The 57,671-nt window shown below is 27.7% G+C and carries 55 protein-coding genes and 1 riboswitch (1 of these 56 running past the window's edge); of the genes, 4 read left to right on the top strand and 51 right to left on the bottom strand.

Annotation, left to right across the window (positions count from 1 at the left end):
* The 18 genes from LPC13_RS08350 to LPC13_RS08265 form a co-directional block, all read right to left on the bottom strand.
* Positions 1-146, bottom strand: the beginning of a protein-coding gene (locus tag LPC13_RS08350; protein WP_040418788.1) for a cation diffusion facilitator family transporter. It extends 727 nt beyond the left edge of the window; the window shows 146 of its 873 coding nt (coding positions 1-146); its start codon is at positions 144-146; the stop codon falls past the left edge of the window.
* Between the two features lie 246 nt (positions 147-392).
* Positions 393-1,616, bottom strand: a complete 1,224-nt coding sequence (locus LPC13_RS08345; protein WP_195244152.1) for an NAD(P)/FAD-dependent oxidoreductase — start codon at positions 1,614-1,616, stop codon at positions 393-395.
* Positions 1,616-2,029 carry a 4Fe-4S dicluster domain-containing protein gene (locus tag LPC13_RS08340; protein WP_005211335.1) on the bottom strand — a complete coding sequence of 138 codons (414 nt, stop codon included), beginning with the start codon at positions 2,027-2,029 and terminating at the stop codon, positions 1,616-1,618. Before LPC13_RS08340 ends, LPC13_RS08345 begins: the two co-directional genes overlap by 1 nt.
* 9 nt (positions 2,030-2,038) lie before the next feature.
* Entirely contained in the window at positions 2,039-4,117 is a 2,079-nt protein-coding gene (locus tag LPC13_RS08335) for a molybdopterin oxidoreductase family protein (RefSeq protein WP_234088744.1), read from the bottom strand.
* A gap of 100 nt (positions 4,118-4,217) precedes the next feature.
* Positions 4,218-5,201, bottom strand: a complete 984-nt coding sequence (gene asrC, locus LPC13_RS08330; protein WP_005211338.1) for a sulfite reductase subunit C — start codon at positions 5,199-5,201, stop codon at positions 4,218-4,220.
* Positions 5,202-5,213: 12 nt separating this feature from the next.
* Entirely contained in the window at positions 5,214-6,008 is a 795-nt protein-coding gene (gene asrB / locus LPC13_RS08325; protein ID WP_005211339.1) for an anaerobic sulfite reductase subunit AsrB, read from the bottom strand.
* A 3-nt stretch (positions 6,009-6,011) separates the two neighbouring features.
* On the bottom strand, positions 6,012-7,025 hold the full coding sequence (gene asrA / locus LPC13_RS08320) for an anaerobic sulfite reductase subunit AsrA (protein ID WP_234088743.1): 1,014 nt from the start codon (positions 7,023-7,025) through the stop codon (positions 6,012-6,014).
* A gap of 180 nt (positions 7,026-7,205) precedes the next feature.
* Complete coding sequence (locus tag LPC13_RS08315) at positions 7,206-7,886, bottom strand: PHP domain-containing protein (protein WP_005211342.1); 681 nt, start codon at positions 7,884-7,886, stop codon at positions 7,206-7,208.
* A 141-nt stretch (positions 7,887-8,027) separates the two neighbouring features.
* Positions 8,028-8,387, bottom strand: a complete 360-nt coding sequence (gene rplT / locus LPC13_RS08310; RefSeq protein ID WP_005211350.1) for a 50S ribosomal protein L20 — start codon at positions 8,385-8,387, stop codon at positions 8,028-8,030.
* 26 nt (positions 8,388-8,413) lie between these two features.
* Positions 8,414-8,611, bottom strand: a complete 198-nt coding sequence (rpmI, locus tag LPC13_RS08305) for a 50S ribosomal protein L35 (RefSeq protein WP_005211352.1) — start codon at positions 8,609-8,611, stop codon at positions 8,414-8,416.
* A 20-nt stretch (positions 8,612-8,631) separates the two neighbouring features.
* On the bottom strand, positions 8,632-9,153 hold the full coding sequence (gene infC / locus LPC13_RS08300) for a translation initiation factor IF-3 (RefSeq protein WP_005211354.1): 522 nt from the start codon (positions 9,151-9,153) through the stop codon (positions 8,632-8,634).
* A gap of 218 nt (positions 9,154-9,371) precedes the next feature.
* Positions 9,372-10,265, bottom strand: a complete 894-nt coding sequence (locus LPC13_RS08295) for a TRM11 family SAM-dependent methyltransferase (RefSeq protein WP_147576234.1) — start codon at positions 10,263-10,265, stop codon at positions 9,372-9,374.
* A 151-nt stretch (positions 10,266-10,416) separates the two neighbouring features.
* The gene (locus LPC13_RS08290; RefSeq protein ID WP_005211358.1) at positions 10,417-11,661 is read right to left on the bottom strand and encodes an NAD(P)-dependent oxidoreductase; all 1,245 of its coding nucleotides are present in this window, start codon (positions 11,659-11,661) and stop codon (positions 10,417-10,419) included.
* Positions 11,662-11,683: 22 nt separating this feature from the next.
* A complete protein-coding gene (locus LPC13_RS08285; protein WP_005211365.1) occupies positions 11,684-12,256 on the bottom strand; it encodes a hypothetical protein in 573 nt (190 codons plus the stop codon).
* Between the two features lie 135 nt (positions 12,257-12,391).
* On the bottom strand, positions 12,392-13,585 hold the full coding sequence (locus LPC13_RS08280; RefSeq protein ID WP_040418792.1) for an acetate kinase: 1,194 nt from the start codon (positions 13,583-13,585) through the stop codon (positions 12,392-12,394).
* Between the two features lie 203 nt (positions 13,586-13,788).
* Entirely contained in the window at positions 13,789-14,679 is an 891-nt protein-coding gene (locus LPC13_RS08275; RefSeq protein WP_195244148.1) for a DUF6734 family protein, read from the bottom strand.
* Positions 14,680-14,709: 30 nt separating this feature from the next.
* Complete coding sequence (locus tag LPC13_RS08270; protein WP_040418794.1) at positions 14,710-14,895, bottom strand: hypothetical protein; 186 nt, start codon at positions 14,893-14,895, stop codon at positions 14,710-14,712.
* A 77-nt stretch (positions 14,896-14,972) separates the two neighbouring features.
* Positions 14,973-16,064, bottom strand: coding sequence for a ribose-phosphate pyrophosphokinase (locus LPC13_RS08265; RefSeq protein WP_005211372.1), 1,092 nt, complete (start codon positions 16,062-16,064; stop codon positions 14,973-14,975).
* 177 nt (positions 16,065-16,241) lie between these two features.
* Here LPC13_RS08265 and LPC13_RS08260 point away from each other — a divergent pair, with 177 nt between their 5' ends.
* On the top strand, positions 16,242-16,850 hold the full coding sequence (locus LPC13_RS08260) for a class I SAM-dependent methyltransferase (RefSeq protein WP_005211375.1): 609 nt from the start codon (positions 16,242-16,244) through the stop codon (positions 16,848-16,850).
* Between the two features lie 169 nt (positions 16,851-17,019).
* Here the strand turns inward: LPC13_RS08260 and LPC13_RS08255 are convergent, their stop codons facing one another.
* The 6 genes from LPC13_RS08255 to LPC13_RS08230 all read right to left on the bottom strand — a co-directional run bounded on the left by LPC13_RS08255 (position 17,020) and on the right by LPC13_RS08230 (position 22,122).
* The gene (locus LPC13_RS08255; RefSeq protein ID WP_195244147.1) at positions 17,020-18,732 is read right to left on the bottom strand and encodes a bifunctional diguanylate cyclase/phosphohydrolase; all 1,713 of its coding nucleotides are present in this window, start codon (positions 18,730-18,732) and stop codon (positions 17,020-17,022) included.
* A gap of 61 nt (positions 18,733-18,793) precedes the next feature.
* Positions 18,794-18,919: a cyclic lactone autoinducer peptide gene (locus tag LPC13_RS08250; protein WP_005211387.1), complete on the bottom strand. Its 126-nt coding sequence runs from the start codon at positions 18,917-18,919 to the stop codon at positions 18,794-18,796.
* Positions 18,920-18,924: 5 nt separating this feature from the next.
* Positions 18,925-19,578, bottom strand: a complete 654-nt coding sequence (locus LPC13_RS08245) for an accessory gene regulator ArgB-like protein (RefSeq protein WP_005211389.1) — start codon at positions 19,576-19,578, stop codon at positions 18,925-18,927.
* Positions 19,565-20,038 carry a hypothetical protein gene (locus LPC13_RS08240; protein WP_005211390.1) on the bottom strand — a complete coding sequence of 158 codons (474 nt, stop codon included), beginning with the start codon at positions 20,036-20,038 and terminating at the stop codon, positions 19,565-19,567. The genes LPC13_RS08245 and LPC13_RS08240 overlap by 14 nt, the downstream gene beginning before the upstream one ends.
* A complete protein-coding gene (locus tag LPC13_RS08235; protein WP_005211392.1) occupies positions 20,032-20,592 on the bottom strand; it encodes a DUF5317 family protein in 561 nt (186 codons plus the stop codon). Before LPC13_RS08235 ends, LPC13_RS08240 begins: the two co-directional genes overlap by 7 nt.
* A gap of 297 nt (positions 20,593-20,889) precedes the next feature.
* Positions 20,890-22,122 (bottom strand): peptidase U32 family protein, encoded by a 1,233-nt coding sequence (locus LPC13_RS08230; protein WP_005211396.1) that lies wholly within the window; start codon positions 22,120-22,122, stop codon positions 20,890-20,892.
* A gap of 183 nt (positions 22,123-22,305) precedes the next feature.
* Between LPC13_RS08230 and alr the strand changes: the two genes are divergently transcribed.
* A complete protein-coding gene (gene alr / locus LPC13_RS08225) occupies positions 22,306-23,466 on the top strand; it encodes an alanine racemase (RefSeq protein WP_005211398.1) in 1,161 nt (386 codons plus the stop codon).
* Positions 23,467-23,559: 93 nt separating this feature from the next.
* On the opposite strand, the gene msrB is transcribed toward alr, so the two are convergent.
* The 10 genes from msrB to LPC13_RS08180 form a co-directional block, all read right to left on the bottom strand.
* Positions 23,560-24,516, bottom strand: a complete 957-nt coding sequence (msrB, locus tag LPC13_RS08220; protein WP_005211400.1) for a peptide-methionine (R)-S-oxide reductase MsrB — start codon at positions 24,514-24,516, stop codon at positions 23,560-23,562.
* Between the two features lie 22 nt (positions 24,517-24,538).
* Entirely contained in the window at positions 24,539-25,285 is a 747-nt protein-coding gene (locus LPC13_RS08215) for a hypothetical protein (protein WP_195244144.1), read from the bottom strand.
* 153 nt (positions 25,286-25,438) lie between these two features.
* Positions 25,439-25,573 carry a hypothetical protein gene (locus tag LPC13_RS16980; RefSeq protein WP_267955949.1) on the bottom strand — a complete coding sequence of 45 codons (135 nt, stop codon included), beginning with the start codon at positions 25,571-25,573 and terminating at the stop codon, positions 25,439-25,441.
* Positions 25,574-25,812: 239 nt separating this feature from the next.
* Positions 25,813-25,895, bottom strand: a riboswitch (cyclic di-GMP riboswitch).
* A 54-nt stretch (positions 25,896-25,949) separates the two neighbouring features.
* Positions 25,950-28,505 carry a selenium-dependent xanthine dehydrogenase gene (gene xdh, locus LPC13_RS08210; protein WP_234088742.1) on the bottom strand — a complete coding sequence of 852 codons (2,556 nt, stop codon included), beginning with the start codon at positions 28,503-28,505 and terminating at the stop codon, positions 25,950-25,952.
* Between the two features lie 19 nt (positions 28,506-28,524).
* The gene (locus LPC13_RS08205) at positions 28,525-29,613 is read right to left on the bottom strand and encodes a 4Fe-4S binding protein (RefSeq protein ID WP_040418798.1); all 1,089 of its coding nucleotides are present in this window, start codon (positions 29,611-29,613) and stop codon (positions 28,525-28,527) included.
* 53 nt (positions 29,614-29,666) lie between these two features.
* Positions 29,667-30,992, bottom strand: a complete 1,326-nt coding sequence (gene ssnA / locus LPC13_RS08200; protein ID WP_040418815.1) for a putative aminohydrolase SsnA — start codon at positions 30,990-30,992, stop codon at positions 29,667-29,669.
* 78 nt (positions 30,993-31,070) lie between these two features.
* Complete coding sequence (gene dpaL, locus LPC13_RS08195; RefSeq protein WP_040418800.1) at positions 31,071-32,270, bottom strand: diaminopropionate ammonia-lyase; 1,200 nt, start codon at positions 32,268-32,270, stop codon at positions 31,071-31,073.
* 61 nt (positions 32,271-32,331) lie between these two features.
* Positions 32,332-33,270 carry a carbamate kinase gene (gene arcC / locus LPC13_RS08190; RefSeq protein WP_040418817.1) on the bottom strand — a complete coding sequence of 313 codons (939 nt, stop codon included), beginning with the start codon at positions 33,268-33,270 and terminating at the stop codon, positions 32,332-32,334.
* 67 nt (positions 33,271-33,337) lie between these two features.
* Positions 33,338-34,531: a knotted carbamoyltransferase YgeW gene (gene ygeW / locus LPC13_RS08185; protein WP_040418801.1), complete on the bottom strand. Its 1,194-nt coding sequence runs from the start codon at positions 34,529-34,531 to the stop codon at positions 33,338-33,340.
* Positions 34,532-34,565: 34 nt separating this feature from the next.
* Positions 34,566-35,771 (bottom strand): YgeY family selenium metabolism-linked hydrolase, encoded by a 1,206-nt coding sequence (locus tag LPC13_RS08180; protein ID WP_147576233.1) that lies wholly within the window; start codon positions 35,769-35,771, stop codon positions 34,566-34,568.
* Between the two features lie 236 nt (positions 35,772-36,007).
* Between LPC13_RS08180 and LPC13_RS08175 the strand changes: the two genes are divergently transcribed.
* On the top strand, positions 36,008-36,187 hold the full coding sequence (locus LPC13_RS08175; protein ID WP_005211438.1) for a hypothetical protein: 180 nt from the start codon (positions 36,008-36,010) through the stop codon (positions 36,185-36,187).
* Positions 36,188-36,324: 137 nt separating this feature from the next.
* Here the strand turns inward: LPC13_RS08175 and LPC13_RS08170 are convergent, their stop codons facing one another.
* From LPC13_RS08170 to LPC13_RS08140, 7 genes are all read right to left on the bottom strand, one after another.
* Positions 36,325-37,305, bottom strand: a complete 981-nt coding sequence (locus LPC13_RS08170; RefSeq protein WP_040418803.1) for an FAD:protein FMN transferase — start codon at positions 37,303-37,305, stop codon at positions 36,325-36,327.
* Positions 37,306-37,390: 85 nt separating this feature from the next.
* A complete protein-coding gene (locus LPC13_RS08165) occupies positions 37,391-38,188 on the bottom strand; it encodes an FMN-binding protein (RefSeq protein ID WP_040418805.1) in 798 nt (265 codons plus the stop codon).
* Positions 38,189-38,306: 118 nt separating this feature from the next.
* Entirely contained in the window at positions 38,307-39,077 is a 771-nt protein-coding gene (locus LPC13_RS08160) for an ABC transporter ATP-binding protein (protein ID WP_005211441.1), read from the bottom strand.
* Positions 39,077-40,069, bottom strand: a complete 993-nt coding sequence (locus tag LPC13_RS08155; protein WP_195244139.1) for a FecCD family ABC transporter permease — start codon at positions 40,067-40,069, stop codon at positions 39,077-39,079. The genes LPC13_RS08160 and LPC13_RS08155 overlap by 1 nt, the downstream gene beginning before the upstream one ends.
* A gap of 2 nt (positions 40,070-40,071) precedes the next feature.
* Entirely contained in the window at positions 40,072-40,965 is an 894-nt protein-coding gene (gene isdE / locus LPC13_RS08150; RefSeq protein WP_005211454.1) for a heme ABC transporter substrate-binding protein IsdE, read from the bottom strand.
* 26 nt (positions 40,966-40,991) lie between these two features.
* Positions 40,992-41,666: an NEAT domain-containing protein gene (locus tag LPC13_RS08145; RefSeq protein ID WP_005211455.1), complete on the bottom strand. Its 675-nt coding sequence runs from the start codon at positions 41,664-41,666 to the stop codon at positions 40,992-40,994.
* A gap of 146 nt (positions 41,667-41,812) precedes the next feature.
* Positions 41,813-43,873, bottom strand: coding sequence for an NEAT domain-containing protein (locus LPC13_RS08140; protein WP_195244137.1), 2,061 nt, complete (start codon positions 43,871-43,873; stop codon positions 41,813-41,815).
* A 225-nt stretch (positions 43,874-44,098) separates the two neighbouring features.
* Here LPC13_RS08140 and LPC13_RS08135 point away from each other — a divergent pair, with 225 nt between their 5' ends.
* On the top strand, positions 44,099-44,821 hold the full coding sequence (locus LPC13_RS08135; RefSeq protein ID WP_051040658.1) for a helix-turn-helix domain-containing protein: 723 nt from the start codon (positions 44,099-44,101) through the stop codon (positions 44,819-44,821).
* Positions 44,822-44,887: 66 nt separating this feature from the next.
* On the opposite strand, the gene LPC13_RS08130 is transcribed toward LPC13_RS08135, so the two are convergent.
* The 10 genes from LPC13_RS08130 to tyrS all read right to left on the bottom strand — a co-directional run bounded on the left by LPC13_RS08130 (position 44,888) and on the right by tyrS (position 57,370).
* On the bottom strand, positions 44,888-46,276 hold the full coding sequence (locus tag LPC13_RS08130) for a glycosyltransferase family 2 protein (RefSeq protein WP_005211461.1): 1,389 nt from the start codon (positions 46,274-46,276) through the stop codon (positions 44,888-44,890).
* A 9-nt stretch (positions 46,277-46,285) separates the two neighbouring features.
* A complete protein-coding gene (locus LPC13_RS08125; RefSeq protein ID WP_040418806.1) occupies positions 46,286-47,395 on the bottom strand; it encodes a HEAT repeat domain-containing protein in 1,110 nt (369 codons plus the stop codon).
* 48 nt (positions 47,396-47,443) lie between these two features.
* Positions 47,444-49,549, bottom strand: a complete 2,106-nt coding sequence (locus LPC13_RS08120) for a family 2 glycosyl transferase (RefSeq protein WP_234088741.1) — start codon at positions 49,547-49,549, stop codon at positions 47,444-47,446.
* Positions 49,550-49,836: 287 nt separating this feature from the next.
* Positions 49,837-50,040, bottom strand: a complete 204-nt coding sequence (locus LPC13_RS08115) for a heavy-metal-associated domain-containing protein (RefSeq protein ID WP_005211474.1) — start codon at positions 50,038-50,040, stop codon at positions 49,837-49,839.
* Positions 50,041-50,104: 64 nt separating this feature from the next.
* Positions 50,105-50,830 carry an HAD family hydrolase gene (locus LPC13_RS08110; protein WP_005211475.1) on the bottom strand — a complete coding sequence of 242 codons (726 nt, stop codon included), beginning with the start codon at positions 50,828-50,830 and terminating at the stop codon, positions 50,105-50,107.
* 37 nt (positions 50,831-50,867) lie between these two features.
* Positions 50,868-51,869 (bottom strand): Gfo/Idh/MocA family protein, encoded by a 1,002-nt coding sequence (locus tag LPC13_RS08105; RefSeq protein WP_005211480.1) that lies wholly within the window; start codon positions 51,867-51,869, stop codon positions 50,868-50,870.
* Between the two features lie 317 nt (positions 51,870-52,186).
* Positions 52,187-54,091, bottom strand: coding sequence for a sensor histidine kinase (locus LPC13_RS08100; RefSeq protein WP_234088740.1), 1,905 nt, complete (start codon positions 54,089-54,091; stop codon positions 52,187-52,189).
* Between the two features lie 166 nt (positions 54,092-54,257).
* On the bottom strand, positions 54,258-55,439 hold the full coding sequence (locus LPC13_RS08095; protein ID WP_005211495.1) for an SAM-dependent methyltransferase: 1,182 nt from the start codon (positions 55,437-55,439) through the stop codon (positions 54,258-54,260).
* Positions 55,440-55,609: 170 nt separating this feature from the next.
* Positions 55,610-56,089 (bottom strand): NUDIX hydrolase, encoded by a 480-nt coding sequence (locus tag LPC13_RS08090; RefSeq protein WP_005211497.1) that lies wholly within the window; start codon positions 56,087-56,089, stop codon positions 55,610-55,612.
* An 87-nt stretch (positions 56,090-56,176) separates the two neighbouring features.
* Positions 56,177-57,370 (bottom strand): tyrosine--tRNA ligase, encoded by a 1,194-nt coding sequence (tyrS, locus tag LPC13_RS08085; RefSeq protein ID WP_005211498.1) that lies wholly within the window; start codon positions 57,368-57,370, stop codon positions 56,177-56,179.
* Between the last annotated feature and the right edge of the window lie 301 nt (positions 57,371-57,671).

Genomic DNA, 57,671 nt, shown 5'->3' with positions numbered 1-57,671 from the left:
ATATCTGAAGCTGAATGTAATCCATCTGCAATTATTGCCGTAGAATTTCCTAAAAATCCAGCAAATATTTTCAAAATCGTTAATCCTATATTAAGTAAAATTGATATTATCGTTATCTTATTAGATTCATCATATCTATCTTCCATGAATACCACCCCTATTATCATATGATAATTATATTATATGTATTAACTTCTTATTTGTACATATTTTATAAAACAAACTTTTTTCTCAATTGATAATCGATTTTGTTAGTTTATAATATTCATTATCTATTTACTTATAAAATTCAAGACATATTATTATATACAATTTTCACCTAAAGGTCCTAAAAAACACAAAAAACAAGCAATAAAAGTTTTTTATTTTAACCTTTTGCTTGTTTTTTTATTTTAATATACAAATTCTAAGTTTTCTTTTTCATTAAAGAAATCAGAATAGTCTATATCAAATAATGGTTTTTTAACTTTTCTTATATCAATATTTTCCTTTATAAGTTGTGTCAATACTCCAACATAAGATAAATCACCTTGAACTATAGCACCATATATTACTCCATCCTTATATATTATCTTTTTATAATCCTTTCCTTTTACTTGCTGTTCCTCTTTATAACTATCATCAGGTTTATTTACTAATCCTAGAGACATTGTTGCTAATCCACAGAAATTCATAGTGTTTTTACTTCCAAAAAAGTCATCCATATATATTTCTTTACCAATCATATTATTAGCTGCTATAATTCCTTCTTTAACGGCAGTTGGCCATATTGGATTTCTTCCTGTTATATCTCCAGCTCCATAAACATCCTTTATATTAGTTTCACCTTTTGAGTTAATTATAAGACCAAATTTATCACACTCTATACCACTATCATTTAAAAAACCTATATTAGCTCTAACACCTGTGCATGCTATTATTAATTCACAAGGTACTTCTTCTTCAGTATTTAATTTTATTGAAATTGGATTATTATTATCATCTACTATAACTTTTTCAGCTCTTACTCCAAACTTAAAGTTCACACCTTCTTCTTTTAATCTTTCTTGATATACTTCTGCTGCGTAATTGTCTAATTGAAGTGGTAATATTCTATCTCCCATTTCAACTAAAGTAATATTTACATCATAATCTAAAAGACCTGCTAAAACATCTACCCCTACTAATCCAGCACCTAAAATAGCAACATTTTTAACTTTTTTAGCTTCTTCCTTAATCTTAATAGCATCATCTAAATTTCTAAGTCCTACTACATTATTAGCAGTTCTTAAATTTTCTATTGGTGGTAAAAATGATGATGATCCTGCTGCCAATAAAACTTTATCATAGCTTAAATTTTCATTATTTGATAATTTAAGCTTTTTTTCTTTGATATTTATCCCTACTACCTCTACTCCCTTTATCCACTTTATATTATATATTTCAAAAAAATTCTTTGGAGTAAAGTCTAAAGCTTCTATTTCTCTTCTTCCATCTAAAAAATGATGAAGTATGCATCTTGAATAAACATATTCATCTTTAGATACTAATATTATCTCTGCATTTTTATCATTTTCACGTAGCGTTTTAGCTGCATTAATTCCAGATGCAGATGCTCCTACTATAACATATGCCATTATTCATCTACCTCCTCTAAAGTCAATGCATTCATTGGACATTTATCTACACATTGAGGAAAGTTTTGCTCTGTTGATATACACATGTCACATTTCATTACTTCTCTATTAGTTTGGTAATCCATCTTTAAAACACCATAAGGACATGCCATTATACACATATAACAAGTTGCACATCTGCTTTTGTCATAAATAACGTATTTACTTTCATCATCTTTTCTCATAGCTCCAGTTGGACAAGCGTAAACACATTCTGGTCTAGTACAATGTCTACAATAAATTGGTGCAAATCGTCCTTCACTATTAATAACAATCCTTCCTCTTGTATCTCTTGATCCATGAGATACCTTACATGCTGTAGTACATGTTAAACAACCAATACACTTTTTTCTATCTATTTTTATTCTCTTCATAGCCGTCTCCTAGTTAATCTTTTCTATTTTTACTGGCACATATTTAAAATTGGGTTCTTTTGAATATGTATCAAATATAGATGGTAATAGTGAATTTGCTTCTATATAATGCATTGGCGCATATATTTGATCTTTTTTAACACTTCTACTTAGCTTAACAAGAAAGTTATTACTTACACCATTTGGTGAGGTTATTTTAATTGTTTCATTATCCTTTATTCCTAATTCATTTGCTAAATCTGTATTTATATTTACATATCCTTCATGAGGAACTATAGAGAAAACATCCGGTATCTCTCTAGTTCTTGTTTGTGTATGCCATTGACCAACAGTTCCTCTTCCTGTATTAAATAAGTAAGGGTACTCATCTGATTGTTCATAAGTTACTGGTGCTACATCTTCATAAATAAATTTAGCTTTTCCACTTGGTGTATAATACTTATTATCTTCAAAAAGTCTTCTTTCATCTTTTTCTAACTGTTCACCTGCTCTAAATGGCCATTGTACTCCCCTTGAATCTTTTAACATATCATAATCCACACCTGTAATATCACAAGGCATTCCTTTAGTGCATGCTTTTAATGTTTCAAATGCATCCCTTGGTGTCTTCCATTTGTCTAATAATTTTCCCATTCCTAAAGCTTTACCTATACCCAACATAATATCATAATCTGTTAATTCATTTTCCTTCTTTTCTAATACTGGATCAAGCTTTGACAGTCTTCTTTCTGTATTAATTAATACGCCTTCTTTCTTTAATCCATTGGCTGAAGGTAATAATAAATCACAATAACTAGTAGTTTCAGTATCTGCATAAATATCTTCTACAACTAAGAATTCTAATTTTTCAGCAGCTTTTTTAAAGTCTAAATTATTTATCCAAGAAACTATAGGGTTAGTTGCTATTACCCATAAAGCCTTTATTTCTCCAGAATTTATCTTATCTATTATAACATTATAAGGAAGAGTAGGCTTCTTAGGTAACATTTCAGGATCTATATCTAAAGCCTCTGCTACAGCTTTTCTCCTTGCCTCATTATCATATTCCCCTCCACCATAAAGTCCTGTAGTATTACTAAAAAGTCTAGAGCCCATAGCATTACATTGACCAGTAATAGAGTTAGGCCCTGTTCCAAGTCTACCTATATTTCCTGTCATTAAAGCTATATTTATAATTGCTTGTGCTGTTCTTACTGCTTGATATCCTTGATTTATTCCCATAGTCCACCATAATGATACTCTTTTCCCATTATGTATTATTTCAGCCAGCTCTAAAACTCTGCCCTTAGATATACCTGTTTTTTCTTCAACATCTTCTAATGTATATTTTTTTACATGTTCTTTAAAACCTTCAAAATCTTCTGTGTATTTTTCAATATAATCAGTGTCAATCCAACCTTTTTCAATAAGAACATTTGATAATGTATATAAAAGTGTTAAATCTGATTTTGGTTTTATATCTATCCACATATCACAATTGCTTACAGTTTCTGTTCTTCTAGGATCTATAGCGATCTTTATGCAATCTTTATTATTTTTAGTCTTTCCCCAAAGAATTGGATGTGCAACTACAGGATTACAACCAATAAATATAATTACATCAGAATGCTCTAAATCATTAAAAGTATATGGTGGAGCATCAAATCCAAAGCTTTGCTTATACGCAACTACTGAAGTAGCCATACAAAGTCTTGTATTTCCATCCCCATTACCACCTAAAAATGTTCTTCCTATATGCCCTGCTAATGCCATCTCTTCTGTAGCTAATTGACCTGTGCTTAAAAATGCAAAACTTTCTTTACCATACTTCTCTTGTATCTCTGTTACTCTTTTAGCAAATAAATCAAATGCCTCTTGCCATTGTATTTGTTTTAATTCTCCATTCTTATCTCTTAAAAGTGGAAGTACAGGATTTTCATGTTCAGTATTTTGCTTATCTAAATTTAATCCCTTTACACAGCAAAAACCCTTATTAACAGGATAATCACTAGTAGGCACTACTCTCTTAATAAAACCATTGTCCTCAACATGAAAATCTAAGTTACATGCTATAGAACAATAATTACAAGTAGATCTTACAACTTTCAATTAAATCACTCCTTCTTTAATTAATTCTATATCTCCATAAAATACTTATAATTTATTAATTTTTTAATATCCTTATGTAAATTTATTTTTGTTATCCACATTACTTTCTCATGTAATGTACTCCTCCCCAATTTACATTTTCACTTACTTCAGCTATCTCTGGTAAATTTACTCCATCTAAAGCCCATTTTTTATATTCCTTATATCCAACTCTATCAACTATATACCCAATATGCTCTTTTCCATAAGGTGCATCTGGGCTTATATATTCTCTAACAAACTTATATGTATTTTCTATAATTTTTAATACAGTATCTTCATCTGCCCACTTTATAAAATCTTCTGCAATTCTTGGGTTTGTTTTTCCTGTTCTCCCCATAATAACAACTCTAAAATATTTTTTAGGACTCCTACTCCATGCATTATTAGGGCAAGCTAAGACGCACTCTCCACATCCAATACACTTACTTGGATCTCTAACAACCTTATAATTCTTAGCACTTAATGCTGTAGTTGATACTTGCTTACATTTCTTTACACAAGCTCCACAAGATATACATCTATAAGAATCATAAACAGGCAAACACATTCCGATTATACCTATATCATGCATTCTAGCTTTTATACAATCATTTGGACATCCTGTTGCTGCTATTTTTACATGCAAATCATCTGGATATACCATATCTTCTATTTTTCTTGCTAATTCAGTTGTATTATATTGAGCTTTTGGACAAATATTATTTCCAATGCAAGAAGTTATATTTCTCGTACCTGCTGAAGGATATCCATTGCCCTTATGATTTTGATTAGTCCCCATATTATCAATAATAGGTTGAAGTGCATCATTTACCTCATTCATACGCTCCATTGGAATACCTAATACTTCAAATCCTTGTCTTGTTGTAATATGAACTCTTCCATCTCCATATTTATCAGCAAGATCTGCAACTAATTTTAATGTATCTGTACGAATTGAACCTCCTGGAATTCTAATTCTTACTGCTGTCATATATTTATTTTTAGTTATTCTAAAGGCATTTTTCATTGTCTTTCTTGTATTCAAATCATGTATAAGAGCCATAACCTACCCCTCCTAATCATATAAAGTCTTTCCAAAAGCATAATTAAATACTGGGCCATCAGTACATATATAAGTTGTATTCATTCTACAATGGCCACATTTTCCTAGTCCACAACACATTTTTCTTTCATAAGAAACCCAAATATTATAATCTTCTATACCAATCTTTTGGAATTCAATTATTGAAAATTTCATCATCATTGGAGGTCCAACAATTACTACAGAAACATTATTTTTATCACTTATATTAAGATCTGGTATGTATTTAGTTACAAGGCCAACCTTCCCTTTATATTCCTCATCCCCTTTATCAACTGTTAATATTACATTAAATTTACTCTTCCATTTTTCTATATCTTCTTTAAATAAAATATCATCAGGAGATCTAAATCCACATATTAATGTTACTCCTCTACACTTATCTATATTTGCATAAAAATACTCTAAAATTCCTCTAACAGGTGCTAATCCACTTCCCCCTGATACAATTATTATTTCTTTATCCACATAATTTTTTATTTCAAATCCATTTCCATATGGTCCTCTTAACCTTATAATATCTCCTATATTCAATTTAAATATTTCTTCTGTAACCTTTCCAACTTCTCTAATTGTAAAATCTAAATATTCATCACTAAATCCTGATACTGATATTGGAGACTCTCCATATTTAGGCATAGAAATCTCAAAGAATTGTCCCGGATTTATTTCATCACATTTTCTATTCACCCTGAAAGTCCATTCCTTTGGAGTATGTTTGATAATATCTAAAATTTTTACTTCATAAGGAATATATTCATTTTCCATCTTTTACCCCTCCTTTTGCTTACTTTTAACAAATTGAGTTACTTTATTCATAGCAGTTGATATTGATATATATTGAGGACATACATCATCACATCTTCCACATCCTATACACATTTGTGGTCCAAACCTTTCTCCATAATCATACATCTTATGCATGGTCCTATATCTCATTCTATCGCCATTTCTTACTCTAACATCATGACCTCCAGCCATTAAAGAAAATCCTGGAATTTGACATGATGCACCTACTCTTCTTCTTTCTCCGCATTTAGTATTATCTTGGCTTACTATATCTTGCATTGTATAGCAAGAGCATGTTGGACAAGAAAGATTGCATCTTCCACAAGCTATACATCTATAATCATATTCTCTCCAAAGTTCTGCTTCTGCTACCTCTAATGGATTTAATTTTTCTGGTAATGTTACTGTAACATCATTAGAAGATACAAATTCAATATTAAAATCTGCTTTCTCTCCAATAAATATATCTTTAAATTCTTCATCTTTTATATCTATATAAACATAACCTTTATCTACCTTAACCCCTAGTGAATAATCTTCTGTTTTATTTGTTCCAAAACTTACACAAAAACAATTTCTAAAACTCTTTGAACAACCTATTAAAACTATCTTAACCTTATCCCTAAGTCTCTTATAATAGTAGTCTGGCTCTTTTCCATTTTTTAAATATACATTATCTATACGATGTAAGCCATGAATATCACATGAACGCATAAATACCAACATTTTTCTTTCATCTATTGATGGAATTTTATATTCATCTTCATTGTAATAAAATAAAGTTTCTGTAACTGGCATAACTACTTCTTTAGCTGTAAAATGTGACTTACGATCAAATTCAATTTCCTTAATACTTTTTACTTCTTCATAGCTAATTACATCAGTATCTGAATATTGTCCTGCATAGGGTATAGATACTGGCGCAATTACTTTATATCTATCACTTATATTTTTTATTATGTCATCAAATTCTTGTACAGTAATTTTAATCTTCATTAATTATCACCTCTCTTTTTTCATGACTTTATCTTTTGTAAAATTATTCTTTTATATTCATTTATTCCTTTTACTTATATTTTCTAAATAAAAAAGAGTAAATTAAAGTCTTATTTCTAATATTAAAACTCTAACTTACTCTATCTTCATATAGCTCAAAATATATTATTATTTATAATTTTATATCAGTACATTTAAAAATCTTTCTATTTCTTTTTCATCTAGATAAACATCACCTATCATTCCATGAATTCTATAATATTCTATATAGTCATGAAAATCAGAACCTGCTGTATAAATTATTCCTCTCTCATTAGCAAAATTAATGAAATATTTAGTATCCTCTTCTGTATTTTTAAAATACTTTGCTTCTATTCCATCAAAATTTAAGTTAAGTATTTTATATAAATCTCTATTACATAAAAGTACTGGATGTGCTAAAACAACTGTTGCACCAAAAAATCTTAATATATCAATGCCTGTTTTAACACATATTTTATTTTTGTAGCCACAAAAATCAATTGCTCCATCGAATATATTTCTAATATCACTTATCCTTTTATGCTTAACTTTAAAAAGAACTTCCCTTAGCAACTCATTTTTATAACTATCATCCTTAAAATATCCTAATATATGGACTCTACACTCATTATACTTAGTCGATAATTCAACTCCTGGAATAACTCTTATTCCCACTTTCATTCCTTCCTCTATAGCCTCATCTACTCCATCTGTATTATTATGATCTGTTATAGAAATTATATCTACTTCTCTTTGCTTGGCTAAGTGAACTATTTCACCTGGCGATAATCCACCATCAGAAAAAGTTGAATGTATATGAAAATCTCCCCTTTTATACATTTTTTCTTACCTTAAATTTATTATACACTTCAATATATTAATATTTTTATAATATTGTTTATAAAAATATTAATATATTGAAATATAAAAAAAGCAATCCAAAAGGATTGCTTTATGTAAAACAAATTTTTTTGCTTTAAACTATTTGTTTAATTGAGCTTTTGCAGTTTCTACTAAGTTTGCAAATGCCTTTGGATCGTTGATAGCTATTTCAGATAACATCTTTCTGTTCATGTCGATTCCAGCTAACTTGATTCCGTTCATGAATTTTGAGTATGAAAGACCATTCATTCTTGTAGCAGCGTTAATTCTTGCTATCCATAATCTTCTGAAATCTCTCTTCTTTAATCTTCTTCCAACGTATGCATTTCTTAAAGCTCTGATTACAGATTCGTTAGCAGTTCTGAATAATCTGCTCTTCCCACCGTAGTAACCTTTTGCAAGCTTTAAAACTTTTTTATGATTCTTACGAGCATTTACCGCTCTCTTAACTCTTGCCATTTTGTATTCCTCCTAAGTCCTCTATATTATAGGTATGGTAATAATTTCTTCATTGCTTTTTCTTGAGTAGTTGAAACGTAAGCAGCTTTTCTTAAGTTTCTCTTTCTCTTAGCACTTTTCTTTGTTAAGATATGGCTCTTGAAAGCTTTAGCTCTCTTTAACTTTCCAGTACCAGTCTTTTTAAATCTTTTAGCTGCACCTCTGTGCGTTTTCATTTTTGGCATGATAATATTCTCCTCTCTGGTTATGCTTTTTTAGGGGCTAATACCATTGTCATGTTTCTTCCTTCTTGTTTTGCTGGCTTTTCAACCATGCAAACATCCTCAAGCTTTGAAACAAAGTTTTCTAAGATTTTTAATCCTAGATGACCTAATGTTGCTTCTCTACCTTTGAATCTAACAGTGACTTTTACTTTATCCCCATCTAATAAGAACTTTCTAGCATTCTTAGCTTTAATTGCAATGTCATTTTCTTCAATAGTTAAACTACATCTGATTTCTTTAATGACAGTAACTTTTTGCTTTTTCTTAGCTTCTTTTTCCTTTTTAGATTGCTCGTAAATGTATTTGCCTAAATCCATTATTTTACATACTGGTGGCACCGCAGTTGGAGAAATCATTACTAAATCTAATTCCTTCTCTTCTGCTATTTGTAGAGCTTCATTTCTAGAGATTACTCCTAATTGACTACCATCTGCGTCAATTACTCTTAATTCTCTTTCTCTAATACTTTCATTACAAGTAAAGTTTTTACTGATAACATTCACCTCCGATAAAATCTATCAAGAAAAATATATAAATAAAAGGGCAGCAAATTATGCCGCCCTCGTATTATTAAAAAAATCTAGACATACTTCTAGATAAAATTTCAATAAGTTCATTACCTTACTAAGCTTAGCCGTAAGGCGAGAAACGGCTGTTTCTTCTTGACAAAGATTATTATAGCATCGTATCAACATATTGTCAAACACTTTAATATTAGTATTTATTCACAAATACTAATTTCTCTTTTAACGCTACCTTTAATCATATAACACTTATCTAATATTTTAAAACCTGCTTTAATTATTAAATCATCCATATCTTCACAAGTAATTATAATTAATCTTTTGGATATGGCTCTTGCTTTATTAATTATATCAACTTGCTCTTTTAAAGTCACTGGAGAAAATAAACCATAAGGAATATCTATTATGGCAACATCGAAGATATTTTTTATATTATGCATATCTCCACTAGTTATTATATCCCTATTATACCCAAAATACTCAATATTATTTCTAGCATTACAAGCTATAGGTTTACTTATTTCATATCCTTTAATATCCACTCCCAGATCAAGTGCTTCTATAACAACAGTTCCAACACCACAACATGGATCAACAACTTTAAGCTTTCTTTTATTATCTCCAACTGCAATATTAACTAAAGCTCTAGCCATTCTTAACGTAACTGCATTAGAATAAGAATGTGGCTTATCATTATGCTTTTGCCACCTAAAATCATTCTTTACAAATTCTCCAAATATCCATTTATCTTTTACCTTAGTTATAGCTAAATTAATCTTTGGATTATGTATATCTGGAAATCCTGTTATAACAAACCCTATTTCTCGCACTGCCTTAAGACGCTCTTCATAAGATACATCATTATCTTCACTCTTTACATAATTAACTTTAAAATCATCATAGGATATTTTATTTTCTTTGATATTATTAATTATTTTCTCTAATGTATCTTCTATGTATATTATACGAATCTTGGATTTTATAAACGGACTTCTAGATGGATTAAAATCCTTACTTGAGAATAAATATTTTTCATTAGGAACTACTCCAAAGATACTCTTCATTTCCATATTGCATAATTCATTTTCCATATCCGAACAATTTATAAAATAAAAATATTTTCCTAGGGGATTTTCATAATCACTAATTATTTTTTTATTATTAATTTTAAACACCCCCTTATAATAATATTATTCTTATAAATTTAATTAGCAATATAAGTTCTTAATGCAAGTTATATCATTATTTTTCAGCTCTAGCTGATAAACAATACTCTTCAATTGAATCTGCAACTACCTTTGCATATGCCACTGCATGAACCACAGTATTCGCACCTGTTACAACATCTCCAGAAGCAAATACACCTTTTCTTGTTGTATGCCCTTTTTCATCAGTAAGTAATAATCCCCATTTGTTAGTTTCAAGTCCTGTAGTATTTGCTACTATATTCTTTCTTGGTGACTGACTTACTGCAATAATTATTGAGTCACATTCAAACACACCCTCAGTTCCCTCTAAAGTAACTGTATTAACTCTTCCATCTTCAGTGATCTCATTTTTAGTTTCAATATATTTAACACCATCTTCTGTTAACTCTATTGGTGCTTTAAATAATTCAAACTTAATTCCATCTTCTTTTGCTTCTTCTAATTCAAACTTTGTGCAAGGCATATTTTCAAATCCTTTTCTATAAAGTATATAAACTTCCTCTGCACCATTTCTTTTAGCAACTCTTGCTGCATCCATTGCAACATTTCCAGCGCCTATTACAGCAACTTTTTTGCCTAATTTATAAACATTTGGTGATTTTAAGTAGTCGATGGCATAATGTACATTTCCTAAAGATTCTCCTTTAATATTTAAAGTCTTAGGATTCCATACACCTGTACCGATAAATACAGCCTTATACCCATCAAAGAATAATTTATCTAATGTGATAACAGGTCCAATTAAAGTATTTGGTCTTATTTTAACACCTAACCCTATTAATATTTCTTCATATCTATCTATAATTGAATTCGGTAGTCTATATTCTGGAATACCATATCTAAGAACTCCACCAATCTTTTCATGGGCATCAAAAAGAGTAACCTTATATCCTCTTCTTGCTAAGATAATAGATAGAGTTATTCCTGCTGGACCAGCTCCAATTATAGCAATACTTTCATCTTTCTTTTCTATATCTTCGAATTTTAAGTTATATAAATATTCATTAGAAATATATTCCTCAATTTCACAAAAACTAACTGGCTCACTTTTTATTCCTCTTATACAATTTCCCTTACATTGATCTTCATGAGGACAAACTATAGCACATACTGATGATAACGGATTATTATCAAATAAAACTTTTCCTGCTTCCATTATTTTATTTTCTTTAAACATTTGTATGACTTCTGGAATTTCAGTACTTATAGGACAATTATTTTTACATCTTGGATTTTTACATAATAAACATCTATCTGCTTCTAATAATAATTTTTTCATCTGTACACCTCAAAATAAATAATTATTTAAATATTTCTAAAACATAGTTCTTAAAGTCTTCAAAAGTTCCTTTTTCACTTGTTGTCCCCTTATTAATCTTCTTATTTGTAAAATTAAATTCAACTTTTCCATAACTAAACATTGGGCTTAATATCATAATACAATCTTCATTTATACTAAAAATAGCCTTATTTATCATAGCAATTTTACATAATTCTAATAATGATACTTCATCAGCTAATTCTTTTTGGCTAATTTTATTTATTATAAAATTAAACAGCTTAAACCCACCATCTAAAGATATCATACTATCATTTTCAATATAAAAAACTTTATCTGTATTATAAAAGTATTTCATTTTTCCAAAGGATATAGTTCTAAACTCCTTATTAATCTCTAATCCACTTAAACAATATGCTTTTATGTTTTCTTCTACACTTTCCCAAGAATCACTCTTTGCACCAGCATTATTCTTTACCTCTTGTTTAAACTTAATAAAAGAATTTTCTATATCTTTATCATTATATATTACAGTTTCATTAATATATACATTAAACTCTCCATTTTCATATGTTAGCATTATTTTATTACTCATAATAGCCTCCTTTTTATAATAATAAATATTATAACATATTAATTATTAATATAATTCAAATTTACGTATAAAAAATAGTGTGTAATTATATTAAATATTAGCAATTTAATCTTAATTACACACCTTAATATATTTTTATTTTACTAATTTAGCTGTATCTCTTGCAATCATTAACTCTTCATTAGTTGGTATCACATACACCTTAACTTTTGAATCTTCATTGGATATTTCTTGTATTTCTCCTCTAATACTGTTCTTTTCATCATTTATAGTAAATCCAAAGAATTCTAATCCTTTTAATATTTCTTTTCTTGTTATCGATGAATTTTCTCCAATTCCAGCTGTAAATACTATAGCATCTACTCCCCCCATTGCTCCTGCATAAGCAGCAATTTGAGTTCTTACTTTATAGTAGAATATTTCTAAAGCAAGTGTAGCTCTCTTATTTCCTTCTTCACTTGCAGCTAAAACATCTCTAAAGTCTGATGACACTCCTGAAATACCCAAAACTCCAGATTTCTTATTTAATAATTCATCCACTTGCTCAATTGTATAACCATGTTGTTCAACTAAAAAACTAATAACTGAAGGGTCAATACTTCCTGATCTAGTTCCCATCATAACCCCTGCAAGTGGTGTGAATCCCATAGATGTATCTACAGATTTACCATTTTTAACAGCGGCTAATGAACATCCATTACCTAAGTGACAAGTAATTATCTTTAAATCTTTAATATCTTTATTCATTACTTCTGCAAGTTTATAAGATACATATTTATGTGAAGTTCCATGGAAACCATACTTTCTCACTCCATACTTTTCATATAATTCATATGGTAATGGACAAATATACGCATGCTTAGGCATTGTTTGATGGAATGCTGTATCAAATACTGCAACCATAGGAGTGTTTGGCATTAGTTCCATACAAGCTTCTATTCCAATAACATTTGGCGGATTATGAAGAGGCGCAAGAACTATACAATCTTTAATTGATTGTAATACATTTTCATCTATTAATATTGAATCTGAATACTTTTCTCCTCCATGAACAACTCTATGTCCAACAGCTGAAATTTCATCCATCGACTTAATAACACCATGGTTTGGATCAACTAATGCATCTAAAACTAATTTTATTGCATCCTTATGATTCTTTATATCTTCATTTATAACGTACTTTTCTTTACCCTCAACTTTTTGAGTCAATAAAGATCCTTCTATTCCTATTCTTTCAACTAATCCTTGAACTAAGCTTTTTTCAGTGCTCATATCTATTAATTGATATTTTAAAGATGAGCTACCACAGTTAATTACTAAAGTCTTCAAAATTTCTCAACTCCTCTTAATATTTATTATATATTTATATAATATCACTATTTTTCTAAAATACCTTAAAAGATTCATTATTCTATTTTATCTGAAAACTCTATAAATTATATAAATTTATAAATAAAAAACTTATATAAAATCTCTTTAAATTTAGTATCCATTTTTAAAGTAATCTTATACAAGTTTTACTATTTAATATTTTAACTTTTATTTAACTTTAAATATTTAATTTCATTATAATAAGGTTGTAGTTCTTTTATATTAGCTAGAATTCCTTCATATTCTGGGTAATCATTAATTATTCTTTTTATGCATCTAATACAAAAATCTTTTCTTTTAATATAATTCCTCTTCATAGAATCCTTATATCCCCAAGTATGAGTAAAGATTTTTTGCTTATTTCCAAACAAATCCTCTAAACTCATTATTTCTTTAATTGGTATATCCATTTTATTTGCACACATAGATAATAATCTTTGCTCTGCGAAAACCATATTAACTATTCTATCTTTTCCACCAATTAAATTTTCCATAAAATCTATTGCACATTTTGTATAATACTCTTTAAATTTTTCATCTGCTATATATGTAAATGCAGTATTACTAGGTAGTACACTCCAATCCCAATCTTTATCAAATATATAGCCATCTTTCATCTCAAAAAAATATTTATCAGGATACACTTCATTAGTGATTTTCTCTTTATGAATTGTACATATCTTCTGATTTTTTAAAATTTCTTCAATAGACTCCCATACAATAAAATCTGTATCTATCATAACGCAAGGTTCTTTTTGCGTTTTTAATGCATATATTTTCCCAGCAGCCCAAAACAAACTCCTATCAATATCATCTTTTATATTATTTAAGGATAAATCAATACCTAAATCCCATATTGAATCAATACCTAGGTTTTTATAGTATTCAGCTCCTACTTCATCAGTAATCATCCTTATAGCACCATTTTTTTCTCTCCATTTTAATGCTGAAATAATAGTAGTTAAAATTTCAAAATCTTCAATATAATATTCATTATGTGAATTCAATTCAAAAAATGGTGCTGTCCAATTAGAGTGAAATGCTTCTATCATTATATTTTTCCTTCCCTAGATAAATACTTTTTAAATAATATTTAATCCATATCCTCCAAATCCTGAAGTTGATTGACTCGATAAATTTATATTTTGTTCCTCTTCACTAAATTTTCTCTTCATAATTTCTAAAAACTCTGAAGCATAAGAAGTGCTATTTTCAACCTCATTAATCTTTCCATCAAAGTTTTTTTCCCACCCTAAACTTTTCTTCATCCCTTTCTCCTTTTCAAAAAAAATATTATAGCTAGTGGAAATACATTTATTTCCACACACTATAATATATTATATCTCTATTCGTTTAATAAGTCACGTATTACTCTTGTTGCATCCATATAAGAAGCAATAGATTTATCGTGGTTTAACTTATTTATTATTTTAGATACTAATTCTGACATGTCAACAGCTCTATACCAACTAGCATCTCTTAATGAATCTGGTATATATGTTAAATTAGTTGAATATACTCTTTTTATTATTCCATCTTCATGGAATTTATTAAACTTTTCAAGTCCTTCTGTAAAGAATCCAAAAGTTGTTGCTACATATACATTTTTAACATTTCTTTTCTTTAATTCTGTAGCTATATCTAAAACAGATTCACCAGATGCAATCATATCATCAACTATTAGTACATCTCTTCCTGCTACATCCCTACCCATATATTCATGTTGTACTATTGGATTTTTACCATTAACTATTGTAGAATGATCTCTTCTCTTATAGAATAATCCAACATCAACACCTAATACACTTGAATAATAGATAGCTCTATCCATAGCTCCAGTATCTGGACTTATAACAATAAGTTTGTCTTTATTTAATTCTAAATCTTCTTCTGTTTTAACAAGTGCCTTTACTATATCATATGTAGGATAGAAATTTTCAAATGATAATAATGGAATTGCATTTTGTACATTTGGATCATGAACATCAAATGTAAGTACTTCATTTACACCTAATCTTTCTAGCTCTTGAAGTGCTAATGCGCAATCTAAAGATTCTCTTCCCTTGCGTCTATGTTGTCTTGACTCATATAGTAATGGCATTATTACTGTTATCTTTGCAGCTTTACCTCTTATTGCTGAAACTGTTCTTTTTATATCTTGGAAATGTTCATCTGGACCTTTATGATTTACAAAACCAAACATTTTATATGTACAGCTATAATTTCCTATATCGCATAGTATATAAATGTCTTTTCCTCTAACACTCTCAGAAATTTTAACTTTTCCTTCACCATTTGAAAATCTTATTTCATCAATTGGTATAAGGTATGAATCATTAGTATTTCTTTTTTCTTGTATAAGCTTATCAATAGCATTCCCTAATTCTTTACAACTTTCTAATGCTATTATTCCTAATTCATGATTTAATTCAGCCATCAATTCTTCCCCTTTACATTAAATTATAAAAAAGCTCTAAACAATAATAGTATATACTATTACCACAAAATAATAAACACTATTTATTAATTATTATATTTTAATATTGATTGTTTAGATATTTTTTTATGCTATCATATTAATTAAATCACATTTTACTTTAGAAAGGAATAATTTATGAACGATTATTATTATGAAAAATTATTTAATATAAAAACTACAGGTGAACAGCAAGGTTTTTATGAGTCGCACCATTATAATAGATATGAAGCAACATCTTACACTGCTCTAGAAACTCTTTTTAAAGAATATCCCATAAAAAATACCGATACTATAGTTGATTTTGGTTGTGGCAAAGGTAGGCTTGCTTTTTATGCTAATTACTTTTTTGGTTCTACCGTTACTGGTATTGAAATGAATTCTAACTATTTTGATACTTGTATAAATAATAAAAAAACATATTCTAAAAATTCTAATAAGAATAAAGATAAAATAAACTTTATAAACATATTTGCAGAAGAATATAAAATTTCAAATTTTGATAATAAATTTTATTTCTTTAATCCATTTTCATTACAAATATTTATAAAAGTATTAAATAACATTTTAATTTCAATAGAAAATAATCCAAGAAGTATTGATTTAATTTTATATTATCCATCTGATGAATATATTGATTACTTGGATAACTACACAGCTTTTGTATTAAAAGACGAAATCACAATTTCCAATTTTTTTAAATTCGATAATAGACAAAAATTTTTAATATATACTTTTACATACTAAACAAAAAACAATGTTCTAAAACTCAACTTAGTTATTTAAGGCATACTATAAAAATAAAATAGAGAATAGCTACTTCTTATATAAAGCTGCTACTCTCTATTTTACTTTACACTTACTATAAATCTTATCAATTTCAATAGTTAAGTTAATAACTCAGTTCATCTTTTCTTTATTTTATTGCTCTTATATCATTTATTAATGCATTATCAGAATGAGTAGATAATATTTCTATAAATTTATCTACAAGTTCAGGGTCAAACTGTAATCCCTTACACCTTTTAAGCTCTTCTAATGCTTCATCATAACTTTTTCTTATATTATAAGGTCTACTAGATGTCATTGCATCAAAACTATCTGCAATAGTTAAAATTCTAGAAAGATAAGGTATTTCTTCTCCTTTTAAATTATACGGATACCCCTTTCCATCATATCGTTCGTGATGATGCAAAATTAATGGTATTACTTTTTCCAAACTTTTTACAGGTTTAATTATCTCAACACCATTTTCAGGATGTTGTTTAAGTTCATTCCACTCTTCATCCGTTAATTTTCCTTTTTTGTTTAGTATTTCTTTACTGATATTTATTTTACCTATATCATGTAAATATGCCCCATAAACCAAATTATTTTTATCTTCAATATCTAATCCTAGTCCCTCGGCTATAATTCTACTATAAATAACCACTCTCTCAACATGCCCATATGTATACCTATCTTTAGCATTTATTACACTAATTAAAGTTTTTATAGATGTTACAAGCTCTAGATCCTTTTCATCTATATTTTCTTTAATATCATCTAAAATAGATGTATATGTTTCAACCCTATTTTTTTTAAAGAATTTAGCTCTATATAATGCATCATCGGCATTTTTTATAAGCTCTATATCACTATTAGATTTTTCAGGATAAATTGACACTCCAATTGATGAAGTTATTTTACCATTAGGCTGATTTTCCTCGCCTTCAAAATATGTTTCTTCTATATTATTTCTTATTTTTTCTGCAATTAGAACTGCTGTTGCTTCATTAGTATTAGGTAAAATTACTGCGAACTCTTCTCCCCCATATCTAGCAACAATGTCATTAGTTCTTATGCAACCTTTAATAACCTCTCCTACTTTTTTTAATACATAGTCCCCTTTTTGATGTCCATACAAATCATTATAATGCTTAAAATAATCTATATCTATAAATATTAATGACACAAACCCACCATTTTTATTAACATCACTAATACTTTTTCTTAATATTTCATGAAAATATCTATGATTATATAACTCAGTTAGCCCATCAACATTTGCTATATTTTCCAATTTTTTAATGTGCTCACTTTCGATTTTAACATAAAAACCTAAAGGCCATGCCGTTAAAATGAATATTCCAGCTAAAATCAAGTCTGATTCAAAATAATTATTAACAATCATATTTGGAGCACTAAGAATGTCTATAGATAGTATTGTACAAGATGAAATTGTAGCTACTATAAGTCCTTGCTTCATTCCTGATTGTATTGTTGTAGTTATAATTATAAATAGAAATACAAACTTATATTTGCTTTCATGCGATCCACTAAGTAATATAATTCCAACAAATAAAATCATAAATAAACATGCTTCAATAATGTTTAAAATATTACTATACTTATTTTTAATTTTATTCTTCATTATAAATGACCATACAAAGTAAATAGAAACTAAAACTATTAATGGAATAAAAAAAGCTATCATAGCATAATAACTTTCAAGAGTTAAAATATTATGTTGTTGTACTCCTAATACATCATTATATAAAATTATTCCAACTAAAAAAAGCGAAGCTAATTTTACTACAGAAACTATTTCTTCTATCTGCTTTTGTTTGTGATTTTTTTCCTTAGTCATTTTAAATCCCTCTTATTAATAAGGGACTAATACAAATATACTGTATAGTCCCTTTTCTTTATTATTCTTCTCTTAAACATTCTGGTTCTTCAGGTTGATAAAAAGAAAAATAACATGCTGAAGTAGATATTACAGATGCAAATACTGTAGCTACTGCTGCTATTCCCATTAAAATTTTCTTTTTCATTATCCTCACCTCCTTTTAAATAAAATTAAGCTTAAATAGCTATCTATTTTACTTAATACCGTATTTCCTATATCAGTTAAAGAAAATACTTGCCATGCTAGTCCTATATATATACATAAAGAATAGATTAGTAAATAGTATTTATTTATATAACTATAAATTGTAATATTTAAAATAACTATAATCCCATAAATCATCAATATTCTTAGTGATTTCTTCTTTAATCTACTTCTTTTTGCTTCACTTTTTATTGGTTTTGCTAAGCTATCTACTGGTACTAATTTATTTATTGTTATGTACGACCATATAAACACTACTAATCCAAGTATGATTACAAATATTAAATTAAACTCTATTAATTTTATTAATAATGCAAAACCAACCCCCACAATTGTACCTATTATTGTACATATGCTTGGAGTGCTAGCATGGACACCTCCTGAACTCTTTCTTAATATACTTATTGTAAAAGTTATTATTAAAGCCTCAGTAGCAACATTAAATATGATTCCGAATATAAAAACAAATATTATAGAAATACTCATTTGAATAAATGCAAATATTCCATAATTTACAACACTCTTTTTTTCATTATCTAATTCTAATTCATTTGCAATATTATTAGAAATTTTTTCACATACAACATTAATAATATCCATTTCTAAGCTTGTTCCTTTTTCCTAAAAATATATAATATCCTATAACTATTGAAGCTAATATTAATAGTGATGGCAATCCATAAATTGTTTTTAATACAGGATTGCTTAATATCATAGTTAATCTATCTCCCAGTAAAAACTTTAGTATAAAAACATTGATTCCTTCAGAAGCAAATAATATTATTGCCATTATTATGGCGGCCTTTACTGAGGATATTATTTCTATTTTGTTTATACTATTTGAAATAATAGTCATAAAACTAATATTCAATATTGTATGAACCCCATAATTTATAGGTAATGCTCTTATAACAAACACAGCAACAGCCAAAAGTAAACTTGATAAAATATATATTTTTTTATCTATTTTAGTTTTTGAAAATGCATATGCCGCAAACATAAATACAAATACTTCTGGTATACTTCTTATTACGAATTCAAACATCGTTAATTTTAACATTTCACATCATCCTCTTTTGTTAATTTATTACTCTTAACTATAGATTTGTATATTATTAAAAACACAAAAATTCTTATCAATATATCTCCTATACTTAGTATGCTATATCCTAAATCTATGTAATCTGTTAGTATTTTTAAATTTGTTTGAGAATTTCCTAATATATGAAAATCATTGACTAAACCAAATCCTTCTGGCTTTGCATATCCTGTTATGTATGATAAGCTTGGAAAAACAGGCATAAAACCTCCATTACTCCTTATTGCTATATCGTTTAAAATTCCCCCTAAAATAACACAACCAGCTCCAATTATGGCTTCTAAATATATTTCATATTTAAATATTAATATTAAGTACATCATTAAATATATAGATTTTAATGATTGTAATAATCCTACTACTTCATAATTTCCTTTAAAAATCATAGTTTGTCCAATAAAATAGATAAACTCAAAAATAATAATAGGATATATTGTCCAATTTTTAAATAATAGCTTTATATCATATCTCTTTAATTTTGCTATTATTATTGCTATTAATATAGTTTCAAACATTGTTTCACCAAACTTATAAACCTTTTCTTAAAGAACTTTTTTGTAATTTTATTATATTATATCATTATTTTTCTACTTTTTTCTATATTTTTGCTATTTTTATTTCAAATTTATACATATAAACTATTTTTATTACATAAAAACATATATTTTTACATAAATTTTTCTATACATTTGAATATTTTCACTAAAATTTATTAAGTATGAAATAAAAAATAGCAAATATAGATTAAAATTCATAAACCATTAAGAGTTTTAACACTTTATAAATTTACATCTATAATTTGCCATTTCCAATTAAAGTTCTTTTCTCAAGAAGCTATTTTTTCCAACCTTAAATGGAATCTTAACCTTACACATCATTCCTGGGTGTGGACAGCCTTCAATAGCTTCTCCTTCTTCATTATAAAGTTCTTCAACTATAAAACTTTGCCCCATTGAACCAGGTGATAAAATTTCAACTTTATCACCTTTCACAAATTTATTTCTTTGCTTACATAAAGCAATTTGACTTTTCTCATCATATTCTTGAACTATAGCAACAACATCGTATTCTCTAACATGGTCATTAGTATGATATATTATTGCATCACTTTTAGGTTCATTAAAGAAAAATCCTGTATTGTATTCTCTATGACTAACTTTGTACATTTCCGCTAATAATTCTTTAGGTAACTTATAATTTTCTGGATCTTCATAATATAAATCAATTGCTTTTCTATAAGCATTAACAACTATTGCAACATAGTATTCACTTTTATTTCTACCTTCAATTTTTAGAGAAGAAATTCCTGCTTCTAAAAGTTCTGGTAAATGCTCTATCATACATAAATCTTTTGAATTCATTATATATGTACCATTTTCATCTTCTTCAATAGGAAAATATTCATTAGGTCTTTTTTCTTCTACTAAAGAATACTTCCATCTACAACTTTGAGCACAGGCACCTCTATTAGAATCTCTACCTGTCATATAACTTGAAAGTAAACATCTTCCTGAATATGACATACACATTGCACCATGAACAAAAACTTCTAGCTCTAATTCTTCAGGTATATGTTGTCTTATTTCTCTTATTTCTTTTAATGAGCACTCTCTAGCTAAAACCACACGTTCTGCACCTAATTCATGCCACATATTACATCCTTCATAATTTACTGTATTAGCTTGTGTACTAATATGTATTGGTAAATTAGTATTCTTTTGTACAGTTCTAAAAACTCCAAGATCAGATACTAAAACAGCATCTACTTTAGCTTCTTCTAGTTTTTTTAAAAATTCTGGTAACTGTTCTACTCCTTCATTTCTTGGCATTACATTTACTGTACAATATATTTTTTTCCCTAATTTATGAGCAAACTCTGCTCCTTCTTTTATTTCTTCAAATGTAAAATTTTGCGCTGCTGCTCTTAAAGAAAAAGCTGATCCTCCGAAATAAACTGCATCTGCTCCGTACTGAAATGCTATCTTTAACTTTTCTAAACTTCCAGCTGGCGCTAATAGTTCCGGCTTTTTATATTTTACTGTCATAAAACTTCATCCTTTTACTTAAATTATATTATATGATTATTATATACCACTATTAATTTAATTCAACGAAAAACTAATATGGTACCACTCTTAATAAAATTTATACCACAAGTGGCTCTTACCATTATATAATATTTCTAATACAATAATAATATAGAGTTAAGAAATAATCGGGGTGTTAGTATGGAAAAAATAATGAGACCTGTATGGGCTGAAATAGATTTAGATGTAATTGCAAATAACATGAAAAATATAAAAAAATTAGCTGGTAATAAAGAAGTAATGGCTGTTGTTAAAGCTGATTGCTATGGTCATGGAGCTTCAGATGTAGTTCCTTGTCTTTTAGAAAATGGTGCTTCTAGGCTGGCTGTTGCAATGCTTACCGAAGCAATTGAACTCAGAAAAAATAATATTACAGCACCTATAATGATTCTTGGATATACACCAAACTACCTTGGTGAAGAATTAATTAATTATGATATAGAACAAACTATTTATGATATAGATTATGCTAAAGAACTATCTGATTTGGCTTTAAGCATGAATAAAAAAGCTAAAGTACACATTGCCTTAGATACTGGTATGGGTAGAATAGGATTCATGCCTAATTTGGATAGTCTTAATAAAGTTATTGAAATATGTTCTTATAAAGGCTTAGACGTTGTTGGTATATTTACTCACTTCTCAAGCTCTGATGAGAAAGATAAAAGCTATACAGAATTTCAATTTAATAAAATAATAGAATTTGTTGATAGACTTAAGGAATATGGTATTGATATCCCATTAAAACACGCTTCAAACAGCGGAGCAATCATAGACATGCCTAATACTTATTTAGATGCTGTAAGAGCTGGAATTATAATATATGGATACTATCCATCTAACGATATTAACAAAGATAATTTATCAATTAAACCAGCTTTAACATTAAAGGCTAAGATTGCTCATGTTAAAGAAGTAGATAAGGATAGCTATATTGGTTATAACAGAACTTTTAAAACAGAAAGGAAAAGCGTTATTGCAACTATTCCAATTGGATATGCTGATGGATATATAAGAAAATTAAAACACGAAGCTAAAGTAATAGTTAATGGAAAATTTGCCAATATAGTAGGAAATATCTGCATGGACCAATTTATGATTGATGTTACCGATATAGAAAATGTAAAAACTGGTGATGAAGTAATTCTTCTTGGTGAAACTGATAAGTTAAAATTTAATGCTGATGATCTTGCTAAATGTGCAGATAGTATTAACTATGAAGTTCTTTGTCTATTAAAAAACAGGGTTCCTAGAGCCTATATTAAAAACGGCGAAATAATTAATGTTAAAAACAACGTATAATAGAGTTATATTGATAATAAGCGTGATACCGAAAAATTTATAATATTTAGAAGGAATAGACCTAAAGGTTAATATTCCTTCTATAAAATTTAATTATATTTTATCTAAGTAGTCTTCGTACCCTAATTCTTTCATTTTATCCTTAGGTATAAATTTTAGTGCTGCTGAATTTATACAATATCTTAATCCACCTAATTCATTAGGGCCATCTGGAAATACATGCCCTAAGTGTGAATTTCCATAATTACTTCTAACCTCTGTTCTAAACATTCCATGGCTAAAGTCTTCCACTTCCTTTACATACCCTTTATTTATAGGCTTAGAAAATGCTGGCCATCCGCATCCTGAATTAAATTTATCCCTTGATGAAAATAATGGTTTTCCTGTTACTATATCAACATAGATTCCTTCTTCAAAATTATTATTATACTCATTATCAAAAGGTGGTTCAGTATAGTTTTTTTGTGTTACCTTATATTGCATATATGTTAAATTTTCTCTAAGTTCATTTTTCTTTTCATCAGATACCTTCCATGTATTCTCTATAAAATCTTTTCTACCAGATCTAGAATAATAAAGCTTATATCTAAATGGATTCTTTTTATAGTAGTCTTGATGATATTCTTCAGCTTCATAAAACTCTTCAGCTTTTAATATTTTAACTACAATTGGAGCATTAAACATTCCGCTATCATTTAGCTCCTTCTTATATGCCTCTGCTATTTTCTTCTGATCATTATCAGTATAAAATATTGCTGTTTGATAACTTTTACCTCTATCATTAAATTGACCACCTTCATCCGTTGGATCAATACTCATAAAAAAAGCTTCAACTAATTCAACGTATTTTATTATATCTTCATCATATGTTATCTCTACAGCTTCATAATGACCTGTATCTGTTCTACATACCTGTTCATATGTTGGATTTTTTATATGTCCGCCAGTGTATCCTACTACTACCTTTTTTACACCATCATATGAATCAAATGGTTTTACCATGCACCAAAAACATCCTCCAGCAAAAATTGCCCTTTTAATTGAACTCATAATCGTTCCCTCCTTCAATTAATTATTGAAACTTCTTCCACTCTATAAATTCAATCATCTTCTTTTTATTTTCCTCAAATTGAATTAACCTATTTACATTTGCACCTGATGGATGGGGAAAGCCAATAAGAATTTGATTTTCACTTAATATTCCCTCGTCCTTTAACTTTAATAAAACTTCTTCAACAGCCTTTCCTAAAGGTATTAATAATATATTTTCTTTGTTATTTAAGTTATTAAATTCATCTATAAAATTATTGTATACATATCCCATTAAGAATTTACTTTTAATAAGCTTAGGTGTGTGTCCTGTATAATTTTCCTTATTTATAAAAACAGGATATGGAATTAATGATACTGTATGCAATAATGAATCACTTTCATCAAATAACTGGCTACAACTCTTTACACGCACAGCTTCATTTAATTTTATATCATCTAACATTTTTATAATATTTTTTCTTAAACTTCCACTAAATCTAGCTTCAACTTTACATTTATATTGAATTTCATTAATACTCTTATTTTTTTCTAATTCCTCTCTTGCTGTTACAATAGCTTTGTTCATTTGTTGAAATCCTGGAGTTATTCCTACTATAAATATCTTAGCATTTTTATTTAAATATTCATTATGGGGTGCATAATATATCTCTATATTATTTTCTTTATCAATTAAAAATTTATCTATTAGTAATTCATCCTTTGTATATTTACTTTTTAATGGTAACTCCTTTATAAAGTCCTTATAATATATCAATGTTTTATTCATATTTTGCCTCTTTATCTATTGATTTAATACTTAATATTATCTATTTAAATATTATCACCTATCTATAAGTATTAATGTATCAACGTAATTTAAATAAAAAATTAAAGCTACCCTTAACTGAGTAACTTTATAACTATCTATCTTTCTATTCAATTATCTAATATCCCTTACCCCTGCTTCTTCATCTGAAATTGGAATTAAAGTATCAATAAATAATCCCTCACTTCTTTTTGCATAAAAATAAATATCACTTCCTAAATGTAGCTTTTTACTATATTCATTCTTCATTATCTTATACTTTTTATTATTATATGTTTTTCCAAAAAAATATTTTTTATTCTCTTTTCTTATGATTACCCTGTAAAGCACGTATTATCCCCAACCTTCACACTTTGTTATTTTTATGTAATTTAAAATTAATTTACTATTAGCTAATAATAAAAAAGCCACCCTAAAAGAGTAGCTTAGATAAATATAAAATCACTAAATAAATATGATTCTAACATTCAAGAAAAAGTATAATTACTCTTTGCAACTGGCTGACATAATTTTTACTTTAGTCCCTATAGCTTTGCGTCCTTAAGTTTCCTTAAGTTTGCCTATTAAATTTTGCTTTTGAATTATACCATATTACCCTATACATTTCAATATTTCCACAATTATACTATTTAAATTTCCTAATATAAAATGTATCTTCTAAGGGTAGTTTAGTTCTAAACTTTCCATCTAACTTATAATATGCCCCTTGAACAGCTGGTGCTGTTGGAATACATGTTATTTCTCCAACTCCCTTAGCTCCATAAGCAAGCTCTACATTATTTTTTTCAATTATTATGCTTTCTATTTCAGGAACCATATTTGATTTAAACAATCCCAATGTTCCAAATTTAGCTGTAGGAACTCCCTCCTTCAACGGATAGTCTTCTGTTAATGCATATCCAAGTCCCATAACTACTCCACCTTCAATCTGCCCTTCAATATTTAAAGGATTTATTGCCTTTCCTACATCATGAGCTGCAATAACCTTTTCAACTTTTCCTTTTTCATTTAATATAACTACCTGAGTTGCATAGCCATAAGCAACATGACTTATAGGATTTTTTTTAGCACTTCCCATATTATCAGTTTCTCCATTATATTCACCATAAAACTCCAGCCCATTAATCTCTTTTAAACTTCTTGTTTTAAGAGCATTTTTCAATTTTATAGCAGCTATTCGCGTTGCTTCTCCAGTAAATAATGTTTGTCTTGAAGCTGTGGACGTTCCAGCATTTGGCGTTAATTTAGTATCTGGTTTTATCCACTTTATTTTATCTATAGATATTCCGGTAGCTTCACATACTATTTGAATCAGTATAGTTCCTACTCCTTGTCCCATACAAGCAGCTGATGTTTTTATAATAATTTCTTCATCTTTAACTTCCAAAACACTTCTACCTATATCTGGTATCCCTACTCCTATACCTGAATTTTTAAATGCACATGCTATGCCTACATATTTATTATTTTCATACTGATCTCTAACTGCTAATAAAGTTTCTTTTAAAGCAGTTCCTTTATCTACAATTTGTCCATTGGGAAGCTCCTGACCTGGTTCTATGGCATTTCTCCATCGAATTTCCCACGGTGATATTCCTACTAATTCTGCAAGCTTATTTATATTTGATTCATTTGCGAAAGCTGATTGTGTTACTCCAAATCCTCTAAATGCACCTGCCGGAGGATTATTGGTATAAACCGCCACTCCTTCAACCTCTATGTTTTGATAATTATATGGACCTGATGCATGGGTACATGCCCTTTGTAATACTGGACCTCCTAGTGATGCATAGGCTCCTGTATCTGAAACTATTCTCGCTTTCATTGCAGTTAATTTTCCATTTTCATCACAAGCTGTAGTAAATTCCATTTCCATAGCATGCCTTTTCGGATGAACTTTTATACTTTCATTTCTACTCAATGTCATCTTTACAGGTTTTCCTGTTAAAAAGGCTAATAATGCTGCATGGTGCTGGCAACTCATATCTTCCTTGCCACCAAAACCACCACCAACATACTTAGAAATAACTCTAATTTTACTTTTTTCCACACCAAGCAAAGAGGAAATCTCATTTAAATCATCATATACAGATTGAGTGCCTGTATAAACTAATAATTGCTCATCTGTTGGAACTGCCAATGCACTTTCTGGCTCTAAAAAACCATGCTCAGTAAATGGTACTGAATATTTATTTGTTACAACATACTTTGATTTTTTTATTGCCTCATCTACATTTCCTCTTTTTAGCACTTCTTTAGCTAATATATTTCCATCTTTATGAATTTTATCTGATTTACTATTCATAGCCTCTTTAGGTGAAGTTATTGGCTTTAATATTTCATATTCAACTTTTATTAAATTTACTGCTTTTCTTGCAATTTCTTCACTCTTAGCTACTACCAAAGCTATAGTATCTCCAACATACCTTGTTTCTTCTCCAACAGCAATTAAAGCAGGCCAATCTTTTTTCAAATGTCCACAGTATATCTTCCCTGGAACATCATCTGCTGTAACAACCTTAACTACTCCTTCTAATTTAATAGCGTCTATATAATCTATATCCTTTATAAATATTCTAGGATATTCCGGCCTAAGCGCAACAGCATAAAGCATTCCCTTAACCTTTAAATCATCACAATATCCGTCAATTGCAAGTATTTTATTTTCTGCATCTATCCTTCCTAGTCTATCCCCTATCTTCCCGTTACATTCTTCTTTAATTTCTTTATTTTCTCGCAATATTTTTGCGGCCATTAAAATTCCTTCTTCAATTTTTTTATACCCTGTACATCTACATATATTCCCTAAAAGTGATTTTTTTACTTCTTCTTCTGTCGGATTCATTGTTTTCTTTAACAAAGCTGTTGCACTTATAATCATTCCTGGTATACAAAACCCACATTGTACTGCACCTACTTTTTTAAATGAATATACAAATACTTCTTTTAATTTATTATCTAAACCTTCAAGAGTTTGTACTTCCTTGCCAGCAACATTTTTTCCTTTCAATACACATGCCTTAATAGCTTTATTATTAACTAATATCATACAGGCACCACAAGCACCTTCTGAACATCCATTTTTAACTGATATTAAATTTTTATCATTTCTTAAAAATTTAATTAAAGATTTATCCTCTTCTATTTGGCACAATTCGCCATTCAATAAAAAGCTGACCATATTTCACACTCCGACTTCATCATTTATATTGAATTTTCAATGCACCCCTTGGACATCTTGTAACACACAAACCACATCCAAAACACTTATTCTCATCTATTTTAAGCTTGTCTTTTATATCAATTGCTTCATATACACAGCTTTTTTTACATTTACCACATCTTACACATTTGCTATAATCAACACTTGGACAAATTGCAGTAGTTCTAACATTCCTTTCTATAGATTTCCTATGTGCTAATGATATAATTTCTTTTACATCTAAATATCCATGAGCATCTAAAAATTCATTTAATTCATTTGTAATTTTTCCATATATATCTGCTCCACTTAATATAGCCTGGGTACATACTTGTACCGCACTAGCCCCAGCCATCATCATTTCAGCTACATCTCTACCACAAGATACACCTCCAACACCTATAATAGGAATCTTAACAGCTTTAGTTGCTTCATAAATATTTCTTATAGCAATAGGCTTTACTGCTGAACCTGAAAGCCATCCATATCCATTCTCACTTCCCATAATCGGATATGCAGTTTCAGTATCTATTTTCATACAAGGTCCTAATGAATTAATCATCACTAATCCATCTGCACCTTCTTCTTCTAGACCTTTTGCAATGGTTTGTATATCAGTATGAGGACTCAATTTCATAAACACCGGACAATCTAAAGCTTTTTTTGCCGCTTTCATCGCATTTATAATTGGCTTTATATCTGTTCCAATATAATGAGTTGATAACTCAACTGCATCTGCATAAGGCTTTATAAGTGGTACAATTTTAGAAATCTGTTCTTCTGTATAGCCTATACTAATTATAATCGGTACTTTTGCTTCTTTAGCTTTCTTATATTCCTTACTAATCCATTGCTCCTTAGGTAATTCTGACCATAGCTCTGTATTTAAGAATCCAGAATTTATACTAGCCATACATGGTCTTGGTACCTTAGCAGGTTCTAATGATATAGTTTTAGTAACTACTCCTCCAGCTCCACCTTTAACAGCTCTAATACAAGCCTCTCCATTTCTAGATCCAGGTCCTGCCGCAGTAAACACTGGGTTCTCAAAATTCATTCCCAATATATTCACACTTAAATTAGCCATGACTTTTCCTCCCATAATTAAAATCATTTGAATAACCTAAGTTAACACCCATTTTAAATCCGTTTCCATAATTTCTTTGCTACTTCTCTTGATTTTTCATAAATTAATTTTTCATCAATATTTAGTATTTTTCTATTTTTCATAACTATTTGTCCATTTATTATAGTTGTATCAACTACTCCACCACTTATTCCAAATAAAATATGAGAAAAATAATTTTCTTTATTTATTGGAGTCATAGGATTATAATCTACAATAATAATATCTGCATAGGCATTTTCCTTTAAAACTCCTACTTCTTTATTAAAATATTTTGATGCAATTGTACTATTATTAAAAAACATTTTTTTTGTTTCTAAAAATCCAATGTTTGAATCACATAAATTATTCTTATTAACTATATTTTCTACCTTAATTGATTCAAATACATCATTAGTATATCCATCTGTTCCTATGCCAACTAACATATCTTTTTTTATCATCTTAATGACTGGGGCACATCCCACAGCATTATTCATATTTGATTCCGGTGCATTAATTACATTAGTATTTGTATGCTTCAATATATCAATTTCCCTTTCATTTATATGCACACAGTGAATTGCCAATGTTTTCTTTCCTAATATTCCATAATCCATTAATCTTTCAACTACTCTTTTTCCACTAATATTTAAACTATGATATAAATCATCAATTCCTTCTGCTACATGTATATGATATCCTGCATCTACACCTTCCATTGCCTCTACACAACTTATAATACTATCTTGATTTAAAGTAAAAGATGCATGCATCCCAAAAATCCCCTTTGTCATATCGTCCTTCTTGTTTTTTGCATATTTAATAAAGCTTACATTTTCTTTTATACCTTCGTTCAGTATTCTTTCACCATCTCTATCAGATACCTCATAACAATAACACCCTCGAACTCCAAGAATATTGGCTACATTTGATATTTCTAATAAACTTCCTTCTATGGCCATAGGACTTGCATGATGATCAAAAATAGTAGTAACTCCATTTTTTATACTTTCAATTAAAGTTGTATATGCACTATATTTTATATCCTCTAAAGTTAGCTTTTTATCAATTTTCCACCAAATGTTTTTTAATATATCTGTAAATGTTTCATTTCTTACTCTGTTTATATTTAAGCCTCTAGCAAATGCACTATATATATGATGATGCATATTTATAATACCTGGCATTATAATTTTCCCATTAACATCGATAAATTCCATATCTTTATATTTATTTTTTATATTATCTGTTTCTCCAACTTCCTTTATTATATTTCCATCTATTACAACACAGCCATTACTAATAAATTCATTGTTCATATTATTAGTTATAACTATTCCATTTCCAACTAAAAACATATATTCATCTACTTTCATTTAAAATATTTGAACACTTAATTAAGCTTTTAACAACTTTATTATTTTGCCTAACTAAAACTAAATTCCCCACACTATCTTTCTATATTTCTCTGGATCTGTATCGCCTTCCGTACTAAATAAAAGTATCTTAGATTCTTTATTTAACTTTAGTTTCTCCTTTAATTCATTATATTTTGAATTATTCATTATTTCATAAAGCACGCCTAATGTAACCGCCCCTGATTCACCAGATACAATTCTACTATCATCACTAAGTGGATTACCTAAAATCCTCATTCCTATTTCCGAAATATAATCTGGTGCTGATACAAACATTTGACTATGATTTTTAAGTATCCTCCATCCTATAATATTGGCTTCACCACAAGCAAGACCTGCCATAATAGTATTCATATCACCTTTGACTTTTCTAAGCACTCCATCATTAGCTACTGCAGATTTATATAAACAATTAGCTTTACTTGCTTCTATAATAGTTATTATTGGAGCTTTTTCTTTAAAAACAGCTTTAAAAAAGCCTTGAACTGCTCCTGCTAATGATCCAACACCAGCTTGTATAAATATATGTGTAGGTTTTTCTATACCATAGTTGTTTAATTGTTCTAAAGCTTCTAATGCCATCGTTCCATAACCTTGCATTATCCAAGTTGGAATATCTTCATAACCTTCCCATGCTGTATCTTGAATTATTACTCCATCATGTTCATTAGCATACTTAGCTGCAAGCCTTACATCGTCATCATAATTCATATCAGTTATATACGCTTCTGCACCTTCATTTTTTATATTTTCTAATCTAGTTAAAGAAGACCCTTTTGGCATATAAACAACAGATTTTTGTTTTAATTTATTTGCAGTCCAAGCAACTCCTCTTCCATGATTTCCATCTGTAGCTGTAACAAATGTAATCTTTCCAAGTTCTTCTCTAACTTCATTAGAAATTAGTTTTTCATATGGTAATTCTGAAATATCTTTATTAAGAATTTGAGCTAAGTACTTAGCCATTGCAAAAGATCCACCCAATACTTTAAATGCATTTAATCCAAATCTATATGATTCATCCTTAACATAAATTCCATCTACACCTAAATACTTACTCAAATTATTCAGATTAACTAAAGGAGTTTCTTTATATTGTGGAAAACTTTTATGAAAATCTCTTACCTTATTTATGGATTCTTTATTAAAAGGTTTCAATATCTCCTCTTCTTCATCTTTAGGCAAAGTATTTTCCTTCCACTTTATTTTCTCTTTCATTCTTTCCCCCATAAAATATATAAATTTTGAATATAATAGTTCAACATTTTTAGTATTACTCTTATTTATAATTAACTATTCTTGTACCTGTTTTTCCTTCTATCCCTTCTTTAGCCTTTTCTAGTAATGTTATTAAAGCACGTCTTCCTTTTCTAGAAGATACAAACTCTATTGCTGCTTCTACCTTTGGTCTCATAGAACCTAATGCAAAATGACCTTCATCTAAATATCTTTTCATTTCCGTTATACTTACTTCATCTAGCCATTTTTCATTTTCTTTTTGAAAATTTATAGCAACCTTTTCTACTGTAGTTAATATAATAAGACAATCTGCATCTATTGATTTTGCTAACTGACAACTTGCTAAATCTTTGTCTATTACAGCATGTACACCTCTTAAATGATTTCCTTCCCTTACAACTGGAATACCACCTCCACCACATGCTATAACAATCTCTTCTCTTTCTAATAATGCTTTAATAGTATCAATTTCAACTATCTCTATAGGACTAGGTGATGCAATAACTCTCCTATATCCCCTACCTGAATCTTCTATTATATTTTCACCTTTTTTTATAGCACTAATAGCTTCTTTTTTTGTCATAAATCTTCCTATTGGCTTGCTAGGATTTCTAAATGCATTATCATTTTCATTTACCTCAACTTGAGTAATTATAGTTGATACACTCTTTTTTATATTTCTATTGAGTAATTCCTCTCTTATAGAGTTTTGTAAATCATATCCTATATATCCCTGACTCATTGCAACACATACAGACATTGGACATTTACTATACTTATTATTTACTTTACTTAGCTCATTCATAGCTGCATCAATCATTCCAACCTGTGGTCCATTTCCATGGCATACTACTACTTCATTTCCTGCTTCAACTAAATCTACTATAGCTTTAGCCGTAATTTTTAGTTCTATCATTTGTTCTGATAATGTTTCACCTAAAGCGTTTCCCCCTAAAGCAATTACTATCCTTGCTTTTATACGCACCACAACCCTTCATGTAAAAATATCTTAACTTTTTCATTCACTCTATTTCTTCTCTAGAAATCTATTGAAATTTACGTAATTTATTGTTTCTTTCTAAAGCTTCTAATACACTTTGAGGATTTTTTATTTTGCTTAAAAATATCATAGCAGCAATAATATATGGTTTAAAACTTGCTTGTTTATATAATGAAGTTCTATATCTATCGAAAACAGAAGCACTTACTTCACCTTGTGCACAACTCACCATACTTATGTCTGCTGGTAGGCAATGCATATATATAGCTTTTCCATTCCTTGTGGTTTTAATTAATTCTTCTGTACACTCCCACTCTTTATGTTTTGCATTTTCTAATAATAATTGTGATTCTAATTCATCTATACCATCAAAGTCACATTTTTCATATAAATCAGTACGTTTTTCCATTGCCTTGAAAGGTGCCCAACTTTTTGGATATACAATATCTGCATCCTTAAATGCTTCTTCTATAGAATTAGTTTTTCTAAAAGAACCGCCTGATACCTTAGAATTTTTTACTGCAATTTCTTCTACTTCACTCATAATTTCATATCCCTCTGGATGAGCTAATACAATATCCATGCCAAATCTACTCAAAAGACCTATCACACCTTGAGGTACTGATAATGGTTTCCCATAGGATGGTGAATATGCCCAAGTCATAGCTAACTTTTTCCCCTTTAAATTTTCTATCCCTCCATACTCATTTATTAAATGAAGAGTATCTGCCATTACTTGTGTTGGATGATCTATATCACATTGTAAATTAATTACCGTTGGTATTTGTTCTAAAGTTTTCTCCTTATATCCTTCTCTTATAGAATTAGAAACTGCCCTCATATACTTATTTCCTTTTCCAATATACATATCATCTCTAATTCCAATTACATCTGCCATAAACGAAATCATATTTGCAGTTTCCCTTACAGTTTCTCCATGTGATATTTGCGACTTTCCCTCATCCAAATCTTGAACTTCAAGACCTAAGAGATTACATGCAGAAGCAAAACTAAATCTTGTCCTAGTTGAATTATCCCTAAACAAAGATATGCCTAAACCACTGTCAAAAATTTTTGAGGAAATATTATTTTCTCTTAATTTTCTTAAAGCCTCTGCTACTATAAATACAGATTTTATTTCATCATAAGTTTTTTCCCAAGTTAATAAAAAATCATTATTATACATATTTTTAAAATTTAGCTTATTTAATTCTTCAATATAGCTAGTCATTAGATCCATTTTTATCACCCTTTTCAAATCATTACTTGCATTTTTAAATGTGTTTATTCTTACAATACACAGTTGGTAATGCTGCATAAACTGCTGCACATTTAACTAAATCACTCTTCCAAGTCTTTTCATTTGGTGCATGTGCTTCTTCTTCTTTACCAGGTCCAAATCCTATACATGGAATATTATATCTTCCCATTATAGAAACCCCATTTGTTGAAAATGTCCATTTATCTACCTTTGGAGTTCCATACATTCTTTCATAAACTTCAACTATTGCTTTAGTTGCAGGTTCTTCCTCTGAAATTACCCAAGTTGGAAAATAACAATCTGTTGGATAAATAAGTTTTGTCCAACTTTCTTTTTCATATTTATACATAGAAACTTCTGCCTTATACTTTTTCACAAATGGCAAATTCCTTACTTCTTCTAATGCAGTTTCATAAGTCTCACCATTAGTTAGCCTCCTATCTAATGAAATTGCGCACATATCGGCTACTGCACAGCGTGATGGAGAGTTAAAAAATATTTCTGATACTGTAATAGTTCCTTTCCCCAAAAATTCATCATAATGTAAATTATCATTTAAAACTCTTATTTCTTGAAGAATATCTGCCATTTTATATATTGCATTATCTCCACGCTCTGGTGCTGATCCATGGCAAGAAACCCCTTTAACTTCTACTCTTATTTCCATACGTCCTCGTTGTCCCCTATATATATTTCCATTAGTAGGTTCTGTAATAACTACAAACTCCGGTCTTACTTTATCTTCATTATAAATATATTGCCAACAAAGCCCATCACAGTCTTCTTCTTGTACAGTTCCAGTTACCACTACTTTGTATTCATCACTTAAAAGATCCAAATCCCTCATTATTTTTACTCCGTATATTGCTGAAACAATTCCCCCTAATTGATCTGATGCCCCTCTTCCACCAACCTCTTCATCATTTTCATAGCCTTTATATGGATTAAAAGTCCAATTGCTTAATTCTCCAAGTCCAACTGTATCTATATGTGCATCATAACCTATTAATGTTTTTCCATTTCCTATACACCCTAAAATATTTCCCATTCCATCAACTTTAACTTCATCAAAACCTACCTTCTTCATCTCTTCTGCTATACGATTAATAACCTTACTTTCACTACCACTTTCTCCAGGTATAGCTATTAAATCTCTTAAAAATTTAACCATTTCTTTTTTATAGCTCTCAGCCTTTAATTTTATCTCTTTAAAATCCACATTATCCTCCTCATATTTAAATAAAGTAATCATTAATTCCTTATGCTTATAATCTCTACAATATACATACCATAACATTAGGAAATTTCATTTCTCATATAATCTTTTCAAATTTTTACTCAAATACTTAAATTTATATTTTTTATATACTATTCATAAATTTTATGATTATTTTTAATAAAACTTACTTATAATAAAATTAATCTTAACTTTAAATAATAAAAGGAGTCATTTCTATGAGTAAAATGAAACATATATCTGATTTAAAAAATGTTCAAATGAAATCCTGCAGTAAATATGCTAAAAACTCTAAAGAGCCTAACGATGGATACTTTATAGAAAAAGATTTAAATGATAGCTTTAGTTCAGAAGGAACTGTAAGATATGGCGAAGAACAGGATGTTGACGATTTATAAAGTAATTAATATTTAAAACTCTTAAAACAGTATAAAATATAAAAAATAAGGTATAAGAAAACTATATAATAGTGTTCTTATACCTTTAAAAACTTTATTTAGTTAATTATTTACATAAATTGAATTATTTCACACTTTTAAAAAGTTAAAACTTTATATTCTTTAAACAAGCTAAAAACTTCTAATAAGTCCCTAGTAACTATAATTTCATCATTTTCAGTAACAATTATTCCACTTATATTATGCTTTCTCATAAATTCAAGAGCCTTATTTTTTCCCATAATAAAAAGTGGGGTTGAAAGTGCATCCCCTTCAATAGAATCATTGCTTACTACTGTAACACTCTTTAAATCTGATTTAACTGGATATCCATTCTTAGGATTTAGTATATGATTATACATTTCACCATTATACATAAAAGCTCTTTCATACCCTCCAGAAGTTACTATTGATTTATCTTTAACTAATATACTACATATAACATCCTTACTATGTTTTTTAGGTTCATATATTCCTACATTCCATAAGTTTTCTTCACCTTTAGAACCTAAAACCTTTATATTCCCACCTATATTTATTACAGCAGATGCAACATTATTATTCTTATAAAATTCTATTATCTTATCTGCTATATACCCTTTAGCTATTCCACCTAAATCTATTTGCTGATTTTCTCTTAATAACATTACAGATAAATTACTTTCGTTTAAAACTACATCTTCATAATCTACTAAAAAAAGTTTTTTATTTACTTCTTTATTTGTTAAAAATTTAGGTTGCTGGCTATTGATTGCCCATTCTTTTACTAAAGGGGCTATAGTTATATCGAATATTCCATTAGTTAATTTTGAATAGTGCTCTGCTACTTTTAATATTTCAAAGGTATCCTTAGATATTCTAGTAAAACACTTTCCTGCATTTTTATTGATTTTACTTACCTCACTATCACTTTTAAAAAAGCTAAGCATATCTTCAAATTTATTCATAAAATTCGTTGTCTTTTTAGCTATTTCATAAACTTTATCTTTTGCTAAATTTTCGATTTCATTATTATATTCTATTTTCTGATATACTTTAGTATTAAATATAAAATCTTCCTTTTCTAAATATCCCTTCATATAAAAATCTCCCATAAAGATATTCTAGTATTTGTATTTAAATGCTATTTAATAATACTACCAATCCTATAAATCTACTATGTACTTATCTTCTTGCTTTACTTAAAGCTTCATTTACAGCATTTATTATTCCATTGCTTGTAAGTGTTGCACCTGATACTATATCAACATTTGTACTTTGGCTTGCTGTAATTCTATATGGAATCAATTCAAGAGCTTTATCACAAATTCCTATAGTTTCGTTATGACTAACTACTGTAACTCTTGCTATTTGATCTAAATATATATCCACCTTTACCTCTAATCCTACCTCACGTCCTGTTGCCGTTCCTGTATATGAACCATCATAATATGTTAAGCTCGGTTCCGGTATAACTGGTGGTATTTCTACAGCAGACTCATCCCCTTTATCTGGTTCTATACCCCCTCCATCCGATGGCTTTTCTACATTAGATTGGTTATCTCCACTTGGTGTACTAGGATTAATTGTATTATTTGAATTTCCACTATTTGAACTTCCTGTATTTGTATTAGTATTTGTATTAATTCCATCTACTGTATTTACATTTCCGTCAGTAATACTATCCTCTGTAGAATTATTATTTATATCAGAACTTTCAATCTGATGATTATCATCATTCTCATTATGTACTTCTTCATTTACTTCATTTTCATTATTTTTTATTTCTTCTTTATTATTATCTTTATTTTCATTATTTTTATTTTCAGCATTATCTACTAATTCAACACTATCGTTTTTATCACTTTTAGCCCCAACTTTTTCCTTTTCCCCATCAAAATTCATAAACATAGCTGCAGCAACAGAACTTACTATTACTCCACAAACTGTAGCTGCTATAACTTTATTTTTACTATTTTTCATAATTATTCCCCCTACTATTATTGTATTTATAAAATTAGCTCTGATAAATATATGTTTATATAAATAATAATCTATATTATAAACTATATCTACCAGAGCTTGCCACATAATTAAATTTTTACAATTTTAAAGGAACAAAAAACATTTCATTTTTAATTTCACTTATAAACCCGCCAATTCCATATACATTATTAAGTAAATCAATATTTATTACTTCATTTACTTTTCCTGAAGCAATAGTTTTACCATTTTTCATTATTATAGCATTATGACTATATTTAATTGCCTGATTTATATCATGTAAAACCATAAGAACAGTTAGTCCCTCTTCCTTATTCAATTCTTTTACAAGTTCTAATATTTCTATTTGATGATAAATATCTAAATACGTTGTCGGCTCATCTAAAAATAAAATCTCACTTTTTTGTGCTAAAGCCATAGCTATAAAAACTCGTTGCCTTTCACCGCCTGACATACTCATAACAGCTTTATCCTTCAAATTTTCAAGTCCAGTTCTTTTTATAGCCCACTCTATTATTTCTTCATCATCTTTATTATTACCTTGGAAATATTTTTTGTGTGGTATTCTTCCATAAGCAACTAGTTCTTTCACGGTAATATCACTTGGGACCTCATTTTGTTGATGAACTGTTGCAATTTCCTTTGCTAAATCTTTATTTCTTAAGCTTTTTATTGACTTTCCTTTAATACTTATATCTCCAGAAATAGGTTTATTTAATCCAGCAAATATACCTAATAATGTTGATTTTCCACTTCCATTAGGTCCTAATATAGTTGTTATTTTTCCTTTTTCAACATTAACATTTAATTCTTTTATAAATTCTTTATCCTTGTCATAAGAGAACTCTAAATTTACTGCTTTTATCATTATTTTAAGTCACTCCTTCTTAAAAGATATAAGAAAAATGGTGCTCCAAATATACACGTTACTACCCCTACAGGAATTTCATTAGGTCTCATAGCCATTCTGCCTACTGTATCTGCAAATAATACTAAAAACGCTCCAACTATTCCACTACAAGGAATTAAATATTTATGGTCAGAACCTATTATTATTCTACATATATGTGGAACTACTAAACCTACAAAAGATATTACTCCTGCTATTGCTGTTGATATACTAGCTAAAAACACCGCTACAGCAGTAACTATTATCATATATATATTAGAATTAAATCCTAGACTTTTAGCATTTTTACTTCCAAGAGCTAATATATTACATACTTTACTTAATAGTATTGCTGCTAATATCCCTATAGTAGAGTAAATCAATAATATATTTACATTACTCCAATTAACTGTTGCTAAACTTCCCATCATCCATTTTTGAATATTACTTGCTCCTAATCCTGCACTTACTGTAATCATAGATGAAAATCCACCTAATAATGCATTACAAGCAGCTCCTGCCAATACTATTCTTATTGGCGATAATCCATTTTTATATGCCATAAAGTAAATTATCATGCAACAAACTAATCCGCCAAAGAAACCAAAAATAGGTCTAAGGTTAGTTACACTAGGTATAAAAACCATAAAGAATACAGTAACCACACAAGCTCCTGATGATATTCCTGTTATATATGGATCTGCTAATGGATTTCTTATTACAGCTTGTAATAAAACCCCTGCAATTGCCAAATTTGCTCCAACTAATATTGCAATAATTACTCTAGGCATTCTTAAGTCTTTTATAATTCCAATATTTCCATCTGATTGTCCTAAAAATATCCCTTTAATAAGTTCTCTAAATGTAATATTAATACTACCTAACTTTAATGATACTAATACAGTTACTAATAGAATTAATATCGATAGAACTATAAATGATATTTTAAATTTTTTATTTGAAACTTTCATAATTATTCTCCATCACCATGAACTATATCACTTAATATATCTAATCCCTCAATAACATTAAGTTTTGCACTCATTCCAAAGTATTCACTATCTAAATAAATTACATTACCATCTTTAACTGCATTTATATTTTGCCATGCAGAATCACTTGCCATTTCAGCTTCTAATGCTGCTTTTGTTTCTTCTGGCATTGCATGTACCATAACTAAAATCTTATCTGGATTTAGCATAGCTAAATCTTCTTTATTATAAGTAGTAAATGATGTACTATTATCTTCAACTATATTTCTTCCACCAACTAATTCAACTAAACTTCCTATATAGGATTTTGATGTTGCTATCATTGTTGAACCTGGTGCAGCAAATAAAAGTAAAATATCTGGATTTTCTATGGTTTCTGCTTTTTTCTTAACTTCTATCTCTTTGTCTTCTAAATCTGTTAGTAATACTTCAGCTTCTTCTTTTTTATTAAATCTTTCTCCTAATAAGCTTATTGCGTCCTTCAATCCATCTAAACTTTCTAAAGAAACAAATTCACTTGGAATGTTATTTTGCGTAAATAGCTCCATATAATCTGATCCTAAAGTATCAACTGATACTACAACTGTTGGATTTAATGATTTAATTATTTCTAAATCTGGACTCATTGGATTTCCAATCTCAACTGCTCCTTCTGTGCTTTCCGGTAATTCATAAGATGTACTTGGAACTCCTGATACCTTAACCCCTAAAGCATCTAATATTTCTGTAACTGCTACCGATGTTGCAACAACTATCTCTTCACCATCAGCATTAACCGCTACATTTTTATTTTCACTACTTTGTGAACTACAACCCACCATATTAAATCCGATAATTGCACTAGCTATTATAGATATAATTCTTTTACACTTCATAATTATTTAAACTCCTTACATAACCTTTATGCACTCTTTTTTTTAGCTTTTATAATAGTTAAACCTACTATAAGTAATACTATAACTACACCTAATCCTATTACTATAGGCTTTATATTATCTGAATTATCACTACTATCAACTATGTTATTCTCATTCTCTATATTTAATTCTTCTGTAGTTACATCTGCATCTACATCTGCCTCTTCTATTGTATTTACTTCACTATTGTCTTCTTCAACTATTTCTTCAATTAAAGTTAAAGTTTCCATTTTAGGTATTACTTTAAATTGAACATCTCTTTCCATAGGCCCCACATAAATAAGTGCATCCATGTCAGCATCTACTTTATCAACTTCTATATTTAGCTTAACAATTCCATCTTCACTATTCTCTTCTACTATTTCAACAACTGCATCTTCTCCATTAAGCTTCATTCTATAGTTCTCCATATAATTACTTCCAGAAAAACCCACAGTATAAATTATGTGATCTTTAGTTACTTCAACAGTCATTGTTGGTAATAAATACGTTCTTGACATTGCCATACCTGTTTCTGATTCATGATAAACATCATTTTCAACTTCATATATTCCACTTTTTATATCACTTGCATGAACATTTATAGTTCCAATTGTTAAAAACATTCCTAAAAACATCATTGCCATTATAACTTGTCTAAATTTATTATTTTTTTTCATCTTATTACCTCTTTTTCATAAATTATTTAAAAAATATAAATTATTACTAATATTCTTTAACGTAAAAATTGAAAACTGAATAATGAAAATGTTTTTTCATTTTCATTACCAATTTTCAATTTTTTATATTATCCTATATTTTAAAATTATCTTCTTTTCTTTAATAATACAGCTCCTGCAGATGTCATTAATAATCCTAATCCAGCTACTGAACCAGCTCCAGCTGCCGCACCTGTATTTGGTAACTTTTCTACCGTATATTCTTTAATAAATGTTAAAGTATCTTCTAATAATTCAACTCCGAATTCAACTTCTCTAGCCATTGGAACTACGTAAGTTTTAACTTTTATACTATCATTTAAGCTTGAAACTGCAAATCTTACATATGTTTCATCACCGTTTGTGCTTTTACTTGCGCTTACTTTTGATCCATTAACATATATTTCGTGATTTTGCATGAATTCTGCACCTGTAAATGTTAATGTAACATAATAAGTTCCTTCTATCTCTTCAACTTTTGAAGTTGAACTTAAATATTTTCTAGCCATATTTCTTCCAGTTTCACTTTCATGGCTTACACTATTTTGAATAGAGTATAATTTACCTTTAACTACTGTTATTTCTTGCTCAGTATTACTTGTGCTTCCGTTACTTACACTACCATTATTACTTGAACCTGATGTTGTTCCTTCTGTTGTACTTCCAGTTGTTCCCCCTGTTGTTCCTCCAGTTGTTCCTCCAGTTGTTCCATCTGCAACTAATTTTAATGTATCTTCTAATACATTAACTCCAAATTCAACATTGCTTCCCATCATAGAAACATAAGCTGAAACTTTTATTGAATCTTGTAAGCTTCCAACAGCAAATCTTAAACTAACAATATTCCCATTTACAGTTTTAGTTGTATCTACTTTATTTCCATTAACATATATTTCATGATTACTCATCATAGTTGAACCCATATTTGTAAATGTTAATGTAACATATTTCTTTCCATTTACATCTTCAACTTTTAATGTATCTTCTATTGCTTGTTTTGCCATATTTAATCCAGTAGAATTTTCATGAATTACTTCTAGTTTACCTGTATAAACTTTAGTGCCTGCATTTTCGATTGTTCCATTATTTGAACTACCGTTATTCGAATTGTCATTTCCTGTATTTCCACCATTATTGTCTGGATTTATTGGTGTTTCTTCCTCTCCATTACTTCCTGAATTATCTGAAGAGTTATCTCCTTTATATTCTGTTAGTTCTCCCTCATGTAGTAAATCAATGTCTACCTTATGTAGCTTTCCTGGGAAAACCTCTTCTGGAAGATTCTCATTATAGTAAGTTAGATTAACATTAATTCTTGTATATAATAAATCCGTTGATTCAATACCAAAACTTATTGATCCATCTTCATTTTTTACAAATTCAACTTCTTGTCCATCTACTGTTATTGAATTTGTTGTTTTTACAGTTTCTAATCCTACCTTATTATATTTCATAGTTACAGTAATTTTTCCATCTTTAACTGTTACTATAGAATCTGTATCTATATAGTTTCTTATTGCACTATCATTATCTGTTCCTGTTTTTAATGTTTTATTTGTTATTTTATATATTCCATTTGCTAAAACATTTCCTTGATTTTCGTCATTGCTTCCTGAATCATTAGAAGAGTCCTTTATTAATTCTCCCTCATGTAGTAAATCAACATCTACTTTATGTAGCTTTCCTGGGAAAACTTCTTCTGGAAGGTTCTCATTATAGTAAGTTAAATTAACATTAATTCTTGTATATAATAAATCCGTTGATTCAATATCAAAACTTATTGATCCATCTTCATTTTTTACAAATTCAACTTCTTGTCCATCTACTGTTATTGAATTTGTTGTCTTTACAGTTTGTAATCCTGCTTCATTATACTTCATAGTTACAGTAATTTTTCCACCCTTAATTGTTACAATAGAATCTGTATCTATATAATTTCTTATTGCACTATCGCTGTCTGTTCCTGATTTTAATGCCTTATTTGATATTTTGTATGTTCCATCAGCCAAAATATTTTCTTGATTTTCGTTATCACTTTCTGAATTATCTATTGATGGACTTGCAATTGCATCAACTACCGTTGCTCCTACGGCTTGTACATTCGTTCCTAATACTGTAGTTGTTATCATTAATGATGCTAATAAACTACAAATCTTTCTTTTTAACATAACTATATCCCCCTATTTTCTCTTTAAAATTATTTTATTAGAATTGACATTCAAGTAATTTTCTTTCATAATAATTGATATTGATTATCATTTACTTGTTATATCTTATCATAACTTTTAGAATTACCTTTTAACTATTTTTATTTTTATTTTAACTATATTTAGTTAAATAGTAATTTCTATGTTATATAAAAATCACTCTAAAAGGAGGATACTTATTAATTTATGATCTCAACCATTTTTACAAACTTTTTTAATTGCTTATCATTGCCAACTGTAATTTTAAATAATACTTTTTCAACGGTTTTTACTTATAAATATGATTCCAATATAGAAAGTTCATTTTATTTATCACAAGCAATTGCAATTATAAAAAAATCAAATTATAATCCAGGAGCATTTACTATTAATATTCAAAAAAATATTACTTATAGTTGTATAATGTTTTATCATTATGATAATTTACCTATGTATATCTTAATAGGACCATATACATTAATTAAAGACGATTCAATATTCATGAAAAATAACATTTCATATATATCCGAATCTTCAATAAATGATACTATTAAATTGCATTCATATATTATAGATACCATTAAAAATAAATGTATACAGGAGCAACATTCTCCTTGTGTTAATCATGCAATCGAATATATAAAGCATAATTATACACAGGATATTTCCATAGATGACATTTGTAATGAATTAAATATAAATAAATGCTATTTCTGTAGTATTTTTAAAAAGGAAACAGGTCTAACCTTTATAAATTATTTAAACTCTTATAAAATTGAAAAAAGTAAAGAACTTTTAAAAAATACAAATTTATCACTGTTAGATATAGCTTTATCTGTAGGATTTAATAATCAAAGCTATTATAGTACTGTTTTCAAAAAGATAACCTGTAAAACCCCTCTAGAATTTAGAGAGGAAATTCTACCGTAATTATAAAAAAACACTTATAAGGATAGCATTAAATTTTTTATTTTAATCACTTCCTTATAAGTATTTTTAATTTTGTTTTTCTCTTTTTATAGTTCCCCATTTATATTTATTCTTTTTATATCCTATAAAAGCCGATGCTCTATATAGTGTTAAAAATTGTCTATAACCTATTCCTTCAAATATTGAAATTATCATCAGTCTAGCTATGACCTTTTTATTTATATCTTCTTTAAATGCATAAACTTGTAATAATATTGCCGAAATAGATATAGCTAAACTATATATTATAATAAATCCATAATAACATAATACAAATTTTAAATTAATTATTTTAAAAATAAATGATAAAAGTATAATAATCATTCCTACAACTTCAATAATGGGTGTTATCATTTCAAATAAAATGAAATATAACTTTGCAAGTAACCACCTTCTATTTAAAAATAAATTTTTATGTAGTGACATGCTATGTATTAATCCTATTTGCCATCTTCTTCTTTGTACCTTTAACCCTTTTAAAGTCTTTGGTGCTTGAGTATAGCAATTTGCATCTGGAGCATATGATATGTAGTACTCTTCTTTATTTTCTATAAACTTTTTATGTAGTCTCATTACAAGTTCCATATCTTCTCCAACAGTATTATTCTTATATCCACCAACATTAATTACATCCCTTTTTCTAAAAGCTCCAAAAGCTCCTGATATTATTAAATTCATATTTAAGATATTCCAAGTCATTCTATTAGTTAAAAAAGCCCTAAAATACTCTATCATTTGAAATGGTATTATTAATCCCTTTGGTGTATCTATTTTTGTTACTACTCCATTTTCTATGGTGAAAGCATTGGCAATTCTAATATTTCCTCCAACTGCTATAGTTTTTTTATTCTTCATAAATGGAACTATTATATTTCTAACTGCTCCTTTTTCTAATATAGAATCTGCATCAATTGTAATAAATATAGGGTACTTAGCATAATTTATTCCAACATTTAAAGCATCTGCTTTTCCTCCATTAACTTTATTTATTACTGTTATAAAAACATTGTTTACTTCACCCTTATATACAGATAAAATATCCTTTGTTTCTATACTCCTTTTCATGGGTTTATAAATATGCTTTAATTTATACTTTTGTTCAATAACTTCAAATGTACTATCTGTAGACCCATCATTAATAATTATAATTTCATACTGTTTATAATCTGTTGCTAATAAAGATTCTATAGTTTTACAAATAGTAACCTCTTCGTTATAAGCAGGTACTAATAATGAAACTGGAATATAATCAGCATTATAATCTAAATTGAAATTATTTATAAATCCCCTAAATTTTATATGTTTATCAAAACTTAAAGCTGATGATATTACAAATATAAAAAACACAAAAAACATTATAGCCACATATATAAGAACTATATTATCAAAAAAATATATAATATCTTCAAATTTCATACTTTCTCCTTAGTTGACTAACTCTTTTATTGATAAATCGTAATCTATTGAACTATCTAATAAATACTTTTCTAAATTATCTACTTCTGATAAAATGGTTAACATTGCATCAGAGGCATACTTATCTTTCCCATATATAATACTTAAAATTTTCTCCTTATCTTTTATTAAATTATATAAACTCTTAGCAGAATTTTGCCTTACATACCAATTTTCATCTGTTAATGCTTTTTCTAATACTACTATTACATCTTCATCCTCGCAATAACTTCCTAATGAAACTACACTTAATGCTCTAATTTCCCATTCTTCACTTCTAGATAATAAAATTAATTCACTTTTTATGTTCTCGTCCTTAATATCTATCAAATATTTTATACATGCAATTTTTATTTCTTTATCTAAATATTTTTCTTCCAATAATTTCAGTACTATATCTTTAACTTCTATATATCTATTTTCTTTAAAATACTTTAGTATAATCTCAGAAAATTTATTATTGCTATGGTTATTTAATAGTTCTCTTTCGAATCTCCTATTTAATTCTTTTACATTTCCTTCAAATGAATTTATGCTGTCTATTAATACCTTCTCATGAATTACTGAAGTAGAATTTATTATTTTAATTAACCCCTTTATAAAGTAATCAATATTCCCTAGCTTACTTAAAGTTCTTAAAGAATCTATTTGTATATAAATAGAATTATCAGTACACCTCTCAATTATATAATCATAATATCCATCAATTTTAAATTCACCTATATACTTTATTTTATATGCTATATCATATTCTTGCTCTTGCCTAGACTTTAAAACTTCTCCTAAAATATCACTTTTATTAACAAATTCAATTATTATCTTTTTCTCCTCATTTAACCTCATTATTAAATTTTCGCATAAATACCTTGCATTTAATTTTCTTTTACTTTTCTTTTTTATTTTATTTATAGCATCAACATCTATTTTTTTATTATATTTAAAATTATCTAATTCATTTGAAATACTTACACCTAAAGTTCTATCTAATTTTTTAAGTTTTTTATTCGTTCTATTCTCATTTAAAATTTTATATCCAATATATATGTACATGCTAAACAAATAATATAGGCATATTATCATAATATAAAAACTTAGTTTTAACACATATATACACCCCATTTCTTTAGTTTAAAATTCTTTTAAAGCTTCTTTTAATATATAGTAGGATTCCTTTAACCTTTCATGATAGGTAGGATATATCCATTTATTCCAACTATACGCCTTCATATCTAATGCTTGTATTTGTTTCATATCTTCTAATACATAAACGCCTATATTTATCTTATTTATTTCTACATGATTTATTTCTCCTGATTTATTAAAATCATCTATTATCATTTTATTACTTGGATCACTTATATTTAGCATAAGCCATGGTATTCTTATTTCTATATCATCTCCATTTATAATAAAATCTGATAAAGAATTATATTCATTGCTATTAGGATTTCCATTTCCATAAATTAAATTTCCAACTTCAACATACTGAATTGGAATTATTTTGCCACTTTTCGGAAGAATAGATTCTCCTAATACTACTTGTCTTATTGTTTTAAAACTATTTATATCATTTGATTCATATCTAATCTCATTAAATAAAAAATCCGATACATCATAATAATCATTGATTAAAACTTTTGAGCTATCCTTACCTTTTATATCGATTATAAAATCAGCTTTTTCATTAAATATAACATCATAATTTTCTATAGTTGTACTTCCTGATTTTGGTGTTATATCTATTGGTATAAATATTTCATCTTTATCTAAATTTAAATTTTTCTTATTGACTCTAAAATATAAATATTCTTCATCACTTTTCATATATAATGTTATATTATCACTTTGAGAAACTATATCTTTTTTATTCCATTCATTTATCTTTCCATCTATATACGATACAGATTTTCTTTTTCCTGGTTCAAATGCTAAAAGTCCAAAATACTCTTCATTTGTCATTCTATCTCCCCAATAAGGTCTTGATTCCTGGACATCCATATCCATAGTATTCCAGGTCCTCTTAAACCATTCATCTTGCCATGAAAATACTATTGCTCCCGCATATCCTTCATCATATATGTCATTTAACATTTCTACATTCATCTCACCTTGATCTTTTTCACTAACTAACCCTTGATTAAATCCTCTACTTAAATCTTTATGAGTTATCCCTCTAGAACTAGGTACTCCAAATTCTGATACAACTATCGGTACTGTATGATAACTTTTTAAATCCCTTAAGTATGCTTTATAAGAATTTTTATTTCCATCTTCATCTAAAAACTCTATATAATCTGAATCATAATTTAAAAAGTCAGGATAATAAGGATATATATGATATGATGCAAACAATCCACTTTTAAAACTATCCTTTGCTTTTATATTCTCAGTATTAATATCAGCAATTCTATTATCTTCATCAACATCATTCTCATGATCAATAGGATCTGTAGTAAGCCAATTAGTAAATGCTATTGGCTTTTGCATATTATAAATTTTACTTTCATAATCTATAGCATGATTTCCTGCTTGTGCAAAAAACATCTCAATTGCACTTGCATTATTTGTATATAAATACTCTCCATCAAAATCATCCATTTCAACATTTATTTCATTAGTTGATTTTACAAAGTATGGATCCCATTCTATCCCTAAAATATATCCAATAACATAAGGTGATATATCTTTTGTATATTTTCCGTATCCTCTTCCTAATACCTTTTCAGTTTCTGCATTTCCATGGATAACATCTATTATAGTTGCTATTTCATTATTAAAACTATTTTTTATATTTGGACTAAATGCATTCATTTCTTCTAACATAAGTTCTTCATCAATCCAAACACCATGTATTATATAAAGTGGGTCTATCCTATATCTATTAAATTCAAATAATGCCTCATAAAATTCTGGCATTTGTAATGTATAAACTCTTATTACATTTGCATTCATTTCTTTTATTTGTTTAAACCATCTTAAATAATCATCTTTGGTTATTCCAAATTCTCCTGGGAAATATCCTGGCTTAGAAGCCCCTATATTCACTCCCTTTAAAAAAGTAGTTTTCCATTTACCATTTATATATATATCAAAATTAGTATTATTAGTTCTAGCTACTTGTTGCACTACTTCTTCACTGCTTATATTAATTTTATTTCTAATTAAATATCCATAGTTAAATATACCTATTATAAGAATTAATATTATAGTTACTATTTGTAAATACCTTTTCATATTCCCTCCTTAGTTACTTATTCATTATACCTATACAAATCATTCTATAAGTTCTACAAAGATTCTATAAATCCTTTTATTTTTTGATATATTAAGTACATTGATTTCTTTTCAAATTGATATTCTTAAAAATAATAAACATCAAATTTGTTTTTTAATAATCATATTTATTATACACAAAAAAGGAATTCAAATATGAATTCCTTTACCTTTATAAAAAATAGTATCAAAATTTATTTGAATACCTTACTTTTACTTATAAATAAAATATTAAATCTATTAATATTTTATTCTATTTTATGTCCTGTATTTTCAATACAATCTCTAATTTCTTGAGCAGTTGCTGGCTCATTATAAATTACTTCAACACTTCCACGAGCCATATCTACACAAACATTATTTACACCATCTACTTTTTCAAGTGCATTTTTTATTTGAGTTTTTATATTTTCATTTGCTATACCATTTACTATATAATGTTGTCTTTCCATGAATACTACTCCTTACATTTAAATTATATAAATAGTATTCTCAAAATTTTATTATATTATTAGGTTATCTTAATTTAACCTTTTCGCTTTCATAATAATTTACTGAATATCTGTTTGAACTATTTTTTAAATATTCAATCTCCTTCTGTACTTCATTTAAGTTTTTAAAACTTCTATAACACAGCTCTATAATTTCATCATCTGCTTCTTTTAAATCTACAACATGTATTGAAGTTATTTCTGCATTAAATGCTGCTTTAATACCAGCTGATGAATCTTCTATTACAATACAATCATTAGGACTCATAAAAAGTTTTTTTGCCGCCTTTAAAAATATTTCTGGATTGGGTTTAGTTTCTTTAATATCATCTTTAGTAACTATGGCATCAAAATATTTTTCAATATCAGCTTGTCCTAATTGTTGCAATGCTCTATTCCTTGTTGCTGAAGTTGCTAATGCTATTTTATATTTATTTTCTTTTAAATATATTAATAATTCATTTGCTCCTTTTTTTAATGGAACCCCTTTATCTATTACTATAGCTAAATTTTCATCTTTTTCCTTATACATTGCATCTATAGGCAAATCATTTCCAAAATAATTTAAAAAAGTTTTTTTTACATTTTCTCTGCCAGTACCTAATACAGATGAATATATTTCCTTTGTCATAGTATATCCATACTTTTCAAAAACCTTACTCCATACATCAAGATATACATTTTCTGTATCAAATAAAACTCCATCCATATCAAATATCACGGCTTTTGCTTTTTCAATATGTTTCTTCATTATTTTCCTCTTTCAGTTTATAGTTATTTATCATTAATTAATTTTTATCTGCAATAAATTCCAACCCTATTTGACTTCTTACATTATCCATTATTTTCATTACTATTTTTGAATTCTCTAAAGAATTTATATTAGATTCTTTTTTATTATTAATTATAAGATTTACAAACTCATCTATTTCATAACACATACTATCTTCTTGGTTAGTAGATAGTTCTTCAATATTTCCATCTTTATAGACTATCTTTACAGAATTAACTTCATTAATTTTATCTATTATCATAGTCCCTTCTTCACCTTGTATTTCTGTTGGCAAATATGAATTTGATATCTTAGAATATATTACACTACCTTCCATTTCATCATATTTAAATATAACTGATCCTTCACCATCTACTCCTGATTCAAGCATATAACTAGTTGCTTTTATTTCTTTAGGCTCTCCAAATAAAGTAATCATTGGATAAATAGTATATACTCCTATATCCATCAATGCTCCATTACTTAATTCTCTTTTGAATGCATTTAAAACTACTCCTTCTCTATACTTATCATACCTGGAGGAATATTTACAAAAGCTCGAAAAATATCTTCTTATCTTCCCTAATTTATATATATTTTCCATAACAATTTTAAAATTTGGTGTAAGTGTAGTTCTCATTGCTTCCATTAAAACTACATTATTTTCCTTAGCTACTTTTATCATTTCTTCTACTTCTTTTATATTAGAAGCAAATGCTTTTTCACATAAAACATGTTTTCTATTTTTCATAAATATAATTGCTTGTTTAGCATGAAAACTATTAGGTGATGCTATATAAACTGCATCTATTTCATCACTTTTTGCCATTTCTTCTAAACTTGTAAAAATAGTTTTTACACCATACTTATCAGCAAATTCTCGTGCAGTTTCTTCTTTTCTTGAATATACTGCTGCTAATTTAAACTTCTCTACTAACTTAGCTCCTTTTAAAAATACCTGTGTAATTTCACTTGTTCCTATAACTCCAAATCTAATTATTCTATCATCCATATTCATACCCCATAATTAATTTTTCTTAAATACATATAATAAACTTAATAATGTAAATACATTATAACATATTTATATTTCATTATTTTTTAATCATATATCTTTTCTACATACTAATACTATTTATTTAAATTTAAAAATATCAATTTCAGACAAGTATAAAATTCTATTTAAAAATAAGAGCAATCTCATTAATAACAAATTTATAATTGTATTAATTATCAAATAATCTATAATAAAAAACTTATAAACTTTTATTAAATTACAATATAAAAATAGCAAATGAAATAACATATTAAAGTATTATTTCATTTGCTATTTTTTTAAATATATATATCTGAAAGCTCTATTTTTATATTTTGTCTAATTTTATCCTCTAAATTAAAATTATTCTCTTCTTCTATTACTTTTCTAGGTATTTCAACCACAAATTTACTTCCTTTATTAATTTCTGAAAAAACTAAAATTCTTCCTTCATGAAGATCTACAAAGCATTTTACAATAGATAACCCTATACCACTACCTTCATTTTTCCTACAAAAAGTATTATCTACACGAATAAACCTTTCAAATATTCTATCTATATCTGTGTTTTCAATGCCTATTCCATCATCTTCTATACTTATTTCTAGTATCTCTTCAGTAAATTTTAGTTTTACTTCAATATTTCCATTATCCTTTGAAAATTTTATAGCATTTGATAATAAATTTAATATAATTCTCTCAATTTTATTAACATCAACTGCCATTACAACTTCTTCTTCATTTGTATCAAATATTATATTCAAATTTTTATGTTCAGCATATGGTACTATTGATAAAACTAAATCTTCTATCAAATTTACAATATTAGTATTTTTAATTTCTAATTTTAAATCATTCACCTCAGACTTCTCTACATCAATAATATTATTTAAAAGTCTTATTAATCTATAACAATTTTCTTTTATAATACCATAATTTTTAGTATCTCCGTCTATATTTTTTATTTCTGCAAGATGTATAGCTGATAAAATTACGTTTATTGGTGTTTTTAATTCATGACTTATGTTAGATATAAAATGAGTTTTTAATTTATTTGCTTCCTCTGCCTTATGCATTGCCTTTAATATTTTTTTCTCATAATTTTTTTCATATTTAATATATAACATTAATGTTATAACTATAGAAATTAAAGCCATACCTCCAATAATTATTCCTATAATAATATACTTATACTCTTTTAGTATATCAATTGGGTCATTTATAATCTCAGCCTCCTTAGGTAAATCTCTTACTTTTACTGAGAATTTTTTCAAAGCAGTATAATCAAATATATATTTATTTGTACTATCATCTAATATATTTAACATCTTAGGATCATCGCCATTAATCATCCCTAAAACTATTTTTCCAACTTTTTCACCTTGATTAAAATAATCAATTACTTTTCCACCGATACTACCTTCTCCCCAAAAACAACTTGAAGCATTATATATTGGCGTATTTGGAGAGTTTTGAACTATTAATTTATTAAATTCTAAATAGCTTAAATCTTGGTCTCTTAATTTATTAGGATAAATCACAATTATTGCATCTCTTCTAGTTAATTTTGATAACTTATTTTCAAATTCTTCAAGAGATAGTTTTTTTGTACTAATATTTTCATAAGTAAACTCATTATATTTTTTAATAATATCATTATTAAATTCATCATTATCTATAAATATAATTCTATCTATATTTTTATGAATTTCTCTTATGATTTTTATATTATCCTCAATTGTTTCAAACTCTTTAACACCAGCTACCAAATCATGTTCTATAGCACTTTTTATAATTCTATCATCTTTCACGCCTAAAAACGCAACTGGCATACTTTTAAATAAACTCTCTCTATATTTTAAACAAAATTCTAAAGCTTTATCATCAGCCGCTATAATAGCATCAAATCCTCCATAACTTTCAATATTATAGCTTATTAATCTATAGAACTTTTCTTCTTGTTCCTTATCATTACTACAAGGTATATCCATATGTTCAATCCTTATGTTAACATTATTATTCATTACTTCTTTTATACCTCTTATTTGATCATTGAAATTCTCCGAGTTATAGTCGCCAGAAGTAATAAATAATACATTTAATTTATTCATTTGTTTTTCAGCTGCATAAATTTTTGTTGGTGCACAAATCAATATTAAAATTATGCTTATTACTAAACAAATCTTAATCTTTAGTCCTTTCATCAATTTCTCCTGTTCAATAAAATTATATAAACAGTATTATACTACATTTTTTCTATTTTTTATATATATTATCCAAAATTACCATAATACTACCTACTCTTATATTATTTGCAACACTTAAATTCTATTAATTATCTATTGATGTTCATACATAAACTTTAATTTTCTATTTGCTATATAGATATTCACGTGTTAAAGGCAATTTATTATTTACACCTTTTGTAAATAATATTTGATGTAAATCAATTACCCCATTATTGAATGTTGCTGCACAAGAGCATAAATATAAACTCCACATTCTAATAAATCTTTCATCAAACATCTCTTTTACTTTATCTATATTGTCACTAAAATTCTTATACCACTCTAGTAATGTCTTTGTGTAATGCAATCTTAAGCTCTCTATGTCTATTGTATGATAATCATACTCTGCCGAAATATTTATAATTTCTCTTAATGAAGGAATAACACCACCTGGGAATATGTATTTCTTTATAAATGCATCACCTTCTGATTCTTTTAAACCACTTATATAATGTAATAAAAATACTCCGCTCTCTACTAATACTGAATCTACATTTTCAAAAAACAAATTATAATTAGGACGCCCCACATGTTCAAGCATTCCAACACTAACGACTCTATCAAAGGTTAAATGTGATTTTTTTAAATCTCTATAATCCATAATTTTAACTTCTAACAAATCTTCTAAATGTTCTTCTTTTATTCTTTCACTAAACTTTTTATATTGTTCTTCACTTAATGTTATACCTAATCCCCTTACTTTATATTGTTTAGCTGCCTCAATCAATAAAGTTCCCCAACCACAACCTATATCTAATAATGATTGGCCTTCTTGTAAATTCAATTTTTTTAATATGTGATTAATTTTATTCATTTGAGCTTCTTCTAATGAATCATTTTCATTTTTAAAATATCCACAAGAATAACTCATAGTTTTATCTAACCAAATACTATAAAAATCATTACCTATATCATAATGCGAAGTTACTTCTTCTTTTTGCTTAGACTTATTTGTAACCTTATGAAATATTTGTGGTAATGCTTTATGATTAGTATTAAATTTATTTATGTATTTTAATATAGTGTTTAATACTAAAAATAAATCTCCATCAAATTCAACATCCCCATCCATATAAGCTTCTCCAAAAGCTAATGATGTACTATTTAACAATGCTTTCTTATCTATTGGTTTATTTATTAAAACCTTAAATTGTGGCTCTCCATTTCCAATAAGAAGTTCTTCACCATCCCAAAAGTTTACCTGAAATGACTCTTCCTCAAAATTTTTTAAGAAAGTTTTTAAAAAAGTTTTTTCTAAATTCATATAACAACTCTCCTCTCTTGTTGTAGTATGAACATATTTTTATAAATTTAACCATTTATGTATAAATTAATAATAAATTATATTGTTAATTTATTATTTTATAGTAATATTACTAAAAATAAAATGGTGCTAAATTCAAAATAGCACCATTTTTCTAATGAAAATATATTCTAAATATTTTCTTCTCTATAAACTTCATAAGGTCTAGATGAATATACCTTATATATAAGTTGTCCATCAAATTCTAACATATCTTTCATCCTATCTACTATCCACTCTTCACTTATCATGTCTAATACAACATCTCTATCAAACCATCCTACTTCAACACTTTCTTCACTGGTCTTTAAACTTCCTCCTATTGCTGTTGCCAAAAAATCAAATATAACTTTAGTAGGTACAAATGTCTTATTATCCCAACCAATATATGACTTTGTATTGGAATAAACTCCAACTAACTTATCTACTTTTATTTCAATTCCTGACTCTTCAAAAACTTCCCTACTTACTCCTTGTATTAAATCTTCTCCATTTTCAATTTGTCCACCAGGAAATTCCCATCCCCTATGTGGATTTTTCACTAATAAAACCTCATTCTTTTGATTAGTAACTAATGCCCCTGCAGCTACTATATGTGTTGGAAATTTCATACTTACCCCTCACTTATATACCATATTTTGTAATAATATTTTATATCTTACCTTTACATAAATCAATGCTACAGATAAATAAGAATTTTATTGCTTTAATACTATCTTAATAAAATGTTTTTTCCCTATTTGAACTATAATTTCAGAAGTTTCTTTTATTGTCTCTAATGAAGTTATTTTTTCTCCATTTATTTTCACTCCACCTTGAGTTACTAATCTTCTAAATTCATTTTTACTCTTTGCTAATCCATTACTTACAATTATTTCTGCTAAATTAAAATTAGAAATTAGACATTCTACAGTTTTTATATCATCTGGTATTTGCCTCTTTTGAAACACTATTTTAAATCTCTGCTCTGCACTTTGAACTGCACATTTTCCATGGTATAATTCTACTATTTCTCTTGCAAGTTCTAATTTAACATCTCTTGGATTCATGCCATTTTCTAATGAATTCTTTATCTCATCAACCTTATCTGGATGAACATCTGTTACTAATTCAAAGTATTTAATTATTAAATTGTCTGGGATAGTCATAACTTTTTCAAACATAACTGCTGCATCTTCATCTATACCAATGTAATTTCCTAAGCTTTTACTCATTTTATTTATCCCATCTAGTCCTTCAAGTAATGGCATCATTATTGTAGTTTGCGGCTCTTGCCCAAACTCCTTTTGTAACATTCTTCCCATAAGTAAATTAAACCTTTGATCTGTACCTCCCAATTCAATATCAGCATTTAACTGTACAGAATCGAATCCTTGCATTAAAGGGTAGAAAAATTCATGAATTGATATTGGCATTTGATTTTCATATCTCTTTTTAAAATCTTCTCTTTCAAGCATTCTTGCTACTGTCATCTTTGAACCTAATTTTATTACATCTTCAAAATTCATCTTAGATAACCAGTCGCTATTAAACTTTACTTCTGTCTTTTCTTTATCTAAAACCTTAAAAATTTGTGTTTCATAAGTTCTTGCATTTTCTAAAACCTGTTCTGTTGTTAAAGCCTTCCTAGCTTGCGATTTTCCTGTTGGATCTCCTATTTTTCCAGTAAAATCACCTATTATAATTATAATTTTATGACCTAAATCTTGAAGTTGCTTAAGTTTTCTTAAAACTACAGTATGCCCTAAATGTATATCTGGAGCACTTGGATCTAATCCTAACTTTACTATTAATGTTTTATTCTTAGCTAACTTTTCCTTTAATTCATCTAAACCTATTATTTCATCTACACCTTTGGAAATTATTCTAATTTGTTCATCTATACTTTTCATTACTATTCCTCCTTTAAATATCTGTTATACTTTTTATAACAATTTACTTTTTTATTTGTTATTAATTATACTTAACTAAGTATTTAATTTTTTTCTTAATTGATGTGCACTTCAATTTAAGAAATTATATATATTTTAATTGCGCAATTATTTTTAAATATCGAGTAGGAGGAAAATAATTATTTTATTTTCCATCCTCTCACACCACCGTGCGTACCGGTCTAGTACACGGCGGTTCTTTAAGTTTAATGAATTTTAATATATTGATGCGTTAGGCTTTTCAAGCCTAAGTCGGTAAAGA

This window comes from Clostridium celatum (assembly GCF_021412605.1).
Taxonomy (GTDB): Bacteria; Bacillota; Clostridia; order Clostridiales; family Clostridiaceae; genus Clostridium; species Clostridium celatum.
This window is presented reverse-complemented; position numbering and strand designations above follow the sequence as displayed.

Coding starts and splice junctions, on each gene's coding strand:
- LPC13_RS08090 (WP_005211497.1), bottom strand. CDS start 56,089: ATGAAATTTCCAACACATATAGTAGCTGCAGGGGCATTAGTTACTAAT.
- LPC13_RS08230 (WP_005211396.1), bottom strand. CDS start 22,122: ATGACAGTAAAATATAAAAAGCCGGAACTATTAGCGCCAGCTGGAAGT.
- ssnA (WP_040418815.1), bottom strand. CDS start 30,992: ATGTTTTTAGTTGGAAATGGAATAGTTATAACTAATAATATGAACAAT.
- LPC13_RS08295 (WP_147576234.1), bottom strand. CDS start 10,265: ATGGAAAATGAATTATGCAATATGGAAATGAAGAGTATCTTTGGAGTA.
- LPC13_RS08125 (WP_040418806.1), bottom strand. CDS start 47,395: ATGATAATATGCCTATATTATTTGTTTAGCATGTACATATATATTGGA.
- LPC13_RS08140 (WP_195244137.1), bottom strand. CDS start 43,873: ATGTTAAAAAGAAAGATTTGTAGTTTATTAGCATCATTAATGATAACA.
- LPC13_RS08270 (WP_040418794.1), bottom strand. CDS start 14,895: ATGAAGAAAAGTTTAGGGTGGGAAAAAAACTTTGATGGAAAGATTAAT.
- LPC13_RS08340 (WP_005211335.1), bottom strand. CDS start 2,029: ATGAAGAGAATAAAAATAGATAGAAAAAAGTGTATTGGTTGTTTAACA.
- LPC13_RS08290 (WP_005211358.1), bottom strand. CDS start 11,661: ATGAAAAAATTATTATTAGAAGCAGATAGATGTTTATTATGTAAAAAT.
- LPC13_RS08160 (WP_005211441.1), bottom strand. CDS start 39,077: ATGATAAAAGCAGTAAATTTAGAGTTCTCTTATGACAAGGATAAAGAA.
- LPC13_RS08115 (WP_005211474.1), bottom strand. CDS start 50,040: ATGGAAAGACAACATTATATAGTAAATGGTATAGCAAATGAAAATATA.
- asrC (WP_005211338.1), bottom strand. CDS start 5,201: ATGGCTCTTATACATGATTTGAATACAAGAAAGACAATGAAAAATGCC.
- LPC13_RS08165 (WP_040418805.1), bottom strand. CDS start 38,188: ATGAAAAATAGTAAAAATAAAGTTATAGCAGCTACAGTTTGTGGAGTA.
- rplT (WP_005211350.1), bottom strand. CDS start 8,387: ATGGCAAGAGTTAAGAGAGCGGTAAATGCTCGTAAGAATCATAAAAAA.
- LPC13_RS08110 (WP_005211475.1), bottom strand. CDS start 50,830: ATGAAGAAACATATTGAAAAAGCAAAAGCCGTGATATTTGATATGGAT.
- LPC13_RS08145 (WP_005211455.1), bottom strand. CDS start 41,666: ATGAAAAAAAATAATAAATTTAGACAAGTTATAATGGCAATGATGTTT.
- LPC13_RS08285 (WP_005211365.1), bottom strand. CDS start 12,256: ATGAGTAATAAAATAATGCTAACATATGAAAATGGAGAGTTTAATGTA.
- tyrS (WP_005211498.1), bottom strand. CDS start 57,370: ATGAAAAGTATAGATGAACAAATTAGAATAATTTCCAAAGGTGTAGAT.
- ygeW (WP_040418801.1), bottom strand. CDS start 34,531: ATGGATCTAATGACTAGCTATATTGAAGAATTAAATAAGCTAAATTTT.
- rpmI (WP_005211352.1), bottom strand. CDS start 8,611: ATGCCAAAAATGAAAACGCACAGAGGTGCAGCTAAAAGATTTAAAAAG.
- LPC13_RS08250 (WP_005211387.1), bottom strand. CDS start 18,919: ATGAAAAAGAAAATTTTAATGGGAATAGCAGCAGTAGCTACAGTATTT.
- LPC13_RS08120 (WP_234088741.1), bottom strand. CDS start 49,549: ATGAAAAGGTATTTACAAATAGTAACTATAATATTAATTCTTATAATA.
- LPC13_RS08175 (WP_005211438.1), top strand. CDS start 36,008: ATGAGTAAAATGAAACATATATCTGATTTAAAAAATGTTCAAATGAAA.
- isdE (WP_005211454.1), bottom strand. CDS start 40,965: ATGAAGTGTAAAAGAATTATATCTATAATAGCTAGTGCAATTATCGGA.
- LPC13_RS08240 (WP_005211390.1), bottom strand. CDS start 20,038: ATGTTAAAATTAACGATGTTTGAATTCGTAATAAGAAGTATACCAGAA.
- LPC13_RS08275 (WP_195244148.1), bottom strand. CDS start 14,679: ATGATAGAAGCATTTCACTCTAATTGGACAGCACCATTTTTTGAATTG.
- LPC13_RS08260 (WP_005211375.1), top strand. CDS start 16,242: ATGAACGATTATTATTATGAAAAATTATTTAATATAAAAACTACAGGT.
- asrA (WP_234088743.1), bottom strand. CDS start 7,025: ATGAAGATTAAAATTACTGTACAAGAATTTGATGACATAATAAAAAAT.
- LPC13_RS08095 (WP_005211495.1), bottom strand. CDS start 55,439: ATGAATTTAGAAAAAACTTTTTTAAAAACTTTCTTAAAAAATTTTGAG.
- LPC13_RS08205 (WP_040418798.1), bottom strand. CDS start 29,613: ATGGCTAATTTAAGTGTGAATATATTGGGAATGAATTTTGAGAACCCA.
- msrB (WP_005211400.1), bottom strand. CDS start 24,516: ATGAGTTCAATTAAAAGGGCAATTTTTGCTGGAGGATGTTTTTGGTGC.
- LPC13_RS08170 (WP_040418803.1), bottom strand. CDS start 37,305: ATGAAGGGATATTTAGAAAAGGAAGATTTTATATTTAATACTAAAGTA.
- LPC13_RS08135 (WP_051040658.1), top strand. CDS start 44,099: ATGATCTCAACCATTTTTACAAACTTTTTTAATTGCTTATCATTGCCA.
- xdh (WP_234088742.1), bottom strand. CDS start 28,505: ATGGTCAGCTTTTTATTGAATGGCGAATTGTGCCAAATAGAAGAGGAT.
- asrB (WP_005211339.1), bottom strand. CDS start 6,008: ATGGAAAATGAATATATTCCTTATGAAGTAAAAATTTTAGATATTATC.
- LPC13_RS08315 (WP_005211342.1), bottom strand. CDS start 7,886: ATGTATAAAAGGGGAGATTTTCATATACATTCAACTTTTTCTGATGGT.
- LPC13_RS08130 (WP_005211461.1), bottom strand. CDS start 46,276: ATGAAATTTGAAGATATTATATATTTTTTTGATAATATAGTTCTTATA.
- LPC13_RS08105 (WP_005211480.1), bottom strand. CDS start 51,869: ATGAATATGGATGATAGAATAATTAGATTTGGAGTTATAGGAACAAGT.
- dpaL (WP_040418800.1), bottom strand. CDS start 32,270: ATGAAAGAGAAAATAAAGTGGAAGGAAAATACTTTGCCTAAAGATGAA.
- LPC13_RS08155 (WP_195244139.1), bottom strand. CDS start 40,069: ATGAAAGTTTCAAATAAAAAATTTAAAATATCATTTATAGTTCTATCG.
- alr (WP_005211398.1), top strand. CDS start 22,306: ATGGAAAAAATAATGAGACCTGTATGGGCTGAAATAGATTTAGATGTA.
- LPC13_RS08255 (WP_195244147.1), bottom strand. CDS start 18,732: ATGACTAAGGAAAAAAATCACAAACAAAAGCAGATAGAAGAAATAGTT.
- LPC13_RS16980 (WP_267955949.1), bottom strand. CDS start 25,573: ATGAAGAATGAATATAGTAAAAAGCTACATTTAGGAAGTGATATTTAT.
- LPC13_RS08245 (WP_005211389.1), bottom strand. CDS start 19,578: ATGGATATTATTAATGTTGTATGTGAAAAAATTTCTAATAATATTGCA.
- LPC13_RS08345 (WP_195244152.1), bottom strand. CDS start 1,616: ATGGCATATGTTATAGTAGGAGCATCTGCATCTGGAATTAATGCAGCT.
- LPC13_RS08215 (WP_195244144.1), bottom strand. CDS start 25,285: ATGAATAAAACATTGATATATTATAAGGACTTTATAAAGGAGTTACCA.
- LPC13_RS08235 (WP_005211392.1), bottom strand. CDS start 20,592: ATGTTTGAAACTATATTAATAGCAATAATAATAGCAAAATTAAAGAGA.
- LPC13_RS08100 (WP_234088740.1), bottom strand. CDS start 54,091: ATGAAAGGACTAAAGATTAAGATTTGTTTAGTAATAAGCATAATTTTA.
- LPC13_RS08265 (WP_005211372.1), bottom strand. CDS start 16,064: ATGGCTGAATTAAATCATGAATTAGGAATAATAGCATTAGAAAGTTGT.